Annotated in this window: 49 protein-coding genes, 1 tRNA gene and 11 pseudogenes (2 of these 61 running past the window's edge); 28 read left to right on the plus strand and 33 right to left on the minus strand. The window is 40.6% G+C overall.

Annotation, left to right across the window (positions count from 1 at the left end):
• A protein-coding gene (locus MN200_RS10935; RefSeq protein ID WP_058869971.1) for a dicarboxylate/amino acid:cation symporter crosses the window boundary here: on the minus strand, positions 1-771 show its 5' portion. Its footprint begins 573 nt before the window's first position; only the first 771 of its 1,344 coding nucleotides appear in the window; its start codon is at positions 769-771; its stop codon lies beyond the left edge, outside the window.
• A 410-nt stretch (positions 772-1,181) separates the two neighbouring features.
• Here MN200_RS10935 and MN200_RS10940 point away from each other — a divergent pair, with 410 nt between their 5' ends.
• Positions 1,182-2,177, plus strand: a complete 996-nt coding sequence (locus MN200_RS10940) for a glycosyl transferase family protein (protein ID WP_058869972.1) — start codon at positions 1,182-1,184, stop codon at positions 2,175-2,177.
• Positions 2,178-2,205: 28 nt separating this feature from the next.
• Here the strand turns inward: MN200_RS10940 and MN200_RS16685 are convergent.
• The 3 genes and pseudogenes from MN200_RS16685 to MN200_RS10950 all read right to left on the minus strand — a co-directional run bounded on the left by MN200_RS16685 (position 2,206) and on the right by MN200_RS10950 (position 4,041).
• Positions 2,206-2,628 (minus strand): annotated as a pseudogene (locus MN200_RS16685) (hypothetical protein).
• A gap of 204 nt (positions 2,629-2,832) precedes the next feature.
• Positions 2,833-3,099, minus strand: a complete 267-nt coding sequence (locus MN200_RS10945; RefSeq protein WP_058869973.1) for a DUF1315 family protein — start codon at positions 3,097-3,099, stop codon at positions 2,833-2,835.
• 3 nt (positions 3,100-3,102) lie between these two features.
• On the minus strand, positions 3,103-4,041 hold the full coding sequence (locus tag MN200_RS10950) for an NAD(+) kinase (protein WP_004696112.1): 939 nt from the start codon (positions 4,039-4,041) through the stop codon (positions 3,103-3,105).
• Between the two features lie 153 nt (positions 4,042-4,194).
• On the opposite strand from MN200_RS10950, the gene mrcB reads away from it, so the two are divergent.
• Together mrcB and MN200_RS10960 are read left to right on the plus strand one after the other, a co-directional pair.
• Positions 4,195-6,591, plus strand: a complete 2,397-nt coding sequence (mrcB, locus tag MN200_RS10955; RefSeq protein WP_058869974.1) for a penicillin-binding protein 1B — start codon at positions 4,195-4,197, stop codon at positions 6,589-6,591.
• A gap of 21 nt (positions 6,592-6,612) precedes the next feature.
• A complete protein-coding gene (locus MN200_RS10960; RefSeq protein WP_242759385.1) occupies positions 6,613-7,161 on the plus strand; it encodes a tetratricopeptide repeat protein in 549 nt (182 codons plus the stop codon).
• Between the two features lie 12 nt (positions 7,162-7,173).
• On the opposite strand, the gene MN200_RS10965 is transcribed toward MN200_RS10960, so the two are convergent.
• Positions 7,174-8,073, minus strand: coding sequence for an NUDIX domain-containing protein (locus MN200_RS10965; RefSeq protein ID WP_062033687.1), 900 nt, complete (start codon positions 8,071-8,073; stop codon positions 7,174-7,176).
• A gap of 150 nt (positions 8,074-8,223) precedes the next feature.
• Here MN200_RS10965 and MN200_RS10970 point away from each other — a divergent pair, with 150 nt between their 5' ends.
• Positions 8,224-8,391, plus strand: coding sequence for a hemin uptake protein HemP (locus tag MN200_RS10970; RefSeq protein ID WP_004696105.1), 168 nt, complete (start codon positions 8,224-8,226; stop codon positions 8,389-8,391).
• Positions 8,392-8,513: 122 nt separating this feature from the next.
• Here MN200_RS10970 and MN200_RS10975 read toward each other — a convergent pair whose 3' ends face one another.
• The 4 genes from MN200_RS10975 to MN200_RS10990 form a co-directional block, all read right to left on the minus strand.
• Entirely contained in the window at positions 8,514-9,851 is a 1,338-nt protein-coding gene (locus MN200_RS10975) for a HAMP domain-containing sensor histidine kinase (RefSeq protein WP_242759386.1), read from the minus strand.
• A complete protein-coding gene (locus MN200_RS10980; RefSeq protein WP_218288227.1) occupies positions 9,851-10,513 on the minus strand; it encodes a response regulator transcription factor in 663 nt (220 codons plus the stop codon). The genes MN200_RS10975 and MN200_RS10980 overlap by 1 nt, the downstream gene beginning before the upstream one ends.
• Before the next feature lie 146 nt (positions 10,514-10,659).
• Complete coding sequence (locus tag MN200_RS10985; protein WP_242759387.1) at positions 10,660-11,022, minus strand: NirD/YgiW/YdeI family stress tolerance protein; 363 nt, start codon at positions 11,020-11,022, stop codon at positions 10,660-10,662.
• Between the two features lie 101 nt (positions 11,023-11,123).
• Complete coding sequence (locus MN200_RS10990; RefSeq protein WP_224468699.1) at positions 11,124-12,881, minus strand: GspE/PulE family protein; 1,758 nt, start codon at positions 12,879-12,881, stop codon at positions 11,124-11,126.
• Between the two features lie 208 nt (positions 12,882-13,089).
• On the opposite strand from MN200_RS10990, the gene MN200_RS10995 reads away from it, so the two are divergent.
• Both MN200_RS10995 and MN200_RS11000 read left to right on the plus strand, forming a co-directional pair.
• Positions 13,090-14,343, plus strand: coding sequence for an MgtC/SapB family protein (locus tag MN200_RS10995; protein WP_058869979.1), 1,254 nt, complete (start codon positions 13,090-13,092; stop codon positions 14,341-14,343).
• 109 nt (positions 14,344-14,452) lie between these two features.
• The gene (locus MN200_RS11000; RefSeq protein WP_227509217.1) at positions 14,453-15,487 is read left to right on the plus strand and encodes a hypothetical protein; all 1,035 of its coding nucleotides are present in this window, start codon (positions 14,453-14,455) and stop codon (positions 15,485-15,487) included.
• Positions 15,488-15,536: 49 nt separating this feature from the next.
• On the opposite strand, the gene tsaA is transcribed toward MN200_RS11000, so the two are convergent.
• Entirely contained in the window at positions 15,537-16,244 is a 708-nt protein-coding gene (gene tsaA / locus MN200_RS11005; protein ID WP_081313253.1) for a tRNA (N6-threonylcarbamoyladenosine(37)-N6)-methyltransferase TrmO, read from the minus strand.
• Between the two features lie 102 nt (positions 16,245-16,346).
• On the opposite strand from tsaA, the gene MN200_RS11010 reads away from it, so the two are divergent.
• Positions 16,347-17,126: a ferredoxin--NADP reductase gene (locus MN200_RS11010; RefSeq protein WP_004696086.1), complete on the plus strand. Its 780-nt coding sequence runs from the start codon at positions 16,347-16,349 to the stop codon at positions 17,124-17,126.
• A 231-nt stretch (positions 17,127-17,357) separates the two neighbouring features.
• Positions 17,358-18,116 (plus strand): DUF2071 domain-containing protein, encoded by a 759-nt coding sequence (locus MN200_RS11015; protein WP_058869981.1) that lies wholly within the window; start codon positions 17,358-17,360, stop codon positions 18,114-18,116.
• A 403-nt stretch (positions 18,117-18,519) separates the two neighbouring features.
• Here the strand turns inward: MN200_RS11015 and MN200_RS11020 are convergent, their stop codons facing one another.
• Positions 18,520-19,086: a TetR/AcrR family transcriptional regulator gene (locus MN200_RS11020; RefSeq protein WP_058869982.1), complete on the minus strand. Its 567-nt coding sequence runs from the start codon at positions 19,084-19,086 to the stop codon at positions 18,520-18,522.
• A 274-nt stretch (positions 19,087-19,360) separates the two neighbouring features.
• Here MN200_RS11020 and MN200_RS11025 point away from each other — a divergent pair.
• Positions 19,361-20,293, plus strand: a pseudogene (locus MN200_RS11025) (IS5 family transposase).
• Here the strand turns inward: MN200_RS11025 and MN200_RS11030 are convergent.
• From MN200_RS11030 to MN200_RS11050, 5 genes and pseudogenes are all read right to left on the minus strand, one after another.
• The gene (locus MN200_RS11030; RefSeq protein ID WP_081313274.1) at positions 20,261-20,557 is read right to left on the minus strand and encodes a hypothetical protein; all 297 of its coding nucleotides are present in this window, start codon (positions 20,555-20,557) and stop codon (positions 20,261-20,263) included. The pseudogene MN200_RS11025 and the gene MN200_RS11030 sit on opposite strands and share 33 nt — an antisense overlap.
• 55 nt (positions 20,558-20,612) lie before the next feature.
• The gene (locus MN200_RS11035) at positions 20,613-20,984 is read right to left on the minus strand and encodes a hypothetical protein (RefSeq protein WP_227509236.1); all 372 of its coding nucleotides are present in this window, start codon (positions 20,982-20,984) and stop codon (positions 20,613-20,615) included.
• 91 nt (positions 20,985-21,075) lie between these two features.
• Complete coding sequence (locus tag MN200_RS11040; protein WP_058870468.1) at positions 21,076-21,846, minus strand: hypothetical protein; 771 nt, start codon at positions 21,844-21,846, stop codon at positions 21,076-21,078.
• Between the two features lie 3 nt (positions 21,847-21,849).
• Positions 21,850-24,645 (minus strand): annotated as a pseudogene (locus MN200_RS11045) (type VI secretion system Vgr family protein).
• Between the two features lie 199 nt (positions 24,646-24,844).
• A complete protein-coding gene (locus MN200_RS11050) occupies positions 24,845-25,468 on the minus strand; it encodes a cation transporter (protein ID WP_010327173.1) in 624 nt (207 codons plus the stop codon).
• Between the two features lie 76 nt (positions 25,469-25,544).
• On the opposite strand from MN200_RS11050, the gene MN200_RS11055 reads away from it, so the two are divergent.
• From MN200_RS11055 to MN200_RS11065, 3 genes are all read left to right on the plus strand, one after another.
• Positions 25,545-25,976: a Cd(II)/Pb(II)-responsive transcriptional regulator gene (locus MN200_RS11055; protein ID WP_058869987.1), complete on the plus strand. Its 432-nt coding sequence runs from the start codon at positions 25,545-25,547 to the stop codon at positions 25,974-25,976.
• Positions 25,977-26,438: 462 nt separating this feature from the next.
• A complete protein-coding gene (yegQ, locus tag MN200_RS11060) occupies positions 26,439-27,839 on the plus strand; it encodes a tRNA 5-hydroxyuridine modification protein YegQ (RefSeq protein ID WP_058869988.1) in 1,401 nt (466 codons plus the stop codon).
• 14 nt (positions 27,840-27,853) lie between these two features.
• Positions 27,854-28,108 (plus strand): YfhL family 4Fe-4S dicluster ferredoxin, encoded by a 255-nt coding sequence (locus MN200_RS11065; RefSeq protein ID WP_218288214.1) that lies wholly within the window; start codon positions 27,854-27,856, stop codon positions 28,106-28,108.
• A gap of 284 nt (positions 28,109-28,392) precedes the next feature.
• On the opposite strand, the gene ahpF is transcribed toward MN200_RS11065, so the two are convergent.
• The 7 genes and pseudogenes from ahpF to MN200_RS11100 form a co-directional block, all read right to left on the minus strand.
• A complete protein-coding gene (ahpF, locus tag MN200_RS11070) occupies positions 28,393-29,958 on the minus strand; it encodes an alkyl hydroperoxide reductase subunit F (RefSeq protein ID WP_242759388.1) in 1,566 nt (521 codons plus the stop codon).
• A 169-nt stretch (positions 29,959-30,127) separates the two neighbouring features.
• Positions 30,128-31,054, minus strand: a complete 927-nt coding sequence (locus MN200_RS11075) for a hypothetical protein (protein ID WP_242759390.1) — start codon at positions 31,052-31,054, stop codon at positions 30,128-30,130.
• Positions 31,055-31,087: 33 nt separating this feature from the next.
• On the minus strand, positions 31,088-32,221 hold the full coding sequence (locus MN200_RS11080; protein ID WP_183175957.1) for a toxic anion resistance protein: 1,134 nt from the start codon (positions 32,219-32,221) through the stop codon (positions 31,088-31,090).
• Between the two features lie 19 nt (positions 32,222-32,240).
• Positions 32,241-33,029 carry a hypothetical protein gene (locus tag MN200_RS11085; RefSeq protein ID WP_058869994.1) on the minus strand — a complete coding sequence of 263 codons (789 nt, stop codon included), beginning with the start codon at positions 33,027-33,029 and terminating at the stop codon, positions 32,241-32,243.
• A gap of 313 nt (positions 33,030-33,342) precedes the next feature.
• A complete protein-coding gene (gene rnk / locus MN200_RS11090; RefSeq protein ID WP_058869995.1) occupies positions 33,343-33,747 on the minus strand; it encodes a nucleoside diphosphate kinase regulator in 405 nt (134 codons plus the stop codon).
• Positions 33,748-33,917: 170 nt separating this feature from the next.
• Positions 33,918-35,171, minus strand: a complete 1,254-nt coding sequence (gene glyA, locus MN200_RS11095; protein WP_004982454.1) for a serine hydroxymethyltransferase — start codon at positions 35,169-35,171, stop codon at positions 33,918-33,920.
• 155 nt (positions 35,172-35,326) lie between these two features.
• Positions 35,327-36,569 (minus strand): annotated as a pseudogene (locus MN200_RS11100) (alpha/beta fold hydrolase).
• 481 nt (positions 36,570-37,050) lie between these two features.
• Between MN200_RS11100 and MN200_RS11105 the strand changes: the two are divergent.
• Positions 37,051-37,749: an exonuclease domain-containing protein gene (locus MN200_RS11105; RefSeq protein ID WP_114392828.1), complete on the plus strand. Its 699-nt coding sequence runs from the start codon at positions 37,051-37,053 to the stop codon at positions 37,747-37,749.
• Between the two features lie 89 nt (positions 37,750-37,838).
• Complete coding sequence (locus MN200_RS11110) at positions 37,839-38,435, plus strand: hypothetical protein (RefSeq protein WP_114392826.1); 597 nt, start codon at positions 37,839-37,841, stop codon at positions 38,433-38,435.
• A gap of 334 nt (positions 38,436-38,769) precedes the next feature.
• Here MN200_RS11110 and MN200_RS11115 read toward each other — a convergent pair whose 3' ends face one another.
• A complete protein-coding gene (locus MN200_RS11115; RefSeq protein WP_004696033.1) occupies positions 38,770-38,988 on the minus strand; it encodes a hypothetical protein in 219 nt (72 codons plus the stop codon).
• 511 nt (positions 38,989-39,499) lie between these two features.
• Here MN200_RS11115 and MN200_RS11120 point away from each other — a divergent pair.
• The 5 genes and pseudogenes from MN200_RS11120 to MN200_RS11140 all read left to right on the plus strand — a co-directional run.
• Positions 39,500-39,763, plus strand: a pseudogene (locus MN200_RS11120) (transposase); the annotation flags it as partial.
• A gap of 38 nt (positions 39,764-39,801) precedes the next feature.
• Positions 39,802-40,149 (plus strand): IS630 transposase-related protein, encoded by a 348-nt coding sequence (locus MN200_RS11125; RefSeq protein ID WP_039890557.1) that lies wholly within the window; start codon positions 39,802-39,804, stop codon positions 40,147-40,149.
• 17 nt (positions 40,150-40,166) lie between these two features.
• Positions 40,167-40,640 (plus strand): annotated as a pseudogene (locus tag MN200_RS11130) (IS630 family transposase); the annotation flags it as partial.
• Between the two features lie 14 nt (positions 40,641-40,654).
• A pseudogene (locus MN200_RS11135) lies at positions 40,655-41,320 on the plus strand (IS5 family transposase); the annotation flags it as partial.
• A 46-nt stretch (positions 41,321-41,366) separates the two neighbouring features.
• Positions 41,367-41,528: pseudogene (locus tag MN200_RS11140) on the plus strand (helix-turn-helix domain-containing protein); the annotation flags it as partial.
• 78 nt (positions 41,529-41,606) lie between these two features.
• Here the strand turns inward: MN200_RS11140 and MN200_RS11145 are convergent.
• From MN200_RS11145 to MN200_RS11180, 8 genes and pseudogenes are all read right to left on the minus strand, one after another.
• Complete coding sequence (locus tag MN200_RS11145) at positions 41,607-42,224, minus strand: ATP-binding cassette domain-containing protein (protein WP_058869999.1); 618 nt, start codon at positions 42,222-42,224, stop codon at positions 41,607-41,609.
• Positions 42,225-42,228: 4 nt separating this feature from the next.
• The gene (gene modB / locus MN200_RS11150) at positions 42,229-42,921 is read right to left on the minus strand and encodes a molybdate ABC transporter permease subunit (RefSeq protein WP_010327198.1); all 693 of its coding nucleotides are present in this window, start codon (positions 42,919-42,921) and stop codon (positions 42,229-42,231) included.
• Complete coding sequence (gene modA, locus MN200_RS11155) at positions 42,921-43,673, minus strand: molybdate ABC transporter substrate-binding protein (RefSeq protein WP_227509218.1); 753 nt, start codon at positions 43,671-43,673, stop codon at positions 42,921-42,923. Before modA ends, modB begins: the two co-directional genes overlap by 1 nt.
• Before the next feature lie 341 nt (positions 43,674-44,014).
• On the minus strand, positions 44,015-44,947 hold the full coding sequence (locus tag MN200_RS11160; protein WP_114392824.1) for an IS5 family transposase: 933 nt from the start codon (positions 44,945-44,947) through the stop codon (positions 44,015-44,017).
• Between the two features lie 61 nt (positions 44,948-45,008).
• Positions 45,009-45,308 (minus strand): annotated as a pseudogene (locus MN200_RS11165) (CbbBc protein); the annotation flags it as partial.
• 22 nt (positions 45,309-45,330) lie between these two features.
• A pseudogene (locus tag MN200_RS11170) lies at positions 45,331-45,804 on the minus strand (IS630 family transposase); the annotation flags it as partial.
• Between the two features lie 17 nt (positions 45,805-45,821).
• Positions 45,822-46,169 (minus strand): IS630 transposase-related protein, encoded by a 348-nt coding sequence (locus MN200_RS11175; RefSeq protein WP_039890557.1) that lies wholly within the window; start codon positions 46,167-46,169, stop codon positions 45,822-45,824.
• 45 nt (positions 46,170-46,214) lie between these two features.
• Positions 46,215-48,308, minus strand: a pseudogene (locus MN200_RS11180) (FdhF/YdeP family oxidoreductase); the annotation flags it as partial.
• A gap of 422 nt (positions 48,309-48,730) precedes the next feature.
• Here MN200_RS11180 and moaA point away from each other — a divergent pair.
• From moaA to MN200_RS11195, 3 genes are all read left to right on the plus strand, one after another.
• On the plus strand, positions 48,731-49,681 hold the full coding sequence (gene moaA / locus MN200_RS11185) for a GTP 3',8-cyclase MoaA (protein ID WP_081313257.1): 951 nt from the start codon (positions 48,731-48,733) through the stop codon (positions 49,679-49,681).
• 139 nt (positions 49,682-49,820) lie between these two features.
• Positions 49,821-50,744: a bifunctional molybdenum cofactor biosynthesis protein MoaC/MoaB gene (moaCB, locus tag MN200_RS11190; RefSeq protein WP_004982494.1), complete on the plus strand. Its 924-nt coding sequence runs from the start codon at positions 49,821-49,823 to the stop codon at positions 50,742-50,744.
• Positions 50,741-51,958 carry a molybdopterin molybdotransferase MoeA gene (locus MN200_RS11195; RefSeq protein ID WP_058870002.1) on the plus strand — a complete coding sequence of 406 codons (1,218 nt, stop codon included), beginning with the start codon at positions 50,741-50,743 and terminating at the stop codon, positions 51,956-51,958. The genes moaCB and MN200_RS11195 overlap by 4 nt, the downstream gene beginning before the upstream one ends.
• A gap of 377 nt (positions 51,959-52,335) precedes the next feature.
• On the opposite strand, the gene MN200_RS11200 is transcribed toward MN200_RS11195, so the two are convergent.
• Positions 52,336-52,411, minus strand: a tRNA-Arg gene (locus MN200_RS11200).
• Between the two features lie 178 nt (positions 52,412-52,589).
• Between MN200_RS11200 and MN200_RS11205 the strand changes: the two genes are divergently transcribed.
• The 6 genes from MN200_RS11205 to MN200_RS11230 form a co-directional block, all read left to right on the plus strand.
• Positions 52,590-53,525, plus strand: coding sequence for an ABC transporter ATP-binding protein (locus MN200_RS11205; protein WP_058870003.1), 936 nt, complete (start codon positions 52,590-52,592; stop codon positions 53,523-53,525).
• Positions 53,522-54,295, plus strand: a complete 774-nt coding sequence (locus tag MN200_RS11210; RefSeq protein ID WP_004982514.1) for an ABC transporter permease — start codon at positions 53,522-53,524, stop codon at positions 54,293-54,295. Before MN200_RS11205 ends, MN200_RS11210 begins: the two co-directional genes overlap by 4 nt.
• Complete coding sequence (gene queF / locus MN200_RS11215; protein WP_058870004.1) at positions 54,295-55,107, plus strand: NADPH-dependent 7-cyano-7-deazaguanine reductase QueF; 813 nt, start codon at positions 54,295-54,297, stop codon at positions 55,105-55,107. Before MN200_RS11210 ends, queF begins: the two co-directional genes overlap by 1 nt.
• A gap of 27 nt (positions 55,108-55,134) precedes the next feature.
• A complete protein-coding gene (locus MN200_RS11220) occupies positions 55,135-55,785 on the plus strand; it encodes a hypothetical protein (RefSeq protein WP_004695843.1) in 651 nt (216 codons plus the stop codon).
• A gap of 469 nt (positions 55,786-56,254) precedes the next feature.
• Positions 56,255-57,256, plus strand: a complete 1,002-nt coding sequence (gene mltB, locus MN200_RS11225; protein ID WP_058870005.1) for a lytic murein transglycosylase B — start codon at positions 56,255-56,257, stop codon at positions 57,254-57,256.
• A 287-nt stretch (positions 57,257-57,543) separates the two neighbouring features.
• On the plus strand, positions 57,544-57,671 hold the beginning of the coding sequence (locus tag MN200_RS11230; protein WP_004695839.1) for a septal ring lytic transglycosylase RlpA family protein. It continues 481 nt past the right edge of the window; 128 of the gene's 609 nt are visible here — the first part of the coding sequence; the start codon lies at positions 57,544-57,546; its stop codon lies beyond the right edge, outside the window.

Below are 57,671 nucleotides of genomic sequence, written 5' to 3' on the forward strand. Positions count from 1 at the left end.
TGAAATAGTGCCTAGAACCAAGAAAATGAAAAGTAAACAAGTAATGTAGAAACAAATAATCAACTGAGCAAGTTGCGCCAAGCTACCAATACCATATTTACCGATGGTATATGCCATTGCACCAAAAGCACCAATTGGAGCAAGTTTCATGATCATGTTTACAATGTTAAAGAACACATGAGAAATTTGATCGATGAACTTCAGTACAGGTTTACCTGCATCACCCAACTTATGTAATGCAAAACCAAACATCAAGGCAAAAAGTAGCACTTGCAGGATTTCACCTTCAGCAAATGCTCCAACAACCGTATTTGGAATGATATGCATAAAAAAGTCGACAGTGGTTTGCTGCTGACCCGACTCAACAAACTTTGAGATCCCAGAGGTATCTAGTGTTGAAGGATCAACATTCATGCCCACACCTGGCTTCCAGATGTTAATGACCAGTAAACCGATCAATAGTGCAATAGTCGATACAATTTCAAAGTAAAGTAGCGCAACACCGCCTGTCTTACCCACAGACTTCATACTTTCCATACCCGCGATACCACTCACGACGGTACAGAAAATTACTGGCGCAATAATCATCTTGATCAGCTTAATAAAGCCTTGACCTAGAGGATAAAAAAGCTCGCCCCAGCCGGGTACATATTTTTCAACGCCATTGATAACTTGCGTACCACTAGGGAAAAAATGTCCTACTAAGATACCCGCAATAATCGCGACAATAACTTGAAAATATAGTGACTTATAGATTGGTTTCTTAGTCATAACGAATACTTCTGTAAATCAAAAGACTGAAAAAATCGGTATACCTATACTTCCTCATAGGTAGTTGGCTTTCTGATAAACACAAAAAAGCCCACAGTTTGGACCGCATCCAAACACCGGGTAAAAAAATCATAGTGTACAAACAACAGCACTGTGACAAAAATCACAGTTCATTCATATTTACTGCAATGGGAGAGACTAAAAACTAGCGAGTCACAATTATTGGGTAAATTTTACCTAACATTCTTTAATCAAAGTAAACTGATTTCAATCATAATGTATAAAATCTAAACAATATGACTCATACTTTAGTCTAATGGTGAAAAATTTATTTAAAATTAAAAGTGCTGTTTTTTTTGATTGTTCCACTAAAATAGCACAACACAGCCTTCACTTACTTTGGTTTTTCCATGAACAACAAAAGAAATATTTATAAAGATGCTGAGCACCCTTTTGCCCAGTTTGTTCGCATTATTGGCAAAGGGAAAAATGGTGCGCGCTCACTCAGTTATGAAGAAGCTTACCAAGCTTTTGATATGATCTTGAAAAATCAAGTGTTAGATGTACAGCTCGGTGCATTTCTGATGCTACTACGAGTTAAGGAAGAGTCTGTAGATGAACTGGCAGGCTTTGTTCAAGCCACACGAGATCAACTGCCGTTTACGCCTTTAGAGGTCGATTTAGACTGGTCTTCTTATGCAGGCAAGCGTAAACACTATCCATGGTTTCTCTTAGCGGTACTGACTTTAGCTAAAGCAGGTTATAAGATCGTGATGCACGGTGCATCAGGTCATACCATTAACCGTATTTATACTGAACAGGTATTGGAATATCTCGATTTTAATATTTGCCAAACTCAAGCAGATGTGGAACAGGAATTATCGTCGCGTAATTTTGCATATTTACCGCTGCACGCCATCTCCCCAATTTTAAGTGACTTAATTTCCCTACGAAATGTTATGGGCCTTCGCTCACCCATTCATACCCTTGCGCGCCTGATCAATCCTTTTAATGCCAAAGCAACCCTGCAAGCTATTTTCCACCCTGCTTATCGTAGTTCGCATCAGCAAGCGGCATTTAAACTGGGCTATCAAAATAGTGCAGTCATTAAAGGTGAAGGCGGTGAATTTGAACGTAACCCAGATGCCAAAACACTGATCTGCGGCATTAAAAATGGTGAACTCTACGAACATGAGCTACCCAAACTGACCGACAACCGAAGCCCAATTGAAGAAGAGTTAGATTTGGCTGAGTTCAAAGCAGTTTGGCTGGGTGAAAAACAGCATGAGTATGGTGAAATGGCAGTGACTGAAACTATTGGCATTGCACTATATACCATGGGGGTCTGCGATACATATAACGATGCCATGCAACAGGCCAAGCAGCTTTGGCACACTCGTTTCTAAGCATAAAGGACAAACAAAAGCGTGAACGTTATTCGTCACGCTTTTCGATCCAGTAAAAGTCGGCCCAGTAAGGATAATGCTTTCCTGAAGAATGAATATTTCTGAGTATCAACTGATCATCAATATGGACCTCAATTTTTTGGGATTAATAAGTACCAGATAAATAAACATTTTTTATTGTCCAATGAGGTTTGAACAATAGAGTTGATGACTTTTTATCTTTTTTGATACTTAGCCTGCATGGGCGTTATAGATGTTTATCCCAATCAATAACATCGGATAACCATCATTTTTCATTGATGTGTATTGTGTGACGGCATTTTGAAAATTTTGACTCGGTAACACAGAAACATCTAATAAACATTCAATTTTTCTTGCATCAGTTGCTGTCTCAGCAAATATAGCTAAATTCTAAAAACACTAGCACATGGAAACATCTGTAAAACCTCATTTCCTATGGTTTTAGGTGTGATAATAAATTAAGTATTCAGCTATACATTGATCGAAATTGCAGTAATGAAGAATAAACTGAGTCGAGTGAGCTTTATTATTTTATAAGCATAAGGATTGAAAAAGTTTGAAGGTTATTCTTTTAAATTGAGTTGTTGAATCACCAAGCATCTCTTGCTAAGCGATTCAACGTCTTTTTAATCAATTAAATAAAGCGAATAGGTTTAAATTCTGGTTCAGGAACATGAGAATCACACTCCTCACCTTCCTCTTTGTGCCCTTTATCGATATAGCCAGTACGTTCTTTTTCAGGAGTATTCTGATGCTCCCAAGCAATAACGGCTTGCATACAAGTTTGACGTTGTTCAGCAGTCAACGCAACGCCATTTGGCCATTTACCAATTTCTACAGCTGTTTTTAAACGCTCAACAATATCAGCATCTAAAATAGAAAGCATCTGTTCAATATTCATGATTTAATCCTGTTGAAAAGAGTCAAAATCTTGGTTCCACCCAAGTTTAGTTCGGCATGACATATAAAAATCATAACCCGGTGGATGTAATAAATTCAGTTTAAAGGGGTGCTTACGAATATGTAAGCTGTCTCCCACATTGAGCGAAACACTGTGTTGACCATCGGCACTGACCATCGGCAAGACACGGTTTTCACGAATCAGAAGCTTAATTTCACTGTGTCCACCCACCACAATCGGGCGTGAAGACAAGGTATGCGGATGCATCGGTACCAAAGCAATCGCATCCATCCCCGGATGCACGATTGGGCCACCACCTGACAACGAATAGGCTGTTGAACCCGTAGGCGTCGATACAATCAAACCATCACTGTGTTGACGGTAGACATATTGACCATCGATATTCAGTTCGAAGTCAATCATATGCACCGACTTGCCCGAGTGTAGTACCACATCGTTTAGCGCAATCGCATCATAAATCGTCTCGCCCTTTGAGCGAATTTCCATTTCCAATAAGAAACGACGATCTAACTGAAACTCACCTTTTAAAACTTGATCGAGCTTAAAAATCACTTCAGTCGGCTTAATATCGGTTAAAAAACCCAAACGCCCTCGGTTTACACCCATTACAGGAGTATTGAATTTGACCAAGGCACGTGCAGCATGCAGAAGTGAGCCATCCCCGCCCACCACAATCACCAAATCGACCACTTCACCCAGAAGTGCACGACTCACCGTTTGTGTATTTTTATAAGGAACCAGTTCAGCGGTTTGCGCATCAAAAACGGGATGTAACCCTAAGCTGAGTAGATGATCATGAATAAGACATAAGGTTTCGACAACTGAAGACTTATCTGGACGTCCAATTAAGCCTATGTTTCGAAATGTTTTATGTGAAATTTGCACCTGCAACATCGCTCCGCTACGATTCCCGCCTATCATAACATTATTTATTTAAATTGATTCAAAAACTAAAGTGACTGCTGCTACACACGGAATTGTCTCTATATTTCAGTTTGTTCACAGTTTAATTATTGCAAATTAGCGAAAAGCTTCGCATGATTAGCACAATTTCTCAGGATCTTATTCGTATTTATGAAGTCAGAACGTGGCATAGGTTTAATTGCACTGATCTTCTGCATCTTAGTCATTGCAGCATTCTTGGTGTTTAGTATTTATTTAATAAGACTCGACTCCGTTGTACGTGACAAGTTTGAAGGCAAGCGCTGGGACATTCCTGCGAAGGTATTCGCACGCCCACTCGAAGTGTATACCAATGCCCCTGTCAATCAGGCTGACTTCACTCAAGAGTTAAAACTTTTGGGCTATAAGTCCTCGGAAAACTATACCAAATCAGGGAACTTTGTCAGTTCTGGCAATGAGCTATATGTACACACTCGTGGCTTTGACTTCGGTGATAGTGTAGAGCCTGAACAAGTGCTTAAAGTTACCTTTGCTAATGAGCAAGTGGCTGAAGTCAGTGCAACTAAACCCTCATCTACAGGGATTGCACGTTTAGAGCCGATGCTGATTGGCGGGATTTATCCGCAGCATAATGAAGACCGTGTCCTAATTAAACTCGACAAAGTCCCTAAGCCCTTAATTGAAGCTTTAATTGCAACAGAAGATCGTAATTTCTATAGTCACCACGGCGTTTCAATTCGTGGTACGGCACGTGCGATTGTGAGTAATGTCACGGGTGGAAAACGTCAAGGTGGTTCAACACTGACCCAACAGTTGGTGAAAAACTTCTATCTCACCCCTGAAAAAACCATTAAGCGTAAAGTCAATGAAGCATTTATGGCTTTATTGGTCGAGTTTCACTATGACAAAGATGAAATTTTAGAAGCCTATCTCAATGAAGTGAACCTCGGTCAAAATGGCAACTATTCTATTAATGGCTATGGTTTAGCTTCGCAGTTTTACTTCGGCATGCCTTTGCGTGAGCTAAATATTGCGCAACAAGCTTATTTGGTGGGTCTAGTACAAGGTCCAACCTTATATAACCCTTGGCGTAACCCAGAAGCTGCGAAAAAGCGCCGTAATATTGTTTTAAACAATATGTTGGTCATGGGCTATCTGACCCAAGAACAATATGAAACTGAAACAGCTCGCCCTTTAAATGTGATTGCCAAACCAACTCTCGGCCCTTCACGTTTCCCAGATTTCTTAGACATTGTACGCCGTCAGTTACGTACCGAATACCAAGAAGGTGATTTGACCAACCAAGGTCTACGCATCTTTACAACGCTCGATCCAATTGCCCAAACCAAAATTCAAGATGCGTTTAAATCGACTGTTAGTCGCTTAAGCCGTGGCTCAAGCCGTCTGAAAGAGCTGCAAGGTGCGGTATTGGTTGCGCATCCTGAAAATGGTGAATTGGTTGCAGCGGTTGGTTCAACCCAAGACTTTACGGGTTTTAACCGTGCACTCGATGCCAAACGTCAAGTCGGTTCACTACTTAAACCTGTGATTTACCTCAGTGCGATTCAATCGGGACGTTACAACTGGGCCAGCCCAATTGAAGATAGCAGTATTAGTATTCAATCCAATGGTAAAGCATGGACACCCAAGAACTATAGCGGTGGCGAACATGGCGTTGTGCCGATGGTACAGGCACTGTCTAATTCATATAACTTGTCAGCAGTTCGCCTTGGTCAAGAGTTTGGTTTATCGACGTTTAGTAACCACCTAAAACGTTTTGGTGTGACCAGTAATATTCCAACCTATCCATCCATTTTCTTGGGTGCGGTGGACATGTCTCCGATGGAAATGCTCAGCATTTATGGCAACTTTGCCACAGGCGGTTTTAAGTATCCGACTAAATCCATTCGTACTGTTGTCGATCAAAATGGTCGCTTGCTGACCCGTTATGGTTTAAATGTCCAACAAACCATTGACCCTGCTTCTGCCTATGTCCTGAACTATGGTCTACAACAAGTGATGACCTCAGGTACAGGTCGTTCAGCTTATAACACTCTACCAAACTCACTTCAGCTTGCAGGCAAATCTGGAACCACCAATGACACCCGTGACTCATGGTTTGCAGGTTACTCGGGCAATTATGTTTCTGTGGTTTGGCTAGGTTTAGATGACAATAAACAAACTGGCTTAACAGGTTCTTCAGGTGCGTTGCCAGTGTGGACAAGTGTAATGAGCCAGCTGCGTCAAAAACCAGTCAACTTACGCCAACCGGATGATGTGCAATGGCATTGGATTGATCGTGGCACGGGTTATCTTGCCGCTCAAGGTTGTGAGGGTGCAATGTATATTCCCCTGTTGCGAAACACCGTACCACGCAAAGCAACCACATGTGGCTTACCGCATTATCAAGTTGAACCCACTTACAATCCTGAAACAGATGGTTACCAAGCTACACCTGAACAAGGCGACAGCATAGACAACTATATTCGTGAAAGTGAATCGAACATGCAGCGAAACTTAGAAGATGAGACGCAAGTCATTTCGAGTGGTAGCTATCAACCTGAATAAATAGGACGGATTTAAATTTTGATGTGGTTTAAACGTTTAAGTATCTTAGCAACCATCGTGGCTGTGGCAGGCTGTCAAAGCCTCCCACAGCCAGCTGAAAAAAAGATACCTGAAAAGGCGACACAGTCGGATAAAGAGCAGAAAACACCTTCAGGGGTCAAAATTCATCCTTATGATCGCGAAGAAATTCAACGTCAGAAGATTGTGATTCCTGAGCAGAAAAGCAAACAACAGTTTGATGATGGGCGACAGCTTCCTGCTTTTAAAAGTCTGATGCAAAAAACACAAACGGCCTATCGCCAAGGCCAGTGGAGTCAAGCACAAAGCTACGCCATGCAAGCACAGCGTTTAGCACCACAGTCGAGTGAGACCTTTTTGTATTTGGCTTTAATTGCTAATCAACAAAAACAACCTGCAAATGCGGAATCGCTTGCACGTCGCGGCTTGAGTTATGCTCAAAGCAATGCCATGAAAAAGCAGCTTTGGAGCATTATCTTAAAAGCAGGTCAAATGCAGAAGAATCAGAAAACCATTCAACAAGCCCAAACAGCAATCAAAAGTCTGTCTTAAAAGCACGCTCCGTTAGATGGAGCGCTGCCCTGCTATACCATAAGCACCATAACTTTGTGCTTTGGCTAAATCGGCTAACTGTAAGCCGCCGAGAGCAAAAATTGGGATATGAATCTCTTCTGCAATCAAACTGAACTGTTGCCAACCCAAAGTTTCACTATTGGGGTGGCTGAGTGTTTCAAGTACAGGGCTGAGTAAAAGAGCATCACAGCCAATTTCTTGTGCATGTTCAGCACTGCTACGGTCATGACAGGCCGCTATATAACGCTGCCCAACGTTCAACTCCCCTTTACTCAATTGCATCAGTTGAGATTGTTTCAGGTGTATGGCCGCAACTGCCTGCTGTTGTAGTGGATTTAAACCTTTCCATAGTTCTATATTGACAATCACCCGTGCCAATTGTTCTACACTCAGTTCTGCAATTTTTAAAATATGTTCAGGACTGGCAGGCACTCGCCAATACAGCACTTGTTGTTCAGGCAAATCCTTTAACACATCGATTTGATCTGAAATTTTAATCACGGGTGCAGCATAAAGTCGCTTCAAAATGGCCTGATTGGCTTTTGGAAAGTTAAGGTCTTGTAATTCGGCACGCTTGAACCACGCCCATGGTGAGTGAATGTCTGCCAATAGATGATTTGATACCACAGCATGAAATAAATGCAAATTGACAATCACATCGTCATATTCAAACTGAATACAGTCAAAAGCATGCCAATCTTGTATATCAATTCCAACCTCTTCTAACACTTCACGGCGACAAGCTTGCTCAGGCGTTTCACCTGCTTCCACCTTCCCCCCAGGAAATTCGTGCTTATTGCCCTGATGCTGTTCCGCCTGGCGCCAGCCCACCAAAACTTTGCCTTGATGTAAAAGGATGGCTATAGCAACTTGAACCAAAGGTTTTGACATAATCAGATTCCATTTCAGATGTGTAGTGTATTGAGTGATTGCATGTAACGATATTGAAGTTTTTTATATTTTCAGCGAGAAAATGTTGACAGCCTCATTCGATAATGATTATCATTTAAATCGTTCAACATACACCACGGAGTCGCCAGAATGAACGCACCATTTAGCTTATTTACTCGTAACGAAACAGCCCATTCACTACCAATGCTACACTCAAACAACTTATTTGCCCTAGGCCGTGAAATTCGCATTATGCATGCTGGAGAAGAGTATCGTCTACGACTCACTCGCAATAATCGACTCATTCTTACCAAATAAGAACTATAAAAACCCAATAACAATAATCGTGGAAACAAGCAGTATGTCAGCGCGTACTGCTTTTTAATGTCTTTAAGTTTGATCATTTATGCTGTTTTTATCACAGATCACAATCTGCACATCTAAGGCTCAACCCTATTTAACAGCAGCTCCACTTTTAAACCGCCTAAGTCGGATGAACTAAATAACAACTGCCCTGCGTGTAAATCGACAATCTTCTGACAAATCGATAAACCCAAGCCTGAACCTTGTGTTTTTGTACCTAAAGCCCGATAGAAGCGCTCACCCAAACGCTGGATAATCGTAGCATCGACCCCATGTCCACTATTTTCAATCCTCAGTCTGAGCTGCTGTTTTTCGATCGTGAGATTGACAAAAACTTGTGCCTGCTCGGGGCTATAGCGAATGGCATTGTCGAGCAAATTGCGAAGTGCGCTAAATAAGAGCTGCTCATTGGCCAATACATAAACCTGCTCTGCAAGCACCACGTTAATTTTAATCTGTTTTGAGTCCGCAAACGGCTGTAGAGCTTTAATCACATCCTGCATTAGCAGACTGAAGTCAAACTTAGTCTTCGCCAAACTTTCCTTTTGCTCAGGGTCTAGACGTGCCAGCAACAACAAATTATCCAACACCTGTACCCCACGACTGACATCTTGTTGGATCGGTTTGAACTCACTTTCAAGTTCAGGAAACTTGCGCTTGAGCACCTGAAGTCGCATTTGTATCGCAGACAGTGGAGAACGTAGCTCATGTGAAGCATCCGCGGTAAAGCGCTGCTCTGCCACTAAAGCTTGGTCTAAACGCGCCAATAAGGCATTCAGCTGTAATAGCATCGGTTGCAACTCAATCAGCTCAGGTTCTGGCATAGAAATAGGTGCTAAATCATTAACTGATTTATTTGAAATCTGCTCTGAAACTTGGTGTATCACCCGAAATTTACGTCGAATAGCGAAATGCATCAACAACCACTGAACACACCAGACTAAAAACAACACACCGCTGAAAACTAGGATGCTTTGCCAAAAGGCTTGGAAACGTTCGGACATCGACTGGGTCACTTGAACCTGTAAACCGTGATTATCCTGCGCAGTATAAATACGCCACAGTTTCTGCTCTGACCAATAAAAACCATAAGGTGCATCTGAAACCAAACTCAAATGATCAACAGTAATTTTTTCAGGTACATCTTCGGATGCAGTCAAAAGTTGCTGTGCATTATCGAGTCGATAGCGAATATCAAACTCATCACTAAGCTCTGCCAAAGCTTGACCATTGCTGACCGTTAAATCATCTGCCAGCAACATATCGGCCATTTCATCCATAATTTCATCTTGCATAGACATGGTCTGATAAACCGACACCCCAATAAACATCAGCAATGCCAAAAGCCCCGCCAGTATCGAACTGAGGAGCGAACTTTTCACAAGCTGACGCTGGAGTGAAATTGGCTGAGCCATTATATGTCCTGATTCATTCTGTAGCCCAAACCACGAATGGTTTTAATACAGTGGCTACCGAGTTTTTTTCTCAATTGATAAATAAAAACCTCGATCGCATTGCTTTCGATTTCATCGCCCCATGCATAAAGACTTTCCTCAAGTTGTTCCCGCGTAACGACATATTCGGGCTTGAGCATCAATTTATGCAAAATTTGAAACTCTTTGGCGGTTAAATTAACAGCTTGACCATTTTGAGTCACACTTTTGGCCTGTGGGTCGAGTTGGATATTGGCATAGCTCAATACCTGCGAGCTACTATGCTGTTGCTGTCGAAGTTGTAAACGAATTCGAGCGGATAATTCCTCTAGACTAAAAGGTTTGATCAAATAATCATTGGCGCCCAAGTCTAGCCCTTCGACTCGATCTCGAATACTGTCACGTGCTGTTAAAAAAATCACAGGAGTCGATAGGTTCTTGCCACGGACTTTCAGCAAAATGTCATCACCTGTGGCATGTGGCAAACCACGATCTAAAAGCACACAGTCATACTGATGCTGTTCAATGGCTAAAATGGCATGGTCGCCCCGTTCCACCCAGTCGACACTGTAGCCATCCATTTCAAGCCAAGTTTTAATACTCTCAGCTTGAGAGGCATCATCTTCTGCTAATAATATCCGCACTGCTTAACCTGCCTAATCACTATTGTTTAGATCATGCCGTGAAATGGCTCAAAATACAAAAAACCACAGGGCTAATATCCATTCAAAGCCCTGTGGTTTTTTTAAGAATGCCCAATCAAAATTGAATTGAACTTGGGCAAGTGTGTTTAGAATTTCACTTGATCTACGTCAATTTCAACGCGTTTTGCTGGTTTGTAGTCAATATCTACTTCACCGATAATGGTTACAGGTATTTTAGCCGAAATTGCTTTGCCACCCCATAACTCATCATCAATGTCGACAGTAATTGAACCAGTTTGGTCACGGAATTCATACTTCTCATCCCCAATGGCTTTGACCACATAACCTTTTAACTGGACGTGACTGTCATCTTTTAATGTTAGCGCATGCTTAACCGTAGTTGGTGTTGAAGCAGCAACTGCCGCTTGGTTCACTGCGGTGTTTGCTACAGCGACAGTGGTTGAACCAATAACACCAGTAACTAATAACGCTTTCATCATCATATTCATATCCAGTACCTCTATTTAATTGTTCATCTATTTGATGAAGTGATTAAACCAAAACTAGATGAGTTGAATCTTAAGAAAGCTTCAAGTAACGCATTAAACGCTTAGTTGAGTGGGACAACACGTAACACTTCTTCTAGTGTCGTGACGCCTTCTAAAACTTTACGTGCACCCGCAATTCTTAAAGGCTCAATGCCTTCTTTTTTGGCTTGTTGACGCAGTGCAGTCAAGTCACCATTGGCACCAATCAGTTGCTTGGCCTCTAAACTCACAGGCATAAACTCATAAATACCGACTCGTCCTTTATAGCCCGTTTGCCGACACTCTTCACATCCTACTGCGGTAAAGACTTTTTCAGGCATCTCCATAATGTAATCAAAAGTCAGATGCTCCCATTCTTGGCTGTTGATTTGCTTTTCAACTTTACAATGTGGACATAAGCGGCGTACGAGACGCTGTGCCAATACCCCTAAAATGGTTGCCGCGGTTAAGAACGGCTGTACGCCTAAATCATGCAAACGCGTCAGACTGGAAGGTGCATCATTGGTGTGCAGAGTTGACAGCACTAAATGTCCTGTAAGTGCTGCTTGAATCGCCATATTGGCCGTATCATGATCACGAATCTCACCGACCATAATAATGTCAGGGTCTTGACGCATCAGCGCACGAACACCATCAGCAAAACCAAGATCAATGCCTGTATTCACCTGCATTTGGTTAAAACTCGGCTCTAACATTTCAATCGGGTCTTCAATGGTACAGACGTTCACTTGTTCGGTAGCCAATTGTTTCAAAGAAGAATAAAGCGTGGTGGTTTTACCTGAACCCGTTGGCCCTGTCACTAAAATAATGCCGTGACTATGCGAAGTCAGTGCTTGCCAATCACTGAGCAAATGCCCTTCAAAACCCAACTGCTGAAAGCTACGCACTAAAACTTCAGGGTCAAAAATACGCATCACCAACTTTTCACCAAAAGCAGTCGGTAAAGTCGAAAGACGCAGTTCTGTTTCTTGCCCTTTCGGTGTCCGTGTTTTTAAACGTCCATCTTGTGGTTTACGTTTCTCTGCCACATTCATTCGACCTAAAATTTTAATCCGCGAAATCACTGCGGTTAAAGTATTGGCAGGCATGTTATAAATGGTATGCAGCACTCCATCAATACGGAAACGCACTTTGCCGTTGTCTTTACGTGGTTCTAAGTGAATATCACTGGCACCTTGCTCAAAAGCAAACTGTAAAACCCAGTCGACTAATTTAACAATGTGTTGGTCATTGGCATCAGGGTTTTGACTATCCCCCAACTGTAAAAGTGCTTCAACACCTTTATTATCTCGCTCGTAACTCCCAGACTTCTGTGAATTACTGACGGCGCGACTCACTTGATAATACTCGACCATATAGCGCTGTAATTGTTCAGGGCTGAGTAATACACGCTGGATTTTTTTCGGTGCAACATTGTGCTCCAAATTTGCGATCCAATCTTTCATATACGGCTGATCTGTTGCAATCAACACTTGATTGGCCTGAACTTCAACTGCCAAGATTTTATTGCGGAAGGCGAATTCTTGAGACATCACCGAAGTCAAAGCTTGCACATCGGCTTTGAGTGGATCAATCACATAAAACGGTAATTGGGTCTTTTCGGCTAACCATTGACACAGCCGATTTAATGTCAGTCTTGACTGTGGATGCGACTGATCTACCAGATTAAAATGAGCAATCCACTGTAATGGATGCCACTTCAATTGATCGCGTTGACGGTGCGAGGTTTGTACTAGATTTTTTTCTTTTTCAGTAATTCGCCCATCTTTAAACAGTTGATCTAAGCACCAAGTGGTATCAATTTCAAAATTAAAATTCATTGTTATACGTCCCCAAACATAACCTCACTATAGCAAGATTTTCTGTATTCATTCGCACAAAGCATAAGCAAATCCTACAAATATCGAGAAGTAGCCAAGCTCATCAATATAATCACGAATTTACTCACAAATCTTGCTCTTTTAACTTGAATCCACCTTCAGCATTCGCCTATATTTTAGACAAGTCATTAGATTTTGTGAGATAGGCTTGGACTTCAGCATAGTTTCCATCAACAACTTAGCGTTATCTGAGGTCCTCATCACCTTGGCTTCAGCATTAGGCTGTGGCCTATTGATTGGTTTAGAACGTGAACGAAGTAAACAACGTGAAAACCAACAGAGCTTTGCAGGACTACGCTCCTTTGCCATTTGTGCACTCCTCGGTGCTATTTGTTTTTTATTTGGTGTCAGTATCGGTATTGTCGGTGCGCTGATCATCGGCGGCATAGTTATATTCTCAATGAAAAACCAAACAGAAGATTTGGGTTCAACCACTGAACTTGCCTTTGTCATGACTTATTTTATCGGGGCGATGTGCTTATGGAATACACCTCTAGCAGCAGGTTTAGCCGTGCTCCTGACCATTATTTTAATGACCAAACATCCGATGCACAGCATTGCGGGGAAATGGATTACTGAGGCTGAGTTTAAAGACGGTATCTTTCTCCTAGCGCTGATTTTAATTGCTTTGCCCTTAACGCCGAATACGCCTTTATGGGGTGCTGTGCTGAATCCCTATATTATTTTAAAATTAGTTACACTTATTCTTGGTGTTCAAGCGCTTGCACATATTGCCAAACGACTGCTGAACACTAAAAATGCCATGATTTTATCGGCAATCGCCTCAGGTTTTGTATCCAGTACCGCGACTGTTGTCAGCTTAGGCATGGAAGTACGTGCAGGTCGAGCACTTGCCAAACCCAATGCAGGTGCAGCGCTCATGTCCTGTATTGCGACTTTGTTGCAACTACTAATTATAGTCGCAGGTGTGAGTATACTTTGGCTCAAAACTATACTGCTGCCGACGCTTGTGGCAAGTGTCCTTTTAGGGATCTGTGCTTATGCGTTGGTACGATCTGCCCCTGCACAAGAACAATATCAACCCACTGATTCACGCATGTTTAGCTTAAAAGAGGCTGGCATTATTGCCCTGACTTTGACGTTCATCCAAGCGGGTGTGTATGGACTTAACCTTTGGCTGGGAGATGCAGGTTTAATCGCTGGGACTTTACTGGCTTCTTTGTTTGAGATTCATGCAGCGATGGCAACAGTGGTCATGCAAGGGGCACCGACAGACACGGCAGCAATGTCTGCATTTATCTTAGGTTTAGCTGCACACGCTGTTGCCAAATCCGTTAATGCCGCCTTAACAGGTGGTAAGCAATACTTTATTACTTTTGCCCCGATTCAGATTTTGCATATGGTGGTTTTGATTGGGCTACTTTGGTGGACGATTTATTAATTCGATTTAAATAATTAATTTTTTATTTTCATCATATTAATCTATAATCAGCCCGCTTCATTTTTAAACAATAACTTTATTAATAATATATTTTTGAATCGGGATCTTTATGAAATTTAAAATATTATCGCTTGCAGTTTTTAGTGCATTAATGCTTAGCGCGTGTGGTGGCGGAAGTTCTGAGAGTTCTAACAATACCAGTACTAGCAATAACTCAACATCCAGTAATTCTTCAAATAATAACTCTAATAATACAAATACAGCCCAACAATGGGAAACTGTTCGTATTGATTATTGGTATGACTCACATACTCAAGCTGTTGATTTTGGCGTGCTAAATACAAAAATTACGCTGGCTGATGGCAAAGCTTATGCTACTTTCGATGCAGATGATGATACAAATGAAATTTACTTAACTGAACAAGGCGAGTATCAAACATTCGGCCCTACCAATAGCTATGGCGCTTTAATTGGCCAAATGACCTTCATCAATAATCAAATCAAACTTCGGCCTTATTCCGCAATCGGATCTACAGGTTTAGAATTCACCACAACTGTGGCTCAGCGTAATATTGCTGGTGAAAGCGTACTTTCAACTGTAGACCCTGACCTGAATTGGAACTTGGACTATCCTCAATATAGCGTGAAGTATCCAGATGAAATCAATACAAAATTAAAAGCATACCAAGCATTAAAATTCCCAGCGGGTTCAACCTGTTTACAGGAAACAGAATACTCCAATAATCAGGAATATTTACTCTTATCTGAAGCAGAAGATGTATATCAACAGGACTTTAATGAATACGCAACGGCTTTTGCCAGCCAAACTGGGCAGAAATATTTTAAATACACAAAATTTAATAATGCGCTTGCCTATCATTACAGCCACGATGAAACCGAAGCACATGCTTTTAGTGGATACACTCAATATAAAGGCGCCTACTATACAAGTTCAAAAGAAACTGCTGGCGTAGAGTCCAATCTTGCAAATGATATTCAATCAGAGAAAGAGCGAATAAATCAAATGAATGTGTCTGTCGACGAGAAAACCGCTCTTTTAACTAAGGCAGATGGCTTAAATAAAGGTTGTGATTTATACAATTCAGTTGCAGCAAATTATTTAAAACAAAACCTGAAGTTTTAAATCTATTCCGAATAACTCAGTGGGTTTAAGTTTGAATCGATACAGGAGCTTATAGCTCCTGTATTTCTATACACGTTTCATTCACTTTAAATTTCACATCTAAATTTGCAAATTTCATCCCATAAATTCGCGCTTCATCATCCTGATACGCCGGTCTGGGATCTAAAGATAAAACGGCTTCAAGCTCTTGTACGGTCTGTAGTGAAAGTTTTTCACTCATCAAAAGCTGCTGCTTCTGTTTGATCGCCCGATCCGACCATATCACCGATTTACGTTTAGGTTCATCTTGCGCATAGCCACTTTCCGCATCTATAACTGCATCTGAGTAGTGAATATAAGGTTTAATATCAACAATTGGGGTGCCATCTAGTAAATCACTTCCTGTGACATACACTCGAACTGACTTCCCCTCTTTTTTGACGCACTTGAGCCTCACCACCGATAGACCAATCGGTGAAGGACGATACATGCTGCGCGTAGCAAATACCCCTATTTTTTTATTGCCCCCTAAGCGTGGCGGACGAACTTGTGTACGAAACTGGGTTTTTTCTGGATTTTTATTGTCATGAAACTGCCACACCAACCATAAATGACTAAATGCCACAATTCCTTCAAAGGCTAGAACATCATTATAGGGTGCTAGCATTTCAATATACGATTCCACTTGAACCAAATTAGGCTGCCGAGGAATACCAAACTTTTCCTTATAAGAAGAGTGCATATAGCCAATAATTGGCAAGGTTAACTCAGTCATCATCACTTTTTCTAATAAGCTCAATTAAATATATTCAGTTTATCGAGAATGATTTTAGATTAGAATAGCAACCTGTTCTAATTTGATAATTTATTGAGACCTTTAATGGCTGCTTTCAACGTCGAAAAGATTACTCACGTCCACCATTGGAATGATACTTTATTCTCTTTTAAAACGACGCGCGACACTGCTCTACGTTTTAAAAACGGTCAATTTGTGATGATCGGCCTTGAAGTAAATGGCAAACCGTTAATGCGTGCTTATTCTATTGCTAGTGCAAACTACGAAGAAGAACTTGAGTTTTTCTCAATTAAAGTTCCTGATGGCCCGTTAACCTCTATTTTACAAAAAGTTAAAGTGGGTGACGAAATCCTGGTATCTAAAAAGCCTACAGGAACTTTAGTACTTGATGACTTAAACCCTGGTAAAAACTTATACCTGCTTTCTTCTGGTACAGGTCTTGCGCCGTTCTTGGCAACCATTCGTGATCCTGAAACCTATGAACGTTTTGAGAAAGTGATTGTGGTTCATGGTACACGCTTCATTTCTGAGTTGGCTTACCAAGACCTCATTTTAGACGAACTTCCGAACAATGAGTTCTTTGAAGAGCTAGGCATTAAAGATAAATTGGTTTACTACCCAACGGTTACTCGTGAAGAGTATCCAAACCAAGGTCGTGTAACAACAGTGATTGAAACTGGCGAGATTTTTGAGAAGATCGGTTTACCACGTTTTAACCCAGAAACGGATCGTGCAATGCTTTGCGGTAGCCCAGCATTCCTCGATGACGTTGCTGCACTTCTAGACCAACATGGTTTAAAAGAATCGCCACGTATGGGTGTACTTGGTGACTACGTGATTGAACGTGCATTCGTTGAAAAATAAGATCATATAAAGATATTAAAAAACCGAAGCTTAGGCTTCGGTTTTTTATTTACTCTACGTATAGTTTTATCTAATATTAAAAAAAATAACAAATCTAGAATTTAAACCCATGGCCTTTCCAGAACTTAAATTTAAAGACTATTTAATAGTCAAACTACTTTATTATCCATACAAGATTCTAAAAAAATTCGAAATAATTCATCGACTGATTTGTATTAGTTTTATAGTGATTTGACTATACATCCAAAACCCAAGCCCAGCGGCCTCGATGTACAGTGCAAACTCCAGCATTTTGCTCTCATTACTTATGTCGTTGACCCAGCTCGTTTTAAAGAGATCATTCCAGCACGGTTTAAGTTAGACACGGTCCAGTACCAAGGCAAACAACATGCACTGATGTCGGTAGTCCCCTTTATCGATGTCGATTTGAGCTCCGCAGTTTACCCTTTTCCAAAATTCACCATGGGGCAAACCAATTATCGGGTCTACGTGATTGATCAGGAAACACGGGAACGTTGTGTTTGGTTTTTAGGAACGACTTTGGACTCTTGGACACTGATCGTTCCTCGTTATGTTTGGCAATTACCGTGGCATCCAGCACAGATTGAGTTTGATTGTCAGCGAGATCTAGAGGGTCGATATACACAATATAAAATGCGTACCCAATCGGCATGGGCCACTTCAGATGTACATTTGTCTCAGTCCAAACATGACCCATGGCATTTTGAAGGCTTTCCCAATTTAGAAAGTTATCAGGTCTTCTTAACTCATCCATTGGCAGGGTTTTACCATCGCAGCGATGGAAAACTCGGCAGCTATCGCGTCTGGCATGGCCGCTTAAATCCGAAACCTGCAACGCTGCATTACGCTCGCTTTGAACTTTTAGCAAAGCTCAATCTTGTATGCTATGAAGATCAGCTCAAACCCTATAGTGTTCTGATTGAACCAATCAATGAATTTACCATTTATTTACCCCCAAAGGTACCTTAATCATTCGGCTGAATAACACAATAAATAATGAATACCCTACATATTTTAAGGAATATTAAGCATGATGAATAAATTTCAGCTAAGATAATGAGAGATTGGTTGTTTTTCTTCACAAAGTCTCTATAATTCAACAAAACAGACAAGTCTGTCTATTTTTACTGAAATACTGAATGACCGAAAACATTCAGAGGGTACAAAAAATATAAGAAGGCACATTAAGTTGCTCATATCCATATCATGCATTATTGTCAAATAATGTGCGATATGGAACATAATCATTATCAGCAAAGCGCGATAACTTAACCGTTATCGCGCTTATTTATTTGTACTTGATTTATTTTAAACTCATTTAAGCCAGCAATATAATGTGTATTGGGTTAAACTTAAAATCAAAGTTTATATATTAAGCAGCCGAGAGTTCCATTTGGATTAAAGTATTCACACGCTTCCAATAATCTTCCAAATGCACTTGGTTCGGATCGATTTGCGCTTGTATGGTCATGCCATCCAAAATACTCGATAAAAAAGCCGCCAACTGTTCATCCTGTTTCACACCTAGACGATTCAAAGCCTGACATAGCTTGCCTTTTAACCATTCTTTATAATCAATTGCAGGCTGTAGCGAAGAAGGATAAATTTTTGAAATTTCTTCAACTGCCTTTTGGAACATACAACCATTAAAATCCGCGCTATGAAACCAAGCATGGTACCATTCAAAAATTGCACGAATATGGGAGAGATAATCACTTGGGTCACATGCAGCAATCGTCGCTTCAAGCGACTGCTGTAAATTTTGGTTTCTTGTCACTAAGCATTCTTCAATTAATTTAGCTTTAGATGGGAAGTATTTGTAAAACGTCATTTTAGCAACGCCAGACTCGCTAATAATCCGATCCACACCGATAGAATTATAACTATGTGAGTTAAAGAGATTAAGCGCTGTGTTAATGATGTCTTCTTTTTTTGACATTTATTTTACCTGATGCACAAAACTTTAAAATTAAGCCATTAACCCAAAAGAACAGCACATGAAAACGAAATACATCGATTGAAGACGATATTATATATCAAATTTAGATCAACGCCGTTTTTTTATAAAAACAATACCAATATTAAAATAAACGTTTGAAATATATAGTTTTTAAGATAAATAAAACACTAGAAGAATCGAGTCTTTTTCACTATGATAAGGCTTTGTTGCACAAACCTATCTGTAAAGGGTTTTTCAGCGATATAATTTTCAAATGAAGAAGCCTACACACAAAATCTACCGCACAACCAATTGGCCCGCATATAACCGAGCACTCATGAGTCGCGGAAATATTGCCATTTGGTTTGATCCTGCTACGCAATGATATGCGCCATCAAAAGGCAAACAAGGGCGAAATCAAACCTACTCCGACGCAGCCATCCAATGCTGCTTAATGATTAAATCCTTATTCCGTCTGTCTTTACGTATGGTCACTGGCTTTGTGCAAAGTCTGATTAAACTTTGCGGATTAAATTGGATAGCTCCAGATTACACCACGCTTTGTAGAAGACAAAAGCATATTGATATTGTAATCAGCTACCAAAAAAGTAGCGATGGGCTGCATCTACTCATGGACTCTACAGGCATGAAGTTTCTAGGTGAGGGCGAATGGAAACGCAAGAAACATGGATCTGAATATCGTCGCCAATGGCGTAAACTTCATATTGGTATAGATGCTAAAACCCTACAAATACGAGCAGTTCAGCTTACAACCAATAATGTCAGTGATTCACAGGTGCTTGGTGATTTACTTAATCAGATTCCACAAGATGAGCAGATTAACTGTGTTTATACCGATGGAGCTTATGACACCAAGCAATGCCGTCAGGTCATTGCAGATCGGCAAGGGCATGCGGTGATTCCACCTAGAAAAAATGCGAAACAATGGAAAGATACAAAGAGTAGCTCGCTAGAGCGAAATGAATTACTTAGAACAATTAAACGTTTAGGCAGGACACTATGGAAAAAATGGTCAGGCTATCATCGGCGAAGTTTGGTTGAAACTAAGATGCATTGCATCAAATTATTAGGAGATAAACTCAGTGCAAGGAGTTTTGATAGCCAAGTGAATGAGATCCATGCACGTGTAGCAGTCCTTAACAGATTTACGGAATTAGGTCGACCACTTACCCAAGTTACGCCTTAAATTTGGCTCAATTAGGGGTGCTTTGCATTTCAAATCTTTGTGCAACAAAGCCGTCTGCCCCTCTAATATAATTTCATATTTTCCATTTTTAATGGGGGTCCCTTTAACTTCAATTGTATTATCACTATAAGGAGGCTCTCCAACACCAGTATTTAAAACCAAACCAGAATCATTAGTGATATTGCTATCAACAAATAAGTCATCAACCAATATAACTTTCTCTATTTCAATTTTTTCATTGTATATTTGGTCAACATGCCCCACAGGCAACTCATTTGGTGAAATAGAAGGGGCATTGCTATATCCAACAAAAGCGAAGCTACTCAACAATATTATATTTTTTATACAGAATATTCTTAACATTAGCAGGAACAGTTTTATCCTCATCAATAATACTTTTAATATCATTCTTATTTAAATTTATCTTTTTTAAAATTTCTGGCAGCATCATACTATCGATTACCTCTACCTCTGATGGCTGTTTACTTATTTCCGGATTTTGTTCTTTAAAATCCAAACCCAAATCTCCGACCACATTAAAATATACTAAAACTCTTGTATTTAGAGAATCACTATCATTATATAATACTGTACCTTTAGGCAGTACATAATATCCTCCCTGACCTGATTCTTCACTAAGTGAATTAACCAAAATAGGTTTTTCTAATACATGTATCTCTTTCTTATCCATAAATAAATTTCCATTAAACAATAAAAAGGATAAAATCGTTCCTAATAAAAAGGTCAAACTATAACTAAATATTTTTTTGAAAAATAGCATTTCATCTTCTCATTCTCTCTGATGGTAATTTTGGCTGATTTTTTGCATGATAAAATTTTTTAACATTTACCTTAATAGCTACATCTTGGCTTTCAAGATAATCTTTAAGATTATCCAGTAAATACAAATAATTTGGTTCTTGATATTTTGCTTTCATTGCGGTTGACAACATTCGTCCAAGCACTTTTGTTGAATCAATATATTTACTAGAATTTTTGGTAAAATTTCTCAACCCTACATTCATTGCATTTAAACTTAATGTAGTGCAATTAGGTCCTAAAGCAAAATATGGATCAACCAATTTATATGTTGTCCTAATATCTGAAGTGTTTAACCTAATGCCCTGATCAGTTAATTTTTTAAAAAAATTCATAATATTAAGAACGCTTTGCGGCTGAACATAATAAATATACTCATAAGTTGTTCTTGTTTTGCTTGTTCCATAGCCACAAGCATTTTCACCTTGAATATATCTAGAAAAGCTCCACCATAATCTTAAAATCCCCTCGCCTCTGGGGCTACTAGCGCCATTCAAAGTGATTCCTAACCCCAACTCTTCTGAGTAAGTCTTACCATATCTGCCAAAGTCATAGACAATGACTGGTACATCTTTATTTTCCGTAAATATTGCTACAGCCGTATGTCCATAAGGGGATTCATGCTCACCATCACCATATGAACTACCGATTAATAACGATATCTGATAAAGCCCGATAGGAACTTGATATTGTGGATCACTTTCAAAAGGAACTGTACGAATGGTCTTACTCACCCCCTACTCTCCCTTTATTTTTTTCAAAATTTCATCAACTTCATCATTTCCGATTAGCACTTCTAAATCGGTATCTTCCGTAGTTGTTATAATTTCTGTTAAACCATCAATATTAGTGATGCCTTGAAGGATTTCATTTGTTGTTTTATTTTTAACCCTATATTTGTAATAGCTTAATGGCTGACTAGAAATTTCATCGTGAAATAAAAAACGCCTATGAAATTTTTTACTTCTAAGATCTGGTAAAATCATAAAACTATCTTCTATTCTACCCCCACCCAAAAACTGATGCTGCCCAGCCTTACTCTCAAACTTTCCAGCAGTAGTCGGTAATACCCCAGCACCACTAATCTCAATTTGACTACCGCCCGCAGTTAGCACGATTTTCTTACTGGCCTTAATTTCAATTTGCTCTTCCGTGGAAATAATTTGAATGTCTTTACGCGCAATAACATCGAGTGCATCACCTTGAGCCTGTATCTCAACCTTGCCCTTGCCTGCATAGGCTCTTAGCCCGTCTTGTGCTGCAAAGAGACTTATTTTCTCACTGGCATGTGCAATCAATGATTTCTGCGTAGAAAGGTTAATACTCTCCCCTGCACTTTGGCTGATTTGGCCATCTGCTGAGAGATAAATATCTTCATTGCTGCTGACAGCTATGGAGTTTGGTGCAGAGAGAATCATGATGGCTTGTTTAAATGCATCTGCCTTGTTTTGATCTTGTTGTTCAATCTGTTCTAAGAAGCCTTTTAAGTTTTCTAAAACTTCTAGTGGATCTGTCTGTTGATTCTTCGCCGCTTCACTTAACGCTTGGCTATTGTTTAAAGTCCCTTCAAGTTGTTGTTTGGCAGGTTGAGCATCCAGATGTGTACCTGCAGCTTGATCTTGTTTATGGCTACTGAGCAGTAATCCCTCACCTGCTCGAATCGCGCCCCATTGATCTGTTCGAAGCTCAAAGCCTTCTCCTCGTCCCTCACTTGTCTCTCTTTCTTTGGGGTGACTAAGGTTACCGAGGTTCAACTGAGTTGCCCCATGACTACTTTGTAGTTGAGTCGAGATTTGACCCGTAGTGTCATCGAAGCGGAGTTGGTTATAGCCTTCACCCCCTATTTCTTTAGAGCGAATCCCAGCTAGTTTCTTGGTTTCTGGTAATTGACCTTTCTGATCAAATTTCGTTGGGCTGCGCTGCGCTTCATGAATCCGTCCAACCACAAAGGGACGGTCGAGATTGCCATCAAAGAAATCAATCACCACGATTTCACCAATGCGCGGTAAAAAGCGTGCGCCATAGCCCTCACCCGCCCATGGGGTCAAGACATCAACCCATGCCGAGTCTGTATCATTGTCATTGGCGCCTGCACCGCCGTCATGGCTGTGGTCATCGTTGCGGGTAAAGAGGAAGCGAACTTTAATCCGCCCCCATTCATCCACATGAATTTCTTCGCCACTTGGTCCCACAACTTTGGCACGTTGTGGGTGTGTGGCTGGTCGGTGCGCTATCGGGTTATAAGCTGGAACGGTCGTGATGTGACGACGCTGTAAACTCAAGTGGTTGGCTTGGCGTTCGCTTGGCACTGTGCTGGTTTTGAGTGACCATTGGCTTTGTTTCAGTAAATGCTGAATTTGCTCACTCAGATCTTTGGGCAAGTTGTTTTGATTATAGAAAGTCTTGGTCGTGATCAGAAATTCTTTGTCTGCATCACTATGTTGATCCAGTTCAGGATGTTCATGTAACTCAAACCAATACCCCACTTGGGCATCACGTACGGTGCTCTGTGCAGTGAATTGTTTCGCCTGTTGGTTGTAGACATTACTCAGGGTTTGATTGAGTTTTTCAATTTGGCTGTTTGATGCTGTGGTCGCCTGATCTTCTCCATTTAAATCTTACATCCATGCAGGGCTAACATGCCACGCTTGTTCTAAACTGAGGCTAGCATTGTCTTGTTGTGTACTGTGTTGATGTTGGCTTTGGACTGAACCTGCACCTTCTTCTTGACTCAGGTGGTCGGCTTGCCAACGTTGGATATGGACTGCAGTCGGTTGTAGGCTGCGCTGCGCACTCAGACTGATGATGCTATCCTGTTGTTCGGTAGCACTAGAACGATGAAAACGAATCTGTCGACGCTTTAAGGCTTGAAACTGACTGTTGTCATCCAAGAGTCTAAGTTTTTGGGCTTGAATTGGATGACGAGTATGAGGCACATAGAGTTCAGCTTCATCAATCAGCCAGTTGATGCCTTCACTGCGCCAGAGCCGTGTTAGAAAGTCATAATCGGTTTCATTCGACTGCATGATGAAGGGACGAACATCAATCTCTGTATTTAAACCAGAAAGATCAAGACTGAGGCTTGCAGCAAATAGCGGACTTTTACTCTGCCATTCCTTGAAGAGTATTTCACTGACATCTCGCACACTTTTATTCATAAACACTCGGCTGTTGCGACGTTTATGCCAAAGTGCAGTTGCATCTTCTAAGCGAAGTTTATACAAGGTCAGTGCACCATCACTTTGTCCTTGTTCGGCTTGGGTGATGATCCCTGTGCTGCGAAATAATGTACCTTGATCTGTGACCTGATCGACCGCGACTTGCACTCCGATAAACTGTTTGAGTGGAATCAGGGCATTGGTTGAGAGGCAGATCAATTCAACATTTAAACCTTGGTTTAATGCATGTGTGCCTTCAATATGCTGCAAAAAGATGTCATGATTTAATGCAGCAGGTGAAAATTGTGCATGAATGGCACGTTTTTGTGCACTTAACCCCAATTGCTCAAGCACTTGAGTGATTGTATTTATCATCGTCTATATTTTTAAAAAGTAAGTTTCAGTCATAGTCGATCGCAAACAGCGATCATAAATTAGGCGCCATTATAGCTATATCAATTTGACAAATGAGCAGAGTTTTATTCTTATTATGTAAACAACAAAATGCTCCGAGCAACTGCGGAGCATTTTTATGGAAAATAATTTCACTTTGATTAAGAAATTTAGCGTTTTCTTAATTCTCGAGCTGTAATCTACGCTCAGATAATGCTTTGCTCACCACTTGATAACCCGCAGTCATACCTAAAGTCGCCATAATGCCTGCCACGATTATGTCTGGCCACAAACTGCCTGTACCAAACACACCTATTGCAGCAAAAATAACTGCCACATTCCCAATCGCATCATTTCGGCTACAGAGCCAGACCGATTGCATATTAGAGTCACCTTCTCTAAAGGCATATAAAATGACGGCACAAACCACATTCGCAAGCAAAGCAATCACACCAATCACCCCCATGGTCATAGCTTCAGGTGGAATTCCCAAAGCATAGGCATAGATCACTTTACCAATCACCACTAAGCCAAACAACGCCATGGTCATGCCTTTGAGCAGTGCCACTGTCGCCCGCCAATACAAACTCGCACCAAGCACCGCAAGTGAAATACCATAGTTGACTGCATCACCAAAGAAATCTAAAGAATCGGCCCATAAGGATGATGAATGTGCATAAGCTCCACCAATAAGCTCCACCACAAACATGGCTAAATTGATCAATAAGGCAATCCACAATACCGTTCTAAACTTACTATTTGGCTTTTGCGGTGCGGGTGCACAACTGCAAGAAGAACATGCCATATACACAACCTCTATCCAGACCTAATCATTTTCTATTATGATTAAAAACTATGGAGTCGCTCTAAGGTCAAGCAAAATGAATCAACAAAACTCATCTCCTGTTTATTTGATGAAAGACTTAGTCCATAAAACAGGATTAAGTGCCGATACCATTCGTTTTTATGAAAAAAAGCATTTATTAGAGCCTTCTTTTCGCGGAGAAAATAACTATCGCTATTATCAAGATGACGCGCTTAAACGACTCATTTTTATTAAACGTTGCCGCGCGCTAGATATCTCACTCAAAGAAATTGAATACCTGATTGAACTGGAGCAAAATCCTCAACAAGACTGTAATGCTGTCAATCAACTAATCGCTGAGCATTTAAAACAAGTCGAACAAAAAATCATTGAATTGCAAAAATTTCAAATACAACTACAACAACTTCGGCAGTCTTGCACAACCCAATCAACCATTGATGATTGTCAAATTTTAAGACATCTTGAAGCAGGGCTTTCAGATGCATAAAACACATCAACGCAGAATTTAGAATATGGGTATTACTCGTTTTTGCTATATATTTACCCGAGCCTTACATAGTCAATGCAGGTTTTTTATATTTATTTTCTTTAATTTTTTAATAAATTCACAAATAAAAAATCTAGCTTCACAGCAAATCTAATAAAAATGATCCCTAATTATTTCGAATAAAAGGCCACAAAGAACTCTAGCTTTTTGATGATTAGAACCTCAGATAAGTTTTATATAACCAATCTTTTACTTTATAAAACAAGGATATTTAAATTTACTTCTCTTCTCATTCATATAAAACTATCTATCTAAATACTTATCATTAAGCACTCACATCCAGCGTTTGAACATGTAATTTTCGCGTCTACCTCTGCTTAAATTCCGAGTTGTTTACTAGGTTGAATCTATTTTTTAAAGCCCTACAATAAACCCATATTTTTTTTATGCCTTAGTTTAATCATGAGCATTCATCACGTTACTGAACTTCTTTCTCCTGCAGGTTCGCTTAAAAATATGCGTTATGCATTTGCCTATGGTGCAGATGCAGTCTATGCCGGACAACCTCGTTACAGTTTACGTGTGCGCAATAATGAATTTGACCATGACAATCTGGCTATCGGCATTCAAGAAGCGCACGACTTAGGCAAAAAGTTTTATGTGGTCGTCAACATTCAACCGCATAACTCGAAACTCAAAAACTTTATTCGTGACCTCACACCTGTGGTTGCAATGCAACCCGATGCCCTGATCATGTCGGATCCAGGGCTGATTATGATGGTACGCGAGCATTTTCCAGACATGGATGTGCATCTTTCCGTTCAGGCCAATGCAGTCAACTGGGCTACTGTGAAGTTTTGGAAAAATATGGGACTGACTCGTGTCATTTTGTCCCGTGAATTATCCATTAATGAAATTGAAGAAATTAAGCAACAAGTGCCTGACATGGAAATTGAGGTTTTTGTGCATGGTGCGTTATGCATGGCATACTCTGGACGTTGTATGCTTTCAGGCTATATGAATAAACGTGATGCGAATCAAGGGGCATGTACCAATGCCTGCCGTTGGGAATATAAAGTTCATGAGACTACGCAAGATGAAAATGGTGATGTGATCCCAGTCCAAAATCTGAATACAGACTCCAATTGCTGTTCAAACTCTGATGCTGATGAACTGCATATGCAAGCACAGCATCAGTTTGATGAACCCGTATTACTACAACGTCATGATGAAGACATGTTTGCTGCTGAAGAAGACGAACATGGTACTTACTTTATGAACTCAAAAGACTTGCGCGCGGTGCAGCATGTTGAGCGCTTAACCCAAATGGGGATCCATTCTTTAAAAATTGAAGGGCGCACCAAGTCTTATTTTTACTGTGCGCGTACAGCACAAATTTATCGCAAAGCCATAGATGATGCGCTCGCCGGTAAACCTTTCGATTCCTCACTCCTGACACAACTCGAAGGTCTGGCCAACCGTGGTTATACCGAAGGTTTTTTACGTCGCCACGTGCATAGCGAATATCAAAATTATGAAAATGGTTCATCCAGTTTTGACCATCAACAATACTGCGGTGAAATTTTGGAGCGCAATGGCGATTATCTGAAAGTCGATGTCAAAAAACGTTTTGTAGTGGGTGATGTGCTCGAACTCATGACCACTTCAGGCAACATCACTTTTGAACTAACAGAAATCCTCGATAAAAAAGGGAATCCAATACTTGAAGCGAAAGGCTCAGGTCATGTGGTTGAAATCCCAGTTCCTGCTGATGTCGACATGCACTATGCCCTGCTCATTCGCAACTTACCGCATTCAAGTACCGACATTTCAGCGCCTGCCTTGGCCTATGTTGCAAGCTGACTGGGGATATTGCCATGGCACTACGAATAACGGATGCATGTATTAACTGTGATATGTGTCTTCCCGAATGTCCCAATACCGCTATTTTTGAAGGTGATAAAATTTATGAAATAGACGTCAGCCGTTGCACCGAGTGTGTTGGTTTTTATGACACCCAAACCTGTGTCGATGTTTGCCCAATTGCCTGTATCGAGCCACATCCAGAACACGTTGAAACACAGCAACAATTGTTAGAAAAATTTAAAGGATTGAACTTATTTAGCGTCTAACCTTGGGGAAAGTAGAAAAGAAACCGAGTACTGACCACACTCAGAGTTTCAAAACAAAAACTGGGCAAAGAATAACAATAAACAACAACTAAATGAAAAAGCCAAAGTGACTGGGGAGCACTTTGGCTTTTTCTTTGTACAAGATATTTGCTTTAAACAAAAAAAGGAACTGAGCTGTTAGTGACTCAGTTCCTATCAAGGGTAAAACCAAAGATCAGCAATACAACATAAAGGGAAAAAGCCAACGTATATTTTGGGAGAGCGTTGGCTTTTTCATTTCACACTTACAGCCCAGAACGAATAATATAATCAAAAGCAGACAGAGATGCTTTCGCGCCTTCACCTGTAGCAATGATGATTTGCTTGTATGGCACAGTCGTACAGTCACCTGCGGCAAATACACCTTTGACATTGGTTTCGTTGCGATCGTTAATCACAATCTCACCACGGTTTGAAAGCTCAACAGCAGTCTCTTTTAAGAAATCGGTGTTTGGCAATAAACCAATTTGTACAAAGATTCCTGCAAGCTCAACCGTATGTTCTACATCAGTTGCACGATCTTTATATTTCAATGCTGTCACTTGCTTACCATCACCCACAACTTCAGTTGATAGTGCATTCAGGATCACCGTGGTATTAGGCAAGCTATGCAATTTGTCTTGCAACACTTGGTCAGCACGTAGTTTGGTATCAAACTCAACCAAAGTCACATGTTCTACAATCCCAGCAAGATCAATCGCAGCTTCGACACCTGAGTTACCTCCGCCAATTACCGCAACACGTTTGCCTTTAAACAGTGGACCATCACAGTGTGGACAGTAAGCAACACCACGAGTGCGGTATTCTGCTTCACCCGGCACATTCATCTCTCTCCAACGTGCTCCTGTTGAAAGGATGACCGTTTTAGATTCAAGTTTTGCACCATTTTCTAAAGTGACTTCAACCAAGCCATTCGCGGTCTCATCTGCACCTTTGATGTTAGAAACACGCTGTAAGTTCATAATGTCCACACCATACTCACGGACATGTGCTTCCATTTCAGCAGCAAACTTCGGCCCTTGAGTCTTTTGAATCGAGGTATAGTTTTCAATGTCCATGGTATCCATGACTTGACCACCCATCCGTTCAGCCACGATCCCTGTTTTAATGCCTTTACGTGCTGCATAAATGGCTGAGGTATTTCCCGCAGGACCACCACCAACCACTAAAACATCAAAAGCCTCTTTGGCATTGAGTTTTTCAGCTTCTTTGGCCGCAGAATTGGTATCCAGTTTGGCAACAATCTCTTCCAAGGTCATACGGCCTTGACCAATATGGTTGTTGTCTTGGAACACCATCGGTACAGCCATGATTTTGCGTTCTTCAACTTCATCTTGGAAGAATGCACCATCAATCATAGTTGCTGTCGTGCCTGGGTTGTAAATAGCAATCAGGTTCAACGCTTGCACCACGTCTGGACAGTTATGACAGCTTAAAGACACAAAGACGTCAAAGTCAGACTGGATGCCCAAAGCTTTGATTGAAGCTAAAACTTCATCCGATACTTTGGGTGCATAACCTGAGGTTTGTAACAATGCCAAAATCAAAGAGGTAAACTCATGTCCCATCGGTAAACCCGCAAAGAACACACGCGGTTGTTCACCGGCTTTTGCCACACCAAAGCTGGGTGCACGTGAGTTTTGACCATCAAAACGTGCAGTCACCAGTGGAGACAGTGCTGTAACTTCTTCAACCAATTCTTTGATTTTGTCTGATTTCTCAGAACCGTTCAAAGTCGCAACCAATTCAATCGGACCTTCAAGGCGTTCAAGAAGTGTTTTTAATTGAGCTGAAGTATTTTGATCTAACATTGTTAAGCTCTCCAAAGCAGTCTATAAATTTATTTGATAGAAGAATCATAAAGTAAATCTATAAATAGATAAAACAGTTTGTTTTTATTTTGGTAATCGGTTTTATAGATTTAAAGATATTCACCATAAAGAGTCCCACTAAACGCAGGTCTTTAAATGAAGTAAAAGCTTAAGATTCACTCTGCATCCGCTGTTCAATTCTTAAAGTTCGGGCTTTTAACTGACGCGTCAGACCAAATAACACAAGACTCAACAGCGCCATTAGCAGCATCAAGATAAGCGAAAAGAATTGCATGACCTTCGTGAACTGCTCTGCTTGTTGAACTTGTTTTTCTACACTTGCAGCCATCGGCGTGAGTGTTTTGCCATAAAGCTGATGCTGCATCGTCCATAACTGTTCAGGCTTAAACCCATACTCAATAAAATGTGAATCGGTTTTTTCTGCTTGGACAAGAGCAAGCACATGCGGAATTGCTGCATTTTTATCGACAGGTTGGTGTAACAATGCCGTTTGCGCAAGCAAATAATGTTTTACAGGCATTTGTATTTGTGACTGCTGCAAATACTGTGCTATTTCACTTTGCTGAATGTTTTTATCGTAGTGTACGATTTGCTGAAAAGCCTCGCTTTCATCATCTTTTAAATCATATTGCACATAAGTCAGCCCAGACCAAAGCAGAATAAAGGCAATCAGCCATGCCACAAACTTCAGTATAAAAGATTGAAAACGTACATAGAAAAAATGAATTTTCCGTGCATAGTGCACCAGTATGAATGCCCCAATAAAAGACACCATGATCTTGAGCACAAGCCAACCAAACCACGACAGCAAATTCAGAAAATAATCTGGCTGATGTCCAAGTGATGCTAAATTTGCATCGACACTCATGGGCATATGTAGTTGCTGTATTTCAGTGCTCAGTCCAAAAAAGCTATAGACAAAATCAGGCTGTAGAAAATAGCTAATGCTGGAGGCAATAAACAAGGCTGCACTCAACATACACCATAAACTCAGTTTACGTTGACGTTGTTTGAGTGCAACCACGCCTTGCTCAATGTGCTGAGGCTGAACAACATACTCATCTAAGGAAGGCAAATACTTCTCCTCTATCGACCACCCAACTCGGCATTAAGATGGTGTCGTACGATTAGAACTCGAGTCTAAAACCAATTGATTCAAATTGTCCTGCAAACTACGCAAACGTGTGGTTGCTTCCGCACGTTTCTGCATCCCTTCCTTTTGTATTTGAATCACGTCATTTACTGTTTTAATGAGGGTGTTTTGTACATGTTCAAGCGTCTCAATATCAATCACTGAACGTTGATTTGCTTTTGCTGTATCTACTGAGTTTTGATGTAATAAATCAGCATTGCGCTTCAATAAATCATTGGTCGCATCGTCAATGGTATTGGCCAACTGCACACTATTCTTCTGCTCATTTAAAGAAATCGCCAGACTAATTTGGTTTTTCCATGCAGGCAATGTGATGTTTTTAATCGCATAAAACTTATCGACCAACATCAAATTATTAGACTGAATAATACGAATCATCGGTAATGTTTGCATGGCTGATTGTTGTAAAACCTGCAGATCACTCACGCGTTTTTCCAAATTATTGGCTAAATGATTGAGGTCGTAAACCCTCTGCGTCGTGGTTTGGTCTTGCGCCTGTGAGGTCAGTGTTGAGATTTCCTGCTGAATTTCATCCTGTTTCAACTTACCTGCTGCAATATAGACACCCAGCTGTTTATATTCACTTTGTACACCATTAAACATCCGATCTAGTGTATCGACACGTGCTTTTAAACCAGACTGCGATTTTTCAATTTCTTTCACCAAAGTATCTATCTGTTCTTTGGTGGTATTAAAGTGCATATCAATATTATTCTTTGCGCCTTTAATTTTGCTCATCAAGCCACCGAAGAAACCTGAATTTTTCTTTTTATTTAAGATACTTGAGGTATTGAGCTGTTGTGCGACTTGTACCACCTGATTCAGCTTTTGCCCTGTTTCATCTAAATCTTTATTTTGAACCAAATTAAGCAACTCATCTGTATATCCAGAGGTTTGTGTCGCAATATTTTTACCATACTCCGCCACGGCGTTATGGTTGATTTCTGCCAACTCTTTCCGTGCTGCCAAGACCGCATTGAAGTCATCTTGTTGCAAGCCAATTTCTTGCAAATTTAACTGTTGAAACTTATGTTCAATCACTTCGGTGGTTGGCTCTACCACAAGACTGTTTTGTTCTGAGTTGGTCATAATTCACCTAATCTATTTCTTAAAGTGTTGGTTTCTGTAGTGATTTTTTTAAGGTACGAATCAATTTTTCACGGCTATTATCGAGCTTTTCCAGTTCAATTGTCGAGCTTGATTGCTGCGATTGTTTGACATGATATTGCCATGCTGGGATCAAGACCTGCTGCGCTTCTTTAAAACGATCTAACAAACTCAATGAAAGCTGCTGAGACAACTGCATTTGTGTAATCGCAATATCATTACTGCTTTGCAAAGTTTGTAAACTGTTTATTTTCTTGGATAAACGTTCTGCAAAATTATCTAAAGGATGTGCATTCTTCACAAATTTAGGATATTCCATTAAAAATGCTTCAGCCGCAGATACATATTTGGCCATTTGCTCACGTAAGCCTGTTAACTGCTGATAGCGTGCTTGTGACTTTTGAATTTCGATTTGTAATTTTTGACTAAGATGATTGGCCCGATCCAACAGCTGATCCAGTTTCTTATAGTATTCAACTTGGGTTGAACCATATTCAATATCAATTCCCAGCCACTTTTGTAGCCCATTAAATTTACGCTTCTTCAGGTATTTTTTTGAGTCAGCCAGTGACTGAATCAGTTGCTCAATGGTTTGACTCAACTGTAAGGTCAACTGTGGATCTATCCCGTTAAGCAGCACAGACTGTGCTTGAATGACACTATCTGCATAATGATTAAGACGATATTGATCGTTCAGCAACGGAACCAAATCATTACGCTGGATACTTAAAAGTTCATCTGAATTGACTGGTATATCCCTTAAAGGAACAAGAACGTCAATTTGTGCCATAGTGCTTTAACCCAATAAAGAAATTGAATAAAATCATTTTTATAGTACAGCTTTTATGTCAAATAACATGTAGATTTTTGCAAAAATGCTGTGACATCTTTTGTGCCGTAGAAATTATCACGAAGGTTATATCTGTTATTCAGTACTCTATTCGTACTAGGACTCAAACCTATTGAGTAGAAATAAAAGATCCAATCAATACATACTCTATTTTTATCTTCTGTGGAGTTACAATCCTTTATGAAACAAAACGCATATTTGAAGTCATAAAAAAGCCATGATCAACATGGCTTTAAAATGGGGTGTTTCGAAATTATAAATAATCGCCTTCACGCTCAGGTTGATAAACCACTTTTTCAATTTTGACTTTCATCATTTGACCATCTGGCTGCGGCCATTCAATTTCTTGACCTTCAGCTAAGCCCAGAATTGCTGCGCCAATTGGGGCTACAACATTGACCTGTCCCTTCTCGCCTTTAAAATCATGCGGATAAACCAAGGTAATTTCAGATGCTTCTATAGATGGTGCAATGGTCAGTAAAACTTTTGCATTCATCGTTACCACATTGGCAGGCATATCTTGTGGAGCAACAACATCGGCGCGGGCCAATTCTTCTTCAAGCAACTGCATGGTCGGTGTAAGTTTAGGCTGATGTTCTAACATCGTTTCTAAACGATGAAGATCCTGCTCAGAAATGATAATTGCCGGGTTTGCCATGTGCTGCATTCCTATTTGAATACGGTATGAATAAAATTCTTATTAAAAATAATTTATTAGCCTATAACTTCTGTTATATCAGAAATGCAGTCTAAATTACATTTCAACTGATTTTGATTTTTTAATGCTATAAAAAAAGCCCCCTTGAGGGGGCTTTCTCAAGTCAGAACTTAGTTTGCGTAAACAGGAAATTTCGCACAAACAGCTTCAACTTTCGCTTTAACAGCGTTAATCACAGCTTCATCACCTTTGCTGTCTAGGATATCAGCGATCCAGCCAGCAAGTTCACGTACTTCAGCTTCGCCGAAACCACGAGTCGTCACAGCCGGTGTACCAATACGGATACCAGAAGTCACAAATGGTGAGCGTGGGTCATTTGGCACAGCATTTTTGTTCACAGTAATGTGAGCTGCACCTAACCATGCATCTGCTTCTTTACCTGTTACATCTTGCTTAATAAGAGATAACAAGAACAAGTGGTTTTCTGTACCACCAGAAACGATGTCATAACCACGAGCAATGAGAACTTCAGCCATTGCTTGAGCGTTCTTCACCACTTGTTGTTGGTAAACTTTGTATTCAGGAGCCATTGCTTCTTTAAAGCAAATTGCTTTAGCCGCTACCGCATGAACCAATGGACCACCTTGGTTACCAGGGAATACAGCTGATTGTAATTTTTTCTCAATTTCTTCGTTTGCTTTCGCAAGGATTAAACCTGAACGTGGGCCACGAAGTGTTTTGTGTGTAGTGGTTGTTGTTACGTCAGCAATCTGAACTGGGCTTGGGTAAACACCAGCAGCAACTAGACCAGCAACGTGAGCCATATCTACAAATAGGTAAGCGCCAACTTTATCCGCGATGTCACGGAAACGCTGCCAATCTACAATTTGGCTATAAGCAGAGAAACCAGCTACGATCATACGTGGCTTGTGCTCAACTGCTAAACGCTCAACTTCTTCGTAATCAATTTCGCCAGTTTCAGGGTTTAAACCGTACTGAATTGCGTTATATGTTTTACCAGAAAAACTTACTTTAGCACCGTGAGTCAAGTGACCACCGTGAGCCAAACTCATACCCAAAACAGTGTCGCCTGGGTTAAGAAGAGCTAAGTAAACAGCAGAGTTTGCTTGTGAACCAGCATGTGGCTGAACGTTTGCGTAATCTGCACCGAAAAGCTCTTTAGCACGGTCAATCGCTAATTGTTCAATCACGTCTACATATTCACAACCGCCGTAGTAGCGTTTGCCTGGGTAGCCTTCAGCATATTTGTTTGTAAGTTTTGAACCTTGCGCTTCCATTACTGCTGGAGAGCAATAGTTTTCAGAAGCAATCAGTTCGATGTGCGCTTCTTGGCGAGCATCTTCATTTGTGATTGCTTGCGCGATTTCTGGATCAAATTCAGCAATTGAGATATTGGCAAACATTAGCGAGGTCCTATGAAATTAGGGCTTTTAAGCCGTGCTAAGATTGGCGCGTATTGTAGCATGAAGTTTATAAATTTCGAGAATGAACTTTACGCAGTTTAAATAAAAAATCGCTCATGAAGCAGAACTTCATGAGCGATTTGGGTCAAAGCAAATTACTGAATTGGCATGAGTGTTTTGACATCATCAACAATATCATCGATATTTTCACTAAACGATGTGGTATGGGTCCACTTTCTCGTTTCACTGTCATCAGTCACATAACGAATATTATTTCCAGCTTGAGAAGCACCAGCATATAAAATATTCGTAATCGCTCTTGGAACAGTCGTGTCATTGGTGCCTTGATAAATAATAATTGGCGCTGTTTGTTTGACCTTCAAAGGCTGAGATGTGTTATCTAAAAAGTTTTTTATGACTGGCAAATCTAGAAAGCCTGTTTTTGGGTAATATCCATTTAATGTGTTATAACCAGTCGCTAAAGCCCACATTTCCGTATAGTAATTTACAGAAACAGTCCCTGAACATGCCGATTCAGCTGTTCGTGCAATACGGGCTGCTTCAGACTCAAACACTTGCCCGTACAAAGTTATATTGGGTGGATTTTGCATACCTGCAGTGATGAGTGCAGCATAGGTATTCAGTGAAGTATAAGTAGCAACCTGTTGAGTTGCTGGCAAATTTGCAACACTTGCAGCCCCCACTTGAAAGATCGTTTTTAAATTAGACGCAGGTGCAATCGCAACTGTCCCTTTATAATCTAACTGCGCGCGACTTTGATATTCACCAGCACCTAAAGCAGCATGACCACCCTGTGAATGCCCAACCGTCACCCAGTTTTTTGAAACCGATTTACCTTGCTTGGTTAAGTAGTCACGTGTTGCAACTACTGCATCTGTAATCGAAAAAGCTTCACTTTTTAAATTAAGATAAGGATGGGCTTCTGTACCACTTGGCTCTCCCAGTCCTTCGTAATCAGGAGCAACAACAACATATCCCGCGCTAAGTAACTCATTAATCATCGATTTTACATCGGGATCCATAGAAGATTTACTTGGCGCGCAAATATCAGCAACACCAGTAGTACCATGTGCCCACACAACAATCGGCCAACCTTTCGCGGGAGCTACTGTTTTAGGGGTAAAAAAATGCCGTTGCGCGAGTTTCTTTATTGTCCTGACCCAGCATCTTATAAGTCATGACTACACTTTCACCAGCCGTAGCTGACATATCTGTAGCCGTATAAGCTGTTGGCGTAGTTACGACTGGATTAACAATATTGTTTTTAGGAACCCCATCATCCACACCAACAGAAGTTGAATCGCCATCCCCTCCTCCACAGGCTGTTAAAACAAGCATAGAACTACTGACGAACACGGCCAAGATATGTTTTTTCATCTTAAAATTCCTTAATGACATTTTTTTCTTGTTGTAACGATTCAAATCACTTGAATACATTAATGATTTACGCCTCAAAATGACGCATGGCAATACCAGTTACGAGAATGATACAAAGTGAACATTGTCTGCAAGTGAGCACTTACCATTGTTATAAAAACTGGTCTTTGGAATTTAAAATAAATCCTGATCCCACAACTGAATTCAGGCATTGAGCTCTTCTCTAGTCTTTGTTTGAGCTGAATCCCAAAGAATTATTTTTATTTTAAGCCATCATTTTCCTTGCAATCTGCCTGAATAAATGGATGAGTAACTTCCGACTTTTTCCTTGCTTAATAAAGCCTGATCTCTAATCACCTAGCTTCACCAGATGATTTAAACAACATCACCGCACAAAATCAGCGAATAAACCACAAATCCAGCTGTCTTGATAGTCTTGAAAATGATAAATTTATTCAGCTTTTAATTTTCGGATATGCAGATGCAAGCCATTATTCTCGACACAGAAACCCATACTCTAAATGGTCAACCCATTGAGATTGCATATGCACCGATTGAAATTGCAAATGGCAAATTAAGCCTAGACAAAAGCCAAGTATTTGATCAGCTCTATACCGTCGATGAACCGATCTCATTCGCAGCGATGGCTGTGCATCATATTTTAGAGTCAGACCTCGTTGGGAAGCCACACTACACGACCTTTAAACTACCTGCCGAAACGCAGTACATCATTGGTCATAATATTGATTATGATATTCGTGCTATCGAAAAATGTGGTGTCGATACTTCTCATATTAAAGCGATTTGTACACTCGCCCTTGCACGTTTGGTCTGGCCTGATGCTGAAGCCCACAATATTTCGGCACTCATTTATATGATTTCAAAAGGCAGTGAAAAAGCCCGTGAAATGATTAAAAAAGCTCATCGCGCCGATATGGATATTATTTTAACAGCCAATATTTTAATGCATGTGGTTCATCAATTAAAAATAAACAGCATGGAGCAATTATTTACTGTCTCTGAAGATGCTCGTATTCCGCGTGTCATTAATTTTGGCAAGCATCGCGGAACAGCAATTGCCGAACTCCCCGCTGACTATATTCAGTGGTTAATGCGTCAAGATGAACTCGATCCATACTTACGTAAAGCTTTAGAAAATACGAGCTTTAAAACGCTCTAAAATGTATTGTCATAAATTCTTAATATTGTTGTAATTTTCACCCTGTATGTTCAGCCTTAATTTATTTGTTCGGGGGAGTAAATTAAGGTATGAATCATTATCAAAAGACAGCATTGGGTTTAGATGCTTTACAACAACGTCATATCCCACTCAATGCGCGTCAAAGACGACTATTGGTTTTAATTGGTACAGAGGATTTTGAACAATTGGCTGACCAGTTCAAACAACGCATCGCAACGCCTGAAATCCTCGGACAATTAATTGAATTGGGTTTAATTCATTCCACACAAACAGCTCACGTCTCTAGCCCAATAGAGCCTCTATCCGAATCTCAACCACCTGCCTCACTACTAGAAAATAGTCAAAATAGCGTCAATCCAATAGATTTAGACAGCAAAGCGCAGACTCCTACACCACCCACTCCTACACAAAGCCCAGCCCAACCGCTTAAAGCTTATAGCTTTGAAGAAACACGCGATTTGATGATGAGCTTATTACAACGTTATTGTGGCTTAATGGCAAAACAACTCATTCTTCAAATTCAATCGGCGACAGACTTACACAGTCTCAAACGCTGCCAAATGCAATGGATTACGACGTTACAGGAAAGTCGAATAGAACCCACAGTACTCAACCAACACTTACAACAGATCAATCATTCACTGTTGCGTTTGCAAGCAGCTTAAATAAATTCAACGAATAATTGAGTCTTTTTCTGTCTTAGTTAAGATTTAAAGACTACAAGTTTTATTAAAAACTCTTGTCTTATATTTTTTTCATACAATAAATCTTAATGTCTTTCATCGACTTTTTCAGACTTTGGCACAATAGTTCCTTGAACCATTCATCAAATAGCTTGATAAATAGGAACTATGTGTGAAGTGATATCCTAATTTCACTTTATGATCTTCAATATAATCGCTCAAAAAAATTATCCCTTATCTTCAGCGATGGGATAACTTAACTTGATATAGATCGCCCATAAAAAACCCATGTAAACATGGGCTTTTTTCAATAGGGTTAATCAACAACTCGGTATATATTTTCCGTTTGCCGACTTTCAAATAACAGTTCAATACTAGGCAGAATCACTTCACCATCAACAACGATATGTTCAATTCGTTTAAACAAATCCAAACGTTCTGCTTCGGAGTTTTCAGGTACTTGCCTTAACTGGGCCTTCACATTATAAGTTTGGCTGTATTGGTCCTTTACCTTTACATCTACAAGCTGAGTCATGGTCATTTTCCTTTTCTTTTTTTAGCTCTGCTTAATCTTATAGCACAAGTTTTTTCCAACACCTCCCCAAGAGTTGTTAGAATTTATCGCAATGTTAATTTATATAAATATTTTCAAAATCATAACTATAAATCATAAACTTAAATCAAATATGCTTAACAACTAAGATACATAGTCATATTTTTTCACATAAAAAAAGCTCGCATTGCTGCGAGCTTTTCTATGTTGGAAGGCTAGTGCTGATTTATTGTTTGAACATTTCGTTCCAAACTCAACGAGCTGTCATTGATCCGTCCAACTACATCGTAGCGTCTTAGTTATCGACCTACTGTAAGTAGAATATAAAAGCATTTTTCACTCTCGACAAGAGCCCATGACATTTCGAAACAACTGTACAAATAAAAGCCAATTGATATTTTTTAAAAATAAGAGACCATACTGAAAGGCAAAACCGAGAGGCTTTGTTGCACAAACCTATCTGTAAAGGCTTTTTCAGCGATATAATTTTCAAATGAAGAAGCCTACACACAAAATCTACCGCACAACCAATTGGCCCGCATATAACCGAGCACTCATGAGTCGCGGAAATATTGCCATTTGGTTTGATCCTGCTACGCAATGATATGCGCCATCAAAAGGCAAACAAGGGCGAAATCAAACCTACTCCGACGCAGCCATCCAATGCTGCTTAATGATTAAATCCTTATTCCGTCTGTCTTTACGTATGGTCACTGGCTTTGTGCAAAGTCTGATTAAACTTTGCGGATTAAATTGGATATAGTCCGCACGCCAAAAAACCAATACAATACCGATATGAGTTATCCAATACATTTTAGAAAGAAAATATTAGCCAAGCTTGAAGAAGGTCAATCTATCCGAGCGGTTGCTCAGCACTTCGAAATTAATAAAAATACAATTGTCGAATGGAAAAAGCGAATCGAAATAAAAAGAACTCGACCAAGAAAACCATCTAAAGTTGATGATGATGCCTTACGTGCAGATGTTGAGCAATATCCCGATGATTATCAATATGAACGCGCTGCTCGTTTTGGTTGTGCTACTTCTACAATTGGAGATGCGCTCAAGCGTCTAAATATTACAGTTAAAAAAAGACCTTACGGCACCCGAAAGCAAAAACAGAACTCAGAGAGCAGTATTTAAAAGATTTAAACCGATTAAGGTATCAACACCCGATCATCTATCTTGATGAAAGTGGATTTAAATCTCATGAACATAGACCTCATGGTTATTCAAAACAGGGAACTCCTTGTTATGGAACATATAATTGGCAATTAAAAAATCAAACCAATGCAATAGGAGCAATCCATGAGGGTAAGTTATTTGCAGTGGGTTTATTTGATAGCAAAGTAAATTCGGATGTATTTTATTTTTGGGTAGATCAGTTTTTATTACCAGAACTACCCTCGAATAGTGTAATTGTCATGGACAATGCAGCCTTCCATAAACGACCAGATATACAAGATCTATTAAGCCAACATGGGCATCAAATACTTTGGTTACCACCTTATAGTCCTGACCTTAATCCTATTGAAAAAATGTGGGCATGGGTGAAAGCAAAAAGGAAAAAATGGTTGGTTAACTCAATAGATAAGCTTTTTAGTCGTTTCTTTAACGAGTGTATGGGTAATTAAGCGGTTTGACTATAGCTCCAGATTACACCACGCTTTGTAGAAGACAAAAGCATATTGATATTGTAATCAACTACCAAAAAAGTAGCGATGGGCTGCATCTACTCATGGACTCTACAGGCATGAAGTTTCTAGGTGAGGGCGAATGGAAACGCAAGAAACATGGATCTGAATATCGTCGCCAATGGCGTAAACTTCATATTGGTGTAGATGCTAAAACCCTACAAATACGAGCAGTTCAGCTTACAACCAATAATGTCAGTGATTCACAGGTGCTTGGTGATTTACTTAATCAGATTCCACAAGATGAGCAGATTAACTGTGTTTATACCGATGGAGCTTATGACACCAAGCAATGCCGTCAGGTCATTGCAGATCGGCAAGGGCATGCGGTGATTCCACCTAGAAAAAATGCGAAACAATGGAAAGATACAAAGAGTAGCTCGCTAGAGCGAAATGAATTACTTCGAACAATTAAACGTTTAGGCAGGACACTATGGAAAAAATGGTCAGGCTATCATCGGCGAAGTTTGGTTGAAACTAAGATGCATTGCATCAAATTATTAGGAGATAAACTCAGTGCAAGGAGTTTTGATAGCCAAGTGAATGAGATCCATGCACGTGTAGCAGTGCTTAACAGATTTACGGAATTAGGTCGACCACTTACCCAAGTTACGCCTTAAATTTAGCTCAATTAGGGGCGCTTTGCATTTCAAATCTTTGTGCAACAAAGCCGTGTTAGAGCGAAAAGCGAAACAGATGCTTGAAAATAATCTCTCCATTGGGGACATTAGCCAAGCTTTAGGTTTTAGTGAAGTACGTGAATTTCGTCTGGCATTTAAACGCTGGACAGGCCAAGCGCCGTCTGTTTATAAAAATGTTACCGAATGATCCTAAGCTGATACAGAGGCCTATTTTTTCTGTTTTTATTCGTTCTCTCTTTAAAAGTTGAAGCTAAAATGTGTTCAATTAAAGCAACCAAACTGCTTCGGTCAGCTGCTTAATTTCATCCATATCATGGCTGACATACAGCATCGGGATATGGGTTTCATGTTGGACGGTTTGAAAAAAAGGAAGGATTTCCTGTTTATGTGCAGCGTCTAACGCAGACAATGGTTCATCTAATAATAATAAATTTGGCGAATACAACAGTGCCCGACCTAATGCAACACGCTGCTTTTCACCACCTGAAAGCTTCGTCGGCATACGACTGAGTAAATGGTCGAGTTTAAGCAGTTCAATAATATAATCGGGATCAAAACGTCGGCTTTCAGGCGGAATGCGCTTATAGCCAAACAATAAATTTTGCATCACCGTCATATGTGGAAACAGTTGTGCATCCTGAAAAACTAAACCAACATGACGTTGCTGTACGTTTAAATTGATCTTATTTTGCGCATCGAACCATGTCTGATGATTGATTTTAATCCAGCCATTGACTGGAGTATTAAGTCCTGCAATAGCATGCAAAATACTGGTTTTTCCTGAGCCTGACGCTCCAAATAAACCAACGACAGAATGTTCAGATGAAAATGTCTGATCGAGTTTAAATTTGCCTAAATTTAACTGAATATGACAGTCAATCATCGTCTTAATGCCCCCGTTTGTTTTTCTGATAACGATGGAACCACTGGGCAAACCATAAAGCCAAAAATGCCACAGTTAATGACAGAATAATCAATCGCCAGACCGCTTGTTCTGTGTCGGGTTGCTGCATCAAGCTATACATGGCCAAGGGCAAAGTTCTGGTCTCCCCTGCAATATTACCGACAAAGGTAATAGTTGCGCCAAACTCGCCCAGACTGCGACAAAAACATAAAATTGCCCCCACCAATATGCCACTGCTGGCTAAAGGCAAAGTGACATAAAAAAAAGTGCCCAAGGAGGAAGCACCGAGCGTTTTCGCCGCCATTTCTAGCCGTTGATCCACCAGCTCTATGGCCAAACGAATCGATTGAACCAAGAGTGGAAAGCCCATCACTGCTGAGGCCAAAACTGCGCCTTTCCAATTAAATGCAAAATTGAGTCCAAAGGGCTCAAGATATTTACCCAGTATTCCGTTTCCTCCAAAAACCTGTAACAGCAAATATCCTGGCACTACAGGCGGCAGCACCAAAGGTAGGAAAATAAAGGTTTCAAATAATGATTTGCCAAAAAACTCTTTACGTGCCAAAACCCAACCCACTACCAACGCAGGGATCAGGCTAAATGCCAAACAGGTTGCAGCCACTTGGCAGGATAACTTGAGTACCTCTATTTCTTCAGCCGATAAAGAAAACATCATCACTTGGCAGCAGATAAAACGGTAAAGCCATATTTTTTAAAGACTGCATGTGCTTGTTTACTCTGTACAAACTGATAAAACGCTAGTGCATCTGGATTATTTTTGACAAGACCTAAGGGATAAACAATCGGGGTATGGGTGCTGATAGGGAAAACGCCAACGACGGTGACATCGTTACTAATAGCAGCATCGGTTGCATAGACAATGCCAAGCTGACATTCACCACGTGCGACAAAGTTGAGCGCAGCTCTGACATCTTCAGTTTCAACCAATCTTGGTTCAAGTTTTGACCACCACCCCAATGCGGTCAGTGCTTGTTTCCCGTATTTTCCGACTGGGACACTTTTGGTGTCACCTGTACAAAGCTTGCCTTGAAAAGCGGTAGAAGGATCAAAACTTTTATCCATTTTTATTTTGACGGGCTTAGCTTTTGGCGAAATCAATACAAGACGATTGCCCAATAAATTCACACGTTTATTCGGCACAATTAACTTTTTATTTTGTAGATAATTCATCCACTGTTCATCTGCCGAAATAAAAACATCCGCAGGTGCACCCGCTTCAATTTGCTTAGCCAAAGTCGACGACCCGGCATAAGAGGTTTTCACACGTACTCTTTTTTGTTGTTCAAACATTGCATCGACATCTGCTATAGCATTGGTCAAGCTGGCTGCTGCATAAACGGTAATGGCTTGCTCTGCATGTACCTGTGCCGCAAGAGCCAAACCACAACACAACATCGCATATTGCATGTACTTATTCTTAAAATTAAGCAGCACCATGTTCCCCTTAAGCATTATAAATTGACCGATATGTTTTTAAAAATATATGGATACATAAGCAACGTCAATTCCAGAAACAGATTATTTATCATTCAAGTTAAAGCGTTTGTATCCTAATCACGTGACTGATACTGCTCTTGCTATCGAGTGAGTAGATAAGGAGGTTTTATCAAATAGAGGAAGCTTATACGTGTATGCCATGAATCAATATGAGACGTATTTAGTTGGACTGAATAAGTTATTGTTTCAGGTGTTGAGCGGCTTTGTTGCACAAAGATTTGAAATGCAAAGCACCCCTAATTGAGCTAAATTTAAGGCGTAACTTGGGTAAGTGGTCGACCTAATTCCGTAAATCTGTTAAGGACTGCTACACGTGCATGGATCTCATTCACTTGGCTATCAAAACTCCTTGCACTGAGTTTATCTCCTAATAATTTGATGCAATGCATCTTAGTTTCAACCAAACTTCGCCGATGATAGCCTGACCATTTTTTCCATAGTGTCCTGCCTAAACGTTTAATTGTTCTAAGTAATTCATTTCGCTCTAGCGAGCTACTCTTTGTATCTTTCCATTGTTTCGCATTTTTTCTAGGTGGAATCACCGCATGCCCTTGCCGATCTGCAATGACCTGACGGCATTGCTTGGTGTCATAAGCTCCATCGGTATAAACACAGTTAATCTGCTCATCTTGTGGAATCTGATTAAGTAAATCACCAAGCACCTGTGAATCACTGACATTATTGGTTGTAAGCTGAACTGCTCGTATTTGTAGGGTTTTAGCATCTATACCAATATGAAGTTTACGCCATTGGCGACGATATTCAGATCCATGTTTCTTGCGTTTCCATTCGCCCTCACCTAGAAACTTCATGCCTGTAGAGTCCATGAGTAGATGCAGCCCATCGCTACTTTTTTGGTAGCTGATTACAATATCAATATGCTTTTGTCTTCTACAAAGCGTGGTGTAATCTGGAGCTATCCAATTTAATCCGCAAAGTTTAATCAGACTTTGCACAAAGCCAGTGACCATACGTAAAGACAGACGGAATAAGGATTTAATCATTAAGCAGCATTGGATCGCTGCGTCGGAGTAGGTTTGATTTCGCCCTTGTTTGCCTTTTGATGGCGCATACCATTGCGTAGCAGGATCAAACCAAATGGCAATATTTCCGCGACTCATGAGTGCTCGGTTATATGCGGGCCAATTGGTTGTGCGGTAGATTTTGTGTGTAGGCTTCTTCATTTGAAAATTATATCGCTAAAAAAGCCTTTACAGATAGGTTTGTGCAACAAAGCCCATTGAATCAACTAACCTCTCTATTCACGATCTGATTGACATCTTCAGGATCAACCGCTTGCGCCAAGTTAAAATGTTCAGGGGCTTGACCTGCATGTAAAATCACAGGCACGCTTTTCGACGCCGGTATTTTGGCGTATTTATCATGGCTACTGAGTGCAACCAATGGATTAGTCTCCGGATAATAGGCTGCGAGGCTACCCCGTGGAATGTTATATGGGACGATTCGGAAGCTTTGAACCACACGTTTAACACCGTCCGAATAAATACTTTCGATATCCACCCATTGATCTGCAACAAAACCAGCCGCAGCGATATATTCAAACCGCTTAATTACCCATACACTCGTTAAAGAAACGACTAAAAAGCTTATCTATTGAGTTAACCAACCATTTTTTCCTTTTTGCTTTCACCCATGCCCACATTTTTTCAATAGGATTAAGGTCAGGACTATAAGGTGGTAACCAAAGTATTTGATGCCCATGTTGGCTTAATAGATCTTGTATATCTGGTCGTTTATGGAAGGCTGCATTGTCCATGACAATTACACTATTCGAGGGTAGTTCTGGTAATAAAAACTGATCTACCCAAAAATAAAATACATCCGAATTTACTTTGCTATCAAATAAACCCACTGCAAATAACTTACCCTCATGGATTGCTCCTATTGCATTGGTTTGATTTTTTAATTGCCAATTATATGTTCCATAACAAGGAGTTCCCTGTTTTGAATAACCATGAGGTCTATGTTCATGAGATTTAAATCCACTTTCATCAAGATAGATGATCGGGTGTTGATACCTTAATCGGTTTAAATCTTTTAAATACTGCTCTCTGAGTTCTGTTTTTGCTTTCGGGTGCCGTAAGGTCTTTTTTTAACTGTAATATTTAGACGCTTGAGCGCATCTCCAATTGTAGAAGTAGCACAACCAAAACGAGCAGCGCGTTCATATTGATAATCATCGGGATATTGCTCAACATCTGCACGTAAGGCATCATCATCAACTTTAGATGGTTTTCTTGGTCGAGTTCTTTTTATTTCGATTCGCTTTTTCCATTCGACAATTGTATTTTTATTAATTTCGAAGTGCTGAGCAACCGCTCGGATAGATTGACCTTCTTCAAGCTTGGCTAATATTTTCTTTCTAAAATGTATTGGATAACTCATATCGGTATTGTATTGGTTTTTTGGCGTGCGGACTATATCTTCTGCATTCATAAACAAGACACGGCGCTGACCAAATACCCCACGATAACGGTCATCGAGTCCATACAAGGTTGTGTTGTATTGGTCATGAGAGCGTGTGGTCATTAGGGTATAGACTTTAGCCCCTGTATATTGTTCAGCGTATTTATTCTCTTTATCGGCATACACTTCAGCCAACGGCGTAATTAAAAACTGTGCCTTGCCTGCAGGCGTATTCCATACATGCTGATTGGCAGGATGCTCTAAGTGAAAACCACCCGGCTGATAGACACGTGCATTGAAATCATGGAATTCATCAAAGACCTCTTCAATCGAATCTCGAATACGGTCATAGCTTTCTACATACCATTTCCACCTGATATCACTGTCTGGTAAGACGGCTGCCGCCATACGCGCCACAATGTCAGGCTCTGAAAGTAGATTCTTAGAAGCAGGCTCATTACGCCCTGCTGAAAGATGCACATTACTCATGGAATCTTCAACACTGACTGCCTGTGGCCCATGCTGTTGCATATCAATTTCGGTACGGCCCAAACAAGGTAAAAGTAATGCTTCTTTACCACAAACCAAGTGGCTACGATTCAGCTTCGTTGCAATCTGTACCGTTAAATTACAACGACGTAAGCCTTCTTGTGTATACGGTGTATCTGGGGTGGCAACAGCAAAGTTACCGCCCAAACCAATAAAGACTTTTACATCACCTTCATACATGGCTTTAATGGTATCCACCACCCCAAAACCATGATGTCGTGGTGATTTAATCCCAAAGACACGATCAATATTGTCGAGTAATTTAGGGCTTGGTAATTCATTAATCCCCATAGTTCGGTCGCCTTGCACATTACTGTGCCCGCGAATCGGTGCTAAACCTGCCCCTGGACGACCAATATGCCCTCTTGCCAACATTAAGTTTGCGAGCATATGTACATTCGCAGTCCCGTGTCGATGCTGTGTAATCCCCATACCCCAACAGAAAATGGCCGTTTTGGCATCCAAATACATTTTAGCTAAAGACTCTAAATGCTCAGGGCTAAGTCCCGTATGTGCATGAATATCTGACCACGCAGTACGATCTACTTCTTCCATCATGGCATCGAAACCAACCGTGTTCATTTCGATAAAAGATCGGTCAAAAACGCTCTTTTTCCCTGCTGCCAGTGCTTGAATGTCCCACTCACGTAAATGTTTCAGCATCCCAAACATGAGCGCATAATCACCGCCCACGCTAGGTTGGAAATAATAACGACTAATGGGTGTACTGCCATTGGTCATCATCTCAACAGGCGCTTGAGGATCTTGGAAGCGCTCTAAACCGCGTTCTTTTAAGGGGTTAATTGCAACAATATTGCCACCACGGCGCGACACTTCACGTAAAGTCCCCAACATCCGCGGATGGTTGGTGCCCGGATTATGTCCAAAACTGAAAATCGCATCGGCTATATCAAAATCTTCTAATGTGACTGTGCCCTTACCGAGTCCAATCGAATCCAACAATCCTACACTGGTAGTCTCATGGCACATATTGGAACAGTCTGGGAAATTATTGGTACCAAAAGCACGGACAAAGAGTTGATACAGAAACGCCGCTTCATTACTGGCACGACCCGAAGTATAAAATGCCGCTTGATCTGGATGATCCAAGACATGTAAATGCTTTGCAATTAAGGCAAAAGCATCGTCCCACGAGATGGGCACATATTTATCGGTTGCGCTGTCATAGCGCATTGGGTCGGTTAGACGACCTGAATCTTCAAGCAAGAAATCACTTTGTTCAGACAGCCAACTGACCGTATGGGTCGCAAAAAATTCAGGTGTAATACGTTTTGAAGTGGCTTCAAAGGCAACGGCTTTTGCACCATTTTCACAAAAGTTAAAGGCATGTGCATCTTTCTTTTCAGGCCATGCACATCCTGGGCAGTCAAAACCCGTGGGTTGGTTAATATTGAGAAGCGTAATCGCACCTTTTTTGAAAACTTCCTGTCTCTTTAAGTTTCTTGCAACACTTAACAACGCGCCCCATCCACCCGCAGGATTGGTATAAGGTTCTATTCGTGCATAGCTGGTTTCTTCATCATGCTTTTTATCTTCAGTGTTTTCCATCTCACCGCCCTCTATATCCGTCTTCGGTAAAAAGTTCTGCAATGATCAATTCACTGTTCGCTTTGCTCATACTTGCAAGCGATTTGGATTTCTCATCCCTTTTTTATTGCTCTTTTCTTATTCATCATGCCTGCGTTTCTTGGCACAATTCCAAAAACACTTCTGATCAAAAATATCACCCTTTTGGCATGCAATTTCAATAGATGAATTATTACAAAAGACAATGATTTGATGGATCGTGTTCGAGGAATACCCTCTCATTTTTTGAAAATGAATGAACTAAACAGCTTCAAAACGCCGTTTGATCTTTGAAATAAAACATTTCATACTCTCGTTTATAAAAACTAAATCGTATGTAAATACGAAGTGGAGCGACTATGGACGGTTCGACGACTGCACGCTTATAACATAGGTCAGCGCAACTGATCGATCAATTTGGCCGTCATAAACATAAACTCCGAATCTCACTGACAGATCGTTGTAGTTATTGCATGCCCGATACACCTGAATGGTTGGCCAAAAAAGACATCTTAAGCTTTGAAGAGCTGTTAACCTTTTGTGAAATGATGGTCAGTTTAGGCATTCGGCACATTCGCTTAACAGGTGGAGAGCCTTTGATGCGTCAAGGCGTAGTCAATTTTATTGATGCTTTGAATCGGCTCAAGCCACACGGTTTAGAACGTATTGCCATGACCAGTAATGCGTTCTATTTAAACAAGTATGCACGAGCACTAAAAGAAACAGGACTAGATGATCTTAATATCAGCCTCGATAGCATTCATGCAGACACGTTTATGAACATGACTAAACGTCCGATAGCACCAGTGCTCGAAGGCATCGCAGCAGCTCAACAAGCCCATCTCCCGATAAAATTAAACTGTGTTTTAGTCGCAGGACAAAATGATCATGAAGTGCTTGAAATGACCCAATGGGCTTATCAACAGAAGATCGCATTACGTTTTATTGAATATATGCCCTTAGATCAACCTGAACATTGGAAGGCAGAAAAAGTCATCACTGAAGATGACATTATCCAAAATCTTAAGCCTCATTTTCAGATTAAGAAACAAGCCAGACAACATGACCCTGCAACTATTTATCTGCTTAATGATCAGTATACATTAGGCATTATTTCCACCATCAGTAAACCTTTTTGTCAAAGCTGTGACCGTTTACGTATTACTGCAACGGGAGAGCTTTTTACCTGTTTATTTGCCAATAGGGGAACACCGCTGCATCATTTACTTCAACAAAAAGATCCCGCTTTATTACAAGCCCAGATTCTGAAGGCGGTATGGCATAAAAAAGCGGGGTTTATTGAACATCAACATGCCCCAGCACGCAAAATCAGTATGCATGCCATAGGGGGTTAATTCGCAGGTAAATTTTGAGTTTGTCAGTCATTCGACTGTATCCGCATTTATTTTTGTGTTATCTAAATACGTCATAAACTTTTTCTCTTGATTGAACAGTTTCACTTTAGATCAACACTTCAATGTTTCGGAATACTTTATGAAAAACGTTGGCATGAAGCCAGAAAGCTATCGCGTTGCAACTGCAAGCTCTGAACTGCTTGCCCCTGCACATTGTTTACAACTTCTTGCCGACGGCAATACCGAAAAAGGTGATGCTCTCAAAACAGCCCGAATTGCTGGGATTTTAGCCGCAAAACGTACCGATGAACTGATTCCGCTGTGCCACCCCCTGCCTATTTACCGCGCCGATGTCGATTTTGAACTGCTTGTCGACCGTGTGGTTATTCGTGCAACCGTTGAAACGATTGGGCCGACAGGTGTAGAAATGGAAGCGTTGACCGCTGCCAGTATTGCAGCTCTCACCATTTACGACATGCTCAAACCACATTGCGAACCGCATGAGCTGATCATTCAACAATGTAAACTCGATCTGAAAAAAGGCGGAAAATCACACTTTAAACGTCATTTGCGTCAGCCTGTTTCTGCGGCAGTATTGGTTCTATCAGATACCGTTGCCGCGGGACGTAAACCTGATACTGCTGGTCGCTCCGTCGTCGAGACCTTAACCGAAGCTGGTTTTGATCCAATTCATTATCAAATTTTACCTGACGAAGCCGATCAGTTAAAAGCATTGGTCTTAGAGCTCACTCAATCTTATGCCTGCATTATTACTGTAGGCGGAACAGGCATCGGCAAACGTGACATTACAGTAGACACACTTGAGCCTTTACTTGAACGTGAACTCAATGGCCTGATGGAAGCCGCACGTGCTTTCGGACAAAAACGTACCCCCTATGCTGCGATGTCACGTGGCGTTGCAGGTTTTATCGACCGTTCATTGGTGATTACCCTTCCGGGCAGCCGTGGTGGTGCAAGTGAATCTATGGCAGCCATTTTACCTGCTTTGGTCCATATTTTTGATGTCTGCCGTGATCTACCTCACCCGGGAGGTTATGAATGAGTTGCTCTGGCGTTGGCTTAATTACACTCGATCAAGCTCTTAAACACTATAGCGCTGTCCAAACATTGCCTGTCGTTACTATGCCTTTAGTACAGGCGCATCGGCATGTTTTAGCGGCAGATGTTTTATCAACAGTTGCCTTGCCTCTATTTACCCAAAGTGCGGTTGACGGCTATGCGCTGCGCTCTGAAGACTTGCAAGCTGGAATTACCAGCTTTGAATTGGTTGGTGAAATTCGTGCGGGTGTTGAAGAACATATTGAGATTCAAGCAGGTCAAACCGTTCGTATTTTTACTGGGGGCAAGCTGCCAAACTCAGCAGATACTGTGGCTCGACAGGAAATTATCACGCGTGGCCATAAACAAGCGACTCTAACTCAAGCTTTGGACAAAGGCGCAGACATTCGCTATCAAGGTGAGGAGTTATCCATCGGGACAACACTTGCGCAACAAGGTCAGCGTTTAGGCAGCGGTTTAATTGCGGCACTCAGTATGGCGGGTGTTCAGCATGTCGAGGTTTATCGCCAACCTAAAATTGCAGTGCTTATTACTGGTGATGAAGTCAGTACGCAACTGGACAATCAATCTAAAGTGTTCGATGCCAATGCCCCAATGATCCTCACTTGGCTCAAAGAACAGGGTTTTGCTGAAGTGTATTTAGAGCATGTGATTGATGATGAGAAGATACTCACACAAGCGCTCTCGAATGCCATGAATCATTATGATGTGGTCATTACTACAGGCGGTGTTTCGGTTGGCGATTATGATTTGATTCGACCTGTTTCAATGGCTTTAGGTGCAAAAGAGATTTTCTGGCAAGTTGCACAAAAACCGGGTAAACCGCTGTATTTTGCTGAATATCAAACAGACCATCATCATTCTTATTTGATTGGTTTGCCTGGGAACCCTGCTGCTGTGCTCACCTGTCTTGCTGTACATGTATCGACATTATTGGCTGCTTTACAGGGAGTTACGTCTCCTGCACCTGCTTGGAAAAAAGCTCGCTTCAGCGACAGCATCAAACAAGACAGCCGTGAACAACTGGTTCGAATGGTATTAGATGTCAATGAGTTTGGACAATTAACCGTTTCCAAACTCGGCAAACAACAATCCCACATGCTCAGTAACTTAAATCGAGCCAATAGTATAGTTCGAGTCCCTGCTCGATCTGATGCCCCTGTAACATTGGACTATGTCGATTTCATCTCGATCTAAGAACATCGATTGGATAGTGATACAAACCAAGTGCTTTTTGCACACGGTCTTAAGGCATGAACAGCTTTGTCTTAGACCGTACCCTTGAATATTTAACGAGCATTATTATCCCTACATACGAATGTTAGATCAAAGGCATGCAAAACTACCCAGCAACAGCACTAGTGATTTTAGTGGGTGGGAAAGCCACACGAATGAATGAGCCAATAAGCTTTTACAAAGATTTTAGACTATTGTTTTGATGTACTGCTAAGCATAGCCCCTAAAAAAATGGATTATAGCGGTACAGTATGGAACAAATTGAAACAAGAAAAAGGCAGATAATACAGTATTTATAGGTGTTTGAGGTTATTTTGGTATGTATTGAAATAAGTAAATGGTGCGCTCAGCGGGACTCGAACCCACGCCACAGGCTTCGGAGACCTGTACTCTATCCAGTTGAGCTATGAGCGCGCGAGCACATCATATCAAAAAAAATCACAAGGTAAAGCATCTATATAGCTTAGAGTGATTTTCCTGCTTATGCTTTATACAATGTTCCATATCTGCAACACAGAATTGCGAGTAGATTACTTGGTTTATTAGGCATAATCGCTCACAATAGTGCCACTATTAATCATTCGAGAATTTCATGACTGATGCATTGACGTTAAGAGATTTGTCCAAAACCTATAAAAATGGATTTCAGGCTTTAAAAGGCATCGATTTAACTGTTCCTGAAGGTGAGTTCTATGCCCTTCTTGGACCAAATGGTGCAGGCAAATCTACAACGATTGGTATTATCAGCTCATTGACCAAGAAAACCTCAGGCACTGTCGAAATTTTTGGACATAATCTCGACACACACCCCTCTCAAGCTAAACAATGCTTAGGAGTTGTACCTCAAGAGTTTAACTTCGGTCAGTTTGAAAAAACCTTCGATATTTTAGTCACACAAGCGGGCTATTATGGTATTCCTAAAAAAATTGCGGAAGTTCGTGCCGAAGAATATTTAGAAAAACTCGGCTTATGGGAAAAACACGGTGTTCAAGCCCGTATGCTTTCAGGCGGTATGAAACGTCGCCTGATGATTGCCCGTGCCATGATGCATGAACCGAAACTCCTTATTTTAGATGAACCCACAGCAGGGGTTGATATTGAGCTACGTCGTTCGATGTGGGACTTCCTCACAGAAATGAACAATAAAGGCACATCGATCATTTTAACCACACACTATTTAGAAGAAGCGGAAATGCTGTGTCGTCGAATTGCCATTATTGACCGTGGTGTCATTAAAGAAGACACCAGCATGAAAAATTTCCTCAATCAACTCAATGAGGAAACCTTTATTTTTGATTTGGCCGCACCGATTGAACCGATTCATATCGACATCATTGGGGTTCGTTTCCATTTAGTCGATACCGTGACTTTAGAAGTGACTATGGATAGAGCGCATACTCTCAATGACTTATTTCAATTGCTCGAATCGCAAGGAATCCAAGTTCGTAGTATGCGGAACAAATCTAACCGTTTAGAAGAACTGTTTGTGAAGATGGTCGAAAAAAATCTCGAAGGAACTACGCCATGAACTTAAATCAACTTAGCGTAGCTTTATATACTCTGGTGCATAAAGAAATTCGCCGCTTTATGCGCATCTGGCCGCAAACCTTACTTCCACCTGCCATTACCATGAGTTTGTACTTTGTGATTTTTGGTAATTTGGTCGGCTCTCGTATTGGTGAGATGGGCGGTTTTAGCTATATGCAGTTCATCGTGCCTGGACTAATTATGATGGCTGTGATTACCAACAGTTATGCTAACGTTTCATCGAGCTTTTTTAGTGCCAAATTTCAAAAAAGTATTGAAGAGCTAATCATGAGTCCTGTACCTTTGCATGCCATTTTATGGGGCTTTGTCTTAGGTGGTGTCTGTCGCGGGGTCTTGGTCGGTATTATTGTGACAGCTATGAGTTTATTTTTTACTGACCTTTATATTACCAATTGGTTTGTTACCATTTACACCGTCTTAGTCACCTCGTTCTTATTTTCACTGGGTGGTTTTATCAATGCGGTGTATGCGAAATCTTTTGATGATATCTCCATCATCCCAACATTTGTGCTGACGCCTTTAACTTATTTAGGTGGCGTATTTTATGCCATTTCAGCACTCAGCCCTTTTTGGCAAAATTTATCGTTGATCAATCCGATTGTATATATGGTCAATGCTTTTCGTTTCGGTATCTTAGGTCATAGCGATGTTAACGTCGTCGTCTCCCTATCTGTTATGACCATATGCTGTGCAGTGCTTTATGGCATTGCTTACTATTTACTTTCTCGTGGTTCAGGAATGCGTGAATAATGAGTGTAGAACATTCTCTTTTGGGTAAAGACACCAATTACCCTACAACTTATCAACCCGATATTCTTTTTCCTATCGCCCGTGCCACAGCACGTGAGCACTATGCGCATGTTAAAGGTATTCAACAAGGTAAAGACTGGTGGCATGTTTTTGAAATTTCTTGGTTAAATCACCTTGGTGTTCCGCAAGTTGCCATTGGTCGCATCAGCCTACCGGCCACCTCGCCCAACCTCATTGAGTCAAAGTCATTAAAACTCTACTTTAATAGCATGAACTTTACTCAGTTTGAGTCTAAAGCTGCGTTTAAAGAAACAGTCGAACAGGATTTATCGGCGGCGGCTGGTGCAGATGTGAGTATTGAGTTGTTTCATGTTGATGATGTGCAAGTTAGTCAACCTGAAGGTATCTGTATTGATGAACTGACTCCGACCCAATTGGAAAATCATCCCAATGCAAATCTATTGGCATTAGATGATGCAGCAGAAGATGTTGAAGTACAGATTTACTCGCATTTACTCAGAAGTAACTGTCCAGTCACTGGACAACCTGATTGGGGCACGGTATTTATCCGATATAAAGGTAAAAAGCCTTGTTATAACAGCATACTGGCTTATATTATCTCTTATCGTCAGCACAACGGTTTCCACGAACAATGTGTGGAACAAATATTTGCCGATATTTGGCAAAATTTGAAACCTGAAAAGCTGATGGTGTACGCAGCTTATACACGCCGTGGTGGTTTAGATATTAACCCTTGTCGTGTGTCAGATGTGTCATGGATGCCCCGCCCAATTCGATTGGCGCGACAATAAAATAAAGAACATTGAGGTTAATACACGATGCCATTTTTTGGTTTTATTCCATCGACTGAACTTTTACAGACTATTCAAACTGCACAGCAGAAGAAAGACTCAAGTGAACCTTTATATCCACTTCGAGATAAAACAGCACTACTCATCAATGATGAAATTATTGATGCCATTTTGACTGAGTTAGTTCGCCGTTTTCCACCGAGTGATAAACGTGACACAGCCGAGAAACTGGCTGGCTATATTAAGTCAACAGTTGCGGTTCTGTTGAAGCAGCTTTTAGGCAAATCATCGAATGATGTGGTTCAAGCATCGATTCAGTTTTCTGAAAAAAGCTTGTTTAAAGATGCTGAAGGTCAGTTCCGTGTGGGTGAAGCGTTAGATGCAAGCTTAGTGACCAGCCTCAAATATAACTATGCTGAAATTAAAGCAGGCAATGAAGTAGATAAAGCCGCGTTAACCGAACTGTATAAACAGTTCGCTGAAGCGACTGTACGCCACTTCATGAATGACTTTAATAAAACCCTCGATTTGGGCATGATTAAGCGTAAAGCAGCCGATATCGGTTCTGCTGCTGTCATTAAAGCAGTGCATATTGCTGCCAATAAAATCATCCCCAATTTAACCAAAGATGAACTTTTAGCTTTAGCTGAATATCACGACACCTTATTTCATGCTTAAGTACTAAAAATCTTCGAGACTTTTCAGATCAAAAATGACTCTACGTGTGTAGGGTCATTTTGGTTTCTAAGCTGTAATTTCTTAGTCTTTATATAAAGCTATATAAAGGCCATATATAAGCTGAGACCAGATCTTTTTGTCATTGTCACTAGACCCTAAACACTACAATTTTAATTGCCTCTATATAAGGAAGACTTTTTATATCAGTCAGTAAAACTTGACTTATATAGTCACGTAAATACTCTGCCTAAAAATCTGCGCCATTTTGAATAATCTGTCCTTTATATAGGCTGAGTTTGTCTTTTTTTGTATACCTATTTGCCCGCTTCAGTACAGACAATGTTATCTTAAAGCCTATTCACGATAGACTCCGTTCACAAGAATTTCGACATAACAGAAACGCGAACTATGGGCTTTACCCTATTCGCTTTGCTCCACTGCCAATAACGACTCTGGAAATTAGACTTCTATGTTAAATTTAAACTTTTATAACAAAGTTAAACGTTTACCTTTATTGATTGGCGCTTTGTCGATCACCAGTTTTTGCCAAGCCAACGATTTCGCTTCTCATCCTGACTATTACAGCTTTAAACAAAAAACCATGCAAAATTATGGTCTGTCTGCTGAACAAGTCGATTGGGCGATGAGTGGTTCTAAAAATGTACCCAACATCATCAACATTATGAACCGCCCTGGTGAAAGTAAACCGTGGTACGAATATAAAACCAACTTTATGGCAGAAAGCACCATTCAACGTGGTGTCCGTTTTAAAGCACAGTACGCAGATACTTTAAACCGCGCCGAACAACAATTTGGTGTACCGCAATCAGTCATTCTCGGCATTTTAGGGGTAGAAACAGGTTTTGGGACGAACAAAGGTAATTTTGTCACCCGTGATGCCTTAGCAACTTTAGGTTTTGGTTACGAACGTCGTAAGCAATATTTCCAAGATGAACTCAGTGCTTTAATCGCGTGGAGCTATAAAGATGGCGTACCAACCAACTCGGTCGTTGGTTCATACGCGGGTGCGGTGGGCTACCCACAATTTATGCCTAGCAATATTCCAAAGTTTGGGGTGGATTATGACGGCAATGGTCATGTCGATTTACGAAATTCAGCTGTCGATGCCATCGGCTCGATTGCCAACTATTTAGCAAATCATGGCTGGCAACGTAATCAGCCAATTGGATTCGCAGCACGTTATAGTGGCTCGAATCCTGAAGCGGTCATTGCCAAAGATTTAACTTTACCGACGCCTTATGGTGTTTTAAAAAATCAGGGCATTCAACCGACCAATCCGATTGTCAAAATCGATGATTTAGATATGGTGAATGTGATCCAACTACAGGAAAATTATGGGCAAAGTTATTACATCACTTACCCTAACTTTCAAGTGATTACGACCTATAACAAGAGCCGTATGTATGCGACTGCAGTGTGGCAATTAGGGGCTGAAATTGCTAGCCGATAGGGCTAGCTTTTTACTCAAGCTTGAGATGTCAATAAAAAAATATTTAAAAATGATGTAAATTTCGGCATTTTTCATACCTTGTTACAATATTGGTTATTTTTTAATCAAAAAATGTTCGGTTTATGTAGTTTTTATCATTATTTTAATTAAACACTAGACATGCTTATGACTGCATGAATATTATCCATTTCGTCAAATGTTGTTGCAAAAGTGAATTAACAGGCAAGTTTTTTTATCTTTCAACCACTTAGTTTAAAGAAAAAAGTATTGTCTTTTGGAGTTTATAAATGCAGTCTTCACTTAAATATATACTGGCCATTGCCTCGACCATCGCGCTAAGCCAATCGCAAGCAGAGATGGTTCAGTCATCATTTACCAATGATAACGATAACTCTCGCCTAGCTGCGCGTGTCTT

Source organism: Acinetobacter sp. LUNF3 (assembly GCF_022699605.1).
Taxonomy (GTDB): domain Bacteria; phylum Pseudomonadota; class Gammaproteobacteria; order Pseudomonadales; family Moraxellaceae; genus Acinetobacter; species Acinetobacter johnsonii.

Bases quoted from the DNA above. Each gene is read 5' to 3' on its own strand.
- MN200_RS10975 (WP_242759386.1), bottom strand. From the start codon at position 9,851: ATGGCTCAGCCAATTTCACTCCAGCGTCAGCTTGTGAAAAGTTCGCTC.
- MN200_RS11115 (WP_004696033.1), bottom strand. From the start codon at position 38,988: ATGACTCAGCTTGTAGATGTAAAGGTAAAGGACCAATACAGCCAAACT.
- MN200_RS10990 (WP_224468699.1), bottom strand. From the start codon at position 12,881: ATGAATTTTAATTTTGAAATTGATACCACTTGGTGCTTAGATCAACTG.
- MN200_RS11105 (WP_114392828.1), top strand. From the start codon at position 37,051: ATGCAAGCCATTATTCTCGACACAGAAACCCATACTCTAAATGGTCAA.
- MN200_RS11020 (WP_058869982.1), bottom strand. From the start codon at position 19,086: ATGTCAAAAAAAGAAGACATCATTAACACAGCGCTTAATCTCTTTAAC.
- MN200_RS11125 (WP_039890557.1), top strand. From the start codon at position 39,802: ATGAGTTATCCAATACATTTTAGAAAGAAAATATTAGCCAAGCTTGAA.
- MN200_RS11205 (WP_058870003.1), top strand. From the start codon at position 52,590: ATGACTGATGCATTGACGTTAAGAGATTTGTCCAAAACCTATAAAAAT.
- MN200_RS11220 (WP_004695843.1), top strand. From the start codon at position 55,135: ATGCCATTTTTTGGTTTTATTCCATCGACTGAACTTTTACAGACTATT.
- mltB (WP_058870005.1), top strand. From the start codon at position 56,255: ATGTTAAATTTAAACTTTTATAACAAAGTTAAACGTTTACCTTTATTG.
- modA (WP_227509218.1), bottom strand. From the start codon at position 43,673: ATGCAATATGCGATGTTGTGTTGTGGTTTGGCTCTTGCGGCACAGGTA.
- MN200_RS11035 (WP_227509236.1), bottom strand. From the start codon at position 20,984: ATGGATAAGAAAGAGATACATGTATTAGAAAAACCTATTTTGGTTAAT.
- MN200_RS11010 (WP_004696086.1), top strand. From the start codon at position 16,347: ATGGCTGCTTTCAACGTCGAAAAGATTACTCACGTCCACCATTGGAAT.
- MN200_RS11145 (WP_058869999.1), bottom strand. From the start codon at position 42,224: ATGATTGACTGTCATATTCAGTTAAATTTAGGCAAATTTAAACTCGAT.
- MN200_RS10945 (WP_058869973.1), bottom strand. From the start codon at position 3,099: ATGAATATTGAACAGATGCTTTCTATTTTAGATGCTGATATTGTTGAG.
- MN200_RS11000 (WP_227509217.1), top strand. From the start codon at position 14,453: ATGAAATTTAAAATATTATCGCTTGCAGTTTTTAGTGCATTAATGCTT.
- MN200_RS11050 (WP_010327173.1), bottom strand. From the start codon at position 25,468: ATGGCATGTTCTTCTTGCAGTTGTGCACCCGCACCGCAAAAGCCAAAT.
- MN200_RS10950 (WP_004696112.1), bottom strand. From the start codon at position 4,041: ATGATAGGCGGGAATCGTAGCGGAGCGATGTTGCAGGTGCAAATTTCA.
- tsaA (WP_081313253.1), bottom strand. From the start codon at position 16,244: ATGATGACTGAGTTAACCTTGCCAATTATTGGCTATATGCACTCTTCT.
- rnk (WP_058869995.1), bottom strand. From the start codon at position 33,747: ATGGCAAACCCGGCAATTATCATTTCTGAGCAGGATCTTCATCGTTTA.
- MN200_RS11160 (WP_114392824.1), bottom strand. From the start codon at position 44,947: ATGAAGAAGCCTACACACAAAATCTACCGCACAACCAATTGGCCCGCA.
- MN200_RS11080 (WP_183175957.1), bottom strand. From the start codon at position 32,221: ATGACCAACTCAGAACAAAACAGTCTTGTGGTAGAGCCAACCACCGAA.
- MN200_RS10960 (WP_242759385.1), top strand. From the start codon at position 6,613: ATGTGGTTTAAACGTTTAAGTATCTTAGCAACCATCGTGGCTGTGGCA.
- modB (WP_010327198.1), bottom strand. From the start codon at position 42,921: ATGATGTTTTCTTTATCGGCTGAAGAAATAGAGGTACTCAAGTTATCC.
- MN200_RS10985 (WP_242759387.1), bottom strand. From the start codon at position 11,022: ATGAATATGATGATGAAAGCGTTATTAGTTACTGGTGTTATTGGTTCA.
- MN200_RS10940 (WP_058869972.1), top strand. From the start codon at position 1,182: ATGAACAACAAAAGAAATATTTATAAAGATGCTGAGCACCCTTTTGCC.
- MN200_RS11110 (WP_114392826.1), top strand. From the start codon at position 37,839: ATGAATCATTATCAAAAGACAGCATTGGGTTTAGATGCTTTACAACAA.
- MN200_RS10970 (WP_004696105.1), top strand. From the start codon at position 8,224: ATGAACGCACCATTTAGCTTATTTACTCGTAACGAAACAGCCCATTCA.
- moaCB (WP_004982494.1), top strand. From the start codon at position 49,821: ATGAAAAACGTTGGCATGAAGCCAGAAAGCTATCGCGTTGCAACTGCA.
- MN200_RS11055 (WP_058869987.1), top strand. From the start codon at position 25,545: ATGAATCAACAAAACTCATCTCCTGTTTATTTGATGAAAGACTTAGTC.
- MN200_RS11210 (WP_004982514.1), top strand. From the start codon at position 53,522: ATGAACTTAAATCAACTTAGCGTAGCTTTATATACTCTGGTGCATAAA.
- queF (WP_058870004.1), top strand. From the start codon at position 54,295: ATGAGTGTAGAACATTCTCTTTTGGGTAAAGACACCAATTACCCTACA.
- yegQ (WP_058869988.1), top strand. From the start codon at position 26,439: ATGAGCATTCATCACGTTACTGAACTTCTTTCTCCTGCAGGTTCGCTT.
- mrcB (WP_058869974.1), top strand. From the start codon at position 4,195: ATGAAGTCAGAACGTGGCATAGGTTTAATTGCACTGATCTTCTGCATC.
- MN200_RS11065 (WP_218288214.1), top strand. From the start codon at position 27,854: ATGGCACTACGAATAACGGATGCATGTATTAACTGTGATATGTGTCTT.
- glyA (WP_004982454.1), bottom strand. From the start codon at position 35,171: ATGTTTGCCAATATCTCAATTGCTGAATTTGATCCAGAAATCGCGCAA.
- MN200_RS11085 (WP_058869994.1), bottom strand. From the start codon at position 33,029: ATGGCACAAATTGACGTTCTTGTTCCTTTAAGGGATATACCAGTCAAT.
- ahpF (WP_242759388.1), bottom strand. From the start codon at position 29,958: ATGTTAGATCAAAATACTTCAGCTCAATTAAAAACACTTCTTGAACGC.
- MN200_RS11175 (WP_039890557.1), bottom strand. From the start codon at position 46,169: ATGAGTTATCCAATACATTTTAGAAAGAAAATATTAGCCAAGCTTGAA.
- MN200_RS11195 (WP_058870002.1), top strand. From the start codon at position 50,741: ATGAGTTGCTCTGGCGTTGGCTTAATTACACTCGATCAAGCTCTTAAA.
- MN200_RS10965 (WP_062033687.1), bottom strand. From the start codon at position 8,073: ATGTCAAAACCTTTGGTTCAAGTTGCTATAGCCATCCTTTTACATCAA.